We start from the raw sequence: 56,944 nt of genomic DNA, 5'->3' as shown, positions 1-56,944 counted from the left end.
CTGCTGACCGACATGGTTGGCGAGTTTCCCGAGTTGCAAGGAATCATGGGGCGCTACTACCTGCTGCACGAAGGCGGCCTGCCGGTAGTTGCCGACGCCATCGAACAACATTACCGGCCGCGTTTCGCCGGTGACGACTTGCCCGCAGGTAACGTCGCCTGCGCTGCCGCACTCGCCGACAAGCTCGACTCCCTGGTGGGCTTCTTCGGGATCGGACAACTGCCGACCGGTGACAAGGATCCTTTCGGTCTGCGGCGGGCTGCGCTCGGCGTGCTGCGAATCCTCATGGAAACCTCCTTGCCGCTCGACCTCGGAGAACTGATCCGCGACGCGGCGGCGGAACTCGGCAAGCAGGGGATCGCGCTCACAGCAGTCCATGATTCCCTGCTCACCTTCCTTCTTGACCGCTTGCGTGGCATGCTCAGGGAGGCCGGCCATGCTCCCGACGTCATCGAGGCGGTGCTGGCGCAGCGGCCGACGCGGATCGACCTGGTTCCCGCCAGGCTGGCGGCAGTCAGTGAATTTCTGGCCTTGCCCGAGTCGCGGGCCTTGGCCGCGGCCAACAAGCGTATCGGCAACATCCTCAGGAAGGCCGAGGATGAGTTGCCGGAACCGGGCATCGCGCTGCTCGAGGAAGAGGCCGAGAAGAACCTATTCCAGCGGGTCGTGTTGCTCTCGCCGCTGGTCCGTTCGCACGTCGCCAACGAAGACTATGCGGACGCGCTCAAGGTACTCGCCGCAATACGCGCAGACGTAGACCGCTTCTTCGACGAAGTGATGGTCAACGTGCCCGAGCCCCTGCTGCGTGGCAACCGTCTCGGCCTGCTCAAAGTCCTCTTCGCGCAGCTCAACGCAGTGGCAGACATTTCGAAGCTCGCGGTATGAAACTCGTCATTCTCGACCGCGATGGCGTCATCAACTACGACTCGCGCCAGTTCATCAAGTCGCCGGCCGAATGGCGACCGATCCCGGGCAGCATCGAGGCGATTGCAAGACTGAACCAGGCCGGTTATCGCGTGGTGGTCGCCACCAACCAGTCCGGCATCGGGCGCGGCCTGTTCGATATGGATACGCTGAACGCCATCCACGACAAGATGCATCGCGCCGTGCACGAGGCCGGCGGACGCATCGACGCGATATTCTACTGCCCGCATTCGATCGACTCCGGCTGCAACTGCCGCAAGCCCAAGACCGGTATGCTGGAGCGAATCGCCAACTGCTTCAACATAGATCTGCCGGGAACTCCTGCCGTCGGTGATTCGCTGCGCGACCTGCAGGCCGCTTCTGCGGTCGGTGCGATACCGCTGCTGGTAATGACCGGCAAGGGAACGCAAACACAGGCCGATGGAGGGCTGCCGGAAGGCACACTGGTGTTCCCCGACCTGGCGGCGGCAACCGACTATCTCCTGCGGTCGTGATGGCCGGGCTGCGTACCGCGCTGTACCTGATCCTGGTCAGCCTATTGACGATGGTCGTCGGAGGACTCATTTCCCTGGCCGTGGTCTTGCCGATCGGCGTGCGTTATTGGCTCTTTGCCATCTGGCGCGATGCGGCGCTGGCCCTCTGCCGCCATGTACTCGGCGTACGACATCGCGTCCTCGGTCGTGAGAACATGCCGACGGAACCTTCGGTCGTGATGGCCAAACACCAGTCGGCGTGGGAAACCGTCGGACTGCAGGCAATCTTTCCACCATTGGTCTTCGTGTTCAAGAAGGAACTACTGCGCGTGCCGTTTTTTGGCTGGAGTCTGGCAGCGATGAAGATGATCTCGATCGATCGTGCGGCGGCCAAGGATGCATTGAAACAGGTCGTCGAAAAGGGACGGGAACGCCTGGCGGCCGGCTACTGGGTGGTGATCTTCCCGGAGGGAACGCGCGTCGCACCGGGAACGACTTCGCGTTACAAGCCGGGGGGCGCCCAACTCGCGGTGCGCAGCGGGGCCAAGGTGGTACCGGTGGCCCACGACGCGGGCGAGATCTGGCCAAAGAGTCGTTTCGCCATTTCCCCGGGATTGATCACCGTCAGTATCGGGCCACCGATCGATCCCGCCGGCAAGAGCGCTGCGAAAATCAACGCGCTCGCGGCCACCTGGATCGAATCCGAAATGCGGCGCATCTCGCCGCATCGCTACCCGTCCGTGACCGAGGCGGTGGCGGCCTGACGAAATGCGGCCGCTGGCAGCCGACGAAACCATCCGCACGATCGAACTCGGCGGGCACCGAGTGCCCTACCTCCTGCGCCGGGCCCGGCGCCGAAGCATCGGGCTGTCGATCGACCATCGCGGTCTGCGCGTCGGCGCCCCGCTGCTCGCCTCACTGCAGGAAGTCGAAACGGTAATCCTGCGGCATCGCGAATGGGTGCGCCGGAAGCTCGAGGAATGGAACGATCGAAGCGTTCCCGAAGCGGTGCCTGTCGCCGACGGGGTGCAGCTGCCACTGCTCGGCATTCCGTTTACGATCCGACTGGCGATCGGTACAAATCGCTGGGTGTGGAGTCTGCCACCCGCGGAGCGGGCACTGACCCTTTGTCTGCGCTCGCCAGCCGAAGCGCCGCGGGTACTCGAGAAGGCTCTGCGCGAATCGGCGCGGGCCTTGTTCGTCGAACGACTCGGCCATTTCGCACCGCTGCTGGGCCTCGATTTGCCGGTACTTTCGCTTTCGTCGGCACGCGGACGTTGGGGTAGTTGCAGCCGACGCAGCGGCATACGGCTGAACTGGCGACTGATCCACTTTCCGCAAGCGCTGGTCGACTACGTAGTGGTGCACGAGCTGGCGCATCTGCGCGAAATGAACCACAGCCCGAGCCACAAAGCGGTGATGGCCTCGGTCTTGCCCGACTGGCGCAACCTGCAGGCGGAACTCAAGAGGTGCGGGCGGGTGCCATACATGGAGTTCGTGCGGCCCCACGGAGAAGGTTAGGCGAGCGAAATTCGCCTGCGCCTCGCCAGGATGCAGGCACATGTTTTCCGTCCGGCATCCGCCCAGGCGGGTCGCGAAGGCCGACGGGAGGGCTGGTAGCGACCGCACGAGCAATGCGATCACCGCAATGAACCGCGCGTGCATACCATTGGCACTCGACAGCCAATTCGTATTGGCAAGCTCGTCGAGACCTCGGAAAAGGCTGCCATTTCGGTAGCACCACCCTGGCGATGGCGCAGGCCAATCCACTCCAGCGCCCCGCGGGCGAGACGACGAAAACGAAGTTTGCCGGAGGACTCCTGCGCGTGCTTCCTTCTTAAGATTCGCTTCAACGCCAAGCCGTAATCTGCGTCCATGGCAATCGACCTCCCGGCATCCCGCCGGGTCAACTTCCACTGCCTGAAAGGAAACATCATGAACGCACAACTCATCGGAGTCGCGACGACGCTGGCGCTTTCCACTCTTTCGTTCGGCGCTTTTGCCACCACCTACAGCGGCGAATGCACCAGCGAACCGCAAGCCAAGTGGATGAGCATTGCCGACGTCAAGGCCAGGTTTGAAGCCCAAGGATATAGCGTAGGAAAGGTCAAGCGGGGCGGAAGCTGCTATGAAGTGTACGCCAACGACAAGGACGGCAAGAAAGTCGAACTCTTCGTCAATCCGGTGGAGGCAAGCGTCGTTGGCCAGGCAGGCAAGAAATGAAGTCCGGCGTCTCCGCCGCAGACACGGTCTGGGACGCAATGGTGCCCGATTGAGATCAGCTGTTGCGGATCGCTCACGGTCCGCCGGCGCCGGCTTTCCTCGGTGCCTATGCCCTCGGCGATGACGGCCGAGGGCATCAAGCGCTGCGCCAGGCGATCCTCGGGCTGCTCACGCCCCGTCTCGTTTAAGGCTCGTTGGCACGCAGGACGCACGGTTTTCCGCTCGTGAACCGACCCTGCGCACGGTGTTCGGGTAGCGGAAATACTTCGTGGCACGTCGTGGCGCTCGTCAGCTTGGCGACAGCCGGGCAGCCGCCATGAGGATCGAAGCGCGCTTGCCAACGGCACGCTCGTCCTCATCGGCTTTCACGCCACCGGCGTGGTCGTCCGCAGCCGGCGTCATCGCGAATATCCCGGGCATCCCGCGTTCACCGGCGCAAGCGTGGCAAGAATTGAACAAGCTCGAAGCACACCCCCCGAAACATGGCTCGTTACCTACCCGGTCCGCGTGGCAGGCATGCCGTCGATCGCTGCGCGCTGAGCGGGTGGGATTTGCCGTCTCCAGCGCAGCAATCCGGCCTGCCACATCGTTGGCCGTGCCTACCCCGCCCGCGTGGGGTAGGCCATTCATTACGCAGAAGAACACCGTCAAAACGCCTTGCTGCGATCGACTAGCGGTAGAATGAGCGCCTCGCATGGCGCAATGGTCCGGATTCTTCACACCGCTTCCGGGCAATCTTTGCGGCGTTGCCCCCGACTGCCGCTCCACCCTCCGGGAACCTGCGCGGCATGCCGATTCTGACTGGCAAGGACAAGAAATGAGAATATTGCATACGATGCTGCGCGTCGGCGATCTCGATCGCTCGCTGGCCTTTTACACCGAGGTACTCGGCATGCGCGAGTTGCGCCGACAGGATTACCCGACCGGTCGCTTCACGCTGGCCTTCGTCGGTTACGGCCCGGAAGCCGACGGCGCCGTCCTCGAACTGACACACAACTGGGACACCGCGTCGTACGATCTGGGTAACGGGTTCGGGCACGTGGCAATCGCGGTGCCCGACGCCTACGCGGCGTGCGAGCAGATCAGGGCGCGCGGCGGCAAGGTGGTGCGCGAAGCCGGCCCGATGAAACACGGCTCGACGGTGATCGCTTTCGTCGAAGATCCCGATGGCTACAAGATCGAGCTGATTCAGAAGAAAGACTAGGCCCAGTGTCTTTCCCTGCCTCGCCGGGCCGGAAACCGCCCGCACGCGGCTTTCTCGCCGAATTTTCCGTGCGGTCGGCATGCCAGGGCATCCTGCTTGATCCTCTCCACAATCCGCAGACAGTCAGTCTGACGTAAGCGCCATGCCGCAATATCCCGCCGCAAACGCATTCCCCACGATCGCCCGCAAGCATTCCTGCCGTTGCTGGCATCCGCGTCGGCGATGCCTTGCCGATGCAGGCTTCCGGAACTGTTCCCGCGAGACGACGACTCTCCCGATGATGAATTCGCTACTCCGCCTGGCCGGAATTCTCCTGCTGTGCTCGAGCCTGAATGCGTACGCCGGGCTGGCGATCGCCCTCAATTCGGCGGAAGGGACGATCAGCCTGATCAATACGGACACCTACGAGGTGAGCGGCAAGGCAAGCGTGTGCAAGGAGCCGCACCACCTGCTGCCCACTCCCGATGACAAGTCGGTGATCGTTGCCTGCGCGGCATCCAACCAACTGGTATTTCTGGACCCGCTCACCGGGCAGGAGCAGAGACGGGTGCGTGACATTTCGGACCCCTATCAGCTCGGTTATTCGCCGAACCGGAAGTGGTTCGTCGCCACTTCGCTGCGCCTCGATCGCGTCGATCTCTACGATCCCAGCGATTTCCGACTGATCGCCCGCTTACCGGCCGCGAAAACGCCCTCACACATGGCTTTCGATGACAACAGCCAGTTCGTCTTCGTTACCCTGCAGGATTCCAATCAGGTGATGGCGATCAGCCTCGGACTGCAAAAGGTTGCGTGGATCATGCCGGTCTCGGCAACCCCTGCGGGTATCGTCATGTCGCCGGACAACCGCCATCTGCTGGTCGCCTGCATGGGCGACGGGGTCGTCGAGGTGATCGACTGGCGGGCGCGGCAGAGCGTCAAGAAGATTCCCACTGCGACTGCGGCGCACAACCTGCAGCCGAGAGGGGACGGACGGCATTTCTACGTGTCGAACCGCACCGTCGATGGCAGCATTTCGCTGCTCGACACGCAAACGATGACCGTGGTGGAAAAATACGAGGTTCCCGGCGGCCCCGACGACATGATCGTCCGCGCCGATGGCACCGAACTGTGGACGACTGCGCGCTTCGCGCGCAAGGTGCAGGTTCTCGACCTGCTCACAAAGAAGCTCAAGCATTCGATCCCCGTGGGCAGTTCGCCGCACGGCGTCTTTTTCCTCAATCACGCCGGACTCCGATGATTTGCCCGCTTCCGCGCCTGCTCATTGCCCTCACCTTGCTTGCGGGCGCAACCGGCGCTGCGGCCACGCCCTCTGCCCCGGCGGCGGCCTGCAAGGGCACGCTCTACCTGACCTTCGACACCGGCAACATGCGCCATGCCGAATTGATTGCCGAAACGCTCGCCAAGCATGGCGTCAAGGCGACCTTCTTTCTGGCTCAGGAAGCGACCAGCCGTGGCGATCATGCGCTCGATCAGACCTGGGCGCCGTACTGGCAAGCGCGTGTTGCCGAAGGCCACGCTTTCGGCAGCCACACCTGGCGACACGGAAGCTTTCGCAGCGACAGAGGCGATCGGGTCCGCTACCGCCTGTCGGATGGCCACAGCGAAGATCTCGATGCGCAGGCCGTCTGCGACGAGGTGAAGCGCCCTGATGAACGCTTCCAGGAGCTCACCGGACGGCGGCTCGATCCGCTCTGGCGCGCTCCCGGCGGCCGCACGACGCCGAACACGCTCGCCGCCGCGAAGAGCTGCGGCTACCGCCACGTCGGTTGGGCAGCGGCGGGATTTCTCGGCGACGAGCTGCCTTCCGAGGGCTACCCGAATTCGCTGTTGCTGCAACGCGCGCTCGACCGTCTGCGGGACGGCGACATCGTCATGGCGCATCTCGGCATCTGGTCACGCAAGGACGCCTTCGCCCCGATGCTCGATCCCCTGATCAGCGGCCTCAAGACGAGGGGCTTCTGTTTTGCCACCCTGCGTGGGCAACCATGATCGACACCTTTCTCGATGTCTTCGTACAACTGCAGGGTTGGCTGCTCGACCGCGTCGTGCAGCCTCCGTTGCTCGCTTTGGGGCTGGGCAGCTATCTGGAAATGGCTTTTGACGGCGTCGAGTTCTTCCTCTGCGGCGTATTGCAGATCAGCGTCGCCTTCCTGCTGCTGCGACCGCTCGAAGCGCTGCGACCGATCGAGATCTGGGCCGATCGCAAAGCCGTGCGTGTGGACGTGCTGTATTCCTTCCTCGACCGGCTGGGCATCATTCCACTCCTCGTCTTTGCCTCGTTGGTGCCGCTGATCGACACGGTCGAGGGCTGGCTGCGCTTTCATGACATCATTCCGCGACAGCTCGAAGACTGGTTTCCGGCGCTCGATGGACAGCCGCTGCTGAGTTTCTTGATCTACCTGGTGGTACTGGATTTCGCGGAATACTGGCGCCACCGCCTTTCGCACACCTTCGGCTGGTGGTGGGCGCTGCATGCGATCCACCACAGCCAGCGGCAGATGACGCTATGGACCGACAGCCGCAACCATCTGCTCGACGACCTGACCGCCGGTTTCTGGTTCGCTGCCGTCGCCCTACTGATCGGAGTCCCGCCAGGCCACTTCATTGGCCTGCTGATCGTCGTCAAGACGGTCGAGAACCTCTCGCACGTCAACGCCCGACTGTCGTTCGGGCGCCTTGGCGAACGACTGCTGGTCAGCCCGCGTTACCACCGCTGGCACCATGCCCTCGAGCTTCCGGCCGGCAGGCAGTACCGTTTTGGCTGCAACTTCGCGATCCTCTTCCCGATCTGGGATCAGCTTTTCGGCACACAGTACCGCGGCGGGACGATACCACCATCAGGGATCAGCCATGGGCCGCTGCCAGACTCGGCGGCACAGAGCGGCTTCTGGCGGCAGCAGTGGGAAGGAATTCGCGCCTTGGTGGCGACTTTCCAGCCGGACGCCCTCTCGCCGTCGCCGGCGACCGTGAGCGTTACGCCAGCAAGCGGGCAGGGCCTGACAAGCACTTCTGCCGTCGAGCACCTCCGCCACGACGATGGTCGATGAAGCCCGCGCGTTCGCGCTGACCGCCCACGGCGACCAGAGGTATGGCGCCCGGCCCTATGCCTTCCACCTCGACGCGGTGGCTGAGCTGCTCTCGCCCTATGGCGCCGACGCGCAGGTGATCGGCTACCTGCACGACGTCGTCGAGGACACCACAGTAAGCGAATTCGACATCCGCCAGCGCTTTGGAGAGCTGATTGCCGACTGTGTCGGTCTGCTGACCGACTCCCCAGGGAGCAGCCGCGCCGAGCGGAAGGCCGCCACCTATGCCAGGCTGGCGCTGGTGAACGGTGTCACCGAACTGGCGCTGGTGGTCAAGGCGGCAGACCGCCTGGCGAACGTGCGCAGTTGTGTCGCCGACCAGCGGCACCGATTATGGGAGGTGTACCGCCAGGAGCACCCGGCCTTCCGGCGAGCCGCCTACCGACGCGGCCTTTGCGAGCCGTTGTGGACGGAGCTCGATGCTCTGCTGCGGGCCCCGGCGCGACCGGCCGGATCTGAGCCGCCGACGACGCACGGGACGACATCTGCGGATCGCTGAAGGGCAATCGTAAGGGCTTCGGCGGGAGGGAAAGCGATGTTCGGAATCCAAAACTATGGCAGCTTTGTCGCGGCGATCGCCATCTTCCAGTTGATTCCCGGTCCCGGTACGCTATCCATCCTTAACGCCACGGCACGCGGCGGTATCGCGGCCGGGCTGGGCGCCGTCGTCGGCACGCTGCTCGGCGACATGGTGTACATGATCGCAGCGATTGTCGGCCTGGCCACCGTGATGCAGGCGCACCCTGCCCTTTTCCAGGGCCTGCAATGGTTCGGCGCCGCCTACCTCGGCTGGTTGGGTCTGCAACTGCTGCACGCGCCGGCGGCCGGTGGCCCGCCGGCAGCCACCGGCAGGCAAGATGCGTGGCGCTACTTTCGACAGGCGCTGGCGGTCAGCCTGACCAACCCGAAGGTGCTGCTGTTTTTCGTGGCCTTCTTTCCCCTCTTCCTGCACGCCGACGCGTCCTCGGCGACGCTCGCCGTGATGGCTGCGCACGTAACCTTCCTCTGCCTTCTCTACCAGGCCATGCTGGTGTTCGCCGGTAACGCGATTGCCCGTCGGATCGCCTCGCTGCCCTTCGCACGTTTGCTGGCAACCCGCCTGGCGGGTAGCGCGCTGCTTGTCTTCGCCGTCAGGCTGGCGCTCGACAATCGCTGAACGCGACCTGCTCCCGAAGATCGCCACGCCATTCCCGGGCAGGCACGGCGGCGGCCTCTGAGGTACAATGACGGGCTTTTGCAAACTGATGATTTTCCCGAGGTTTCTTCGTGCTCGTCGCCAATAACATCACCATGCAGTTCGGGGCCAAGCCCCTCTTTGAAAACGTCTCGGTCAAGTTTGGCGAGGGCTATCGTTATGGCCTGATCGGTGCCAACGGCGCCGGAAAATCGACCTTCATGAAGATCCTCGCCGGCGAACTCGAAGCGACCGCCGGCAATGTCTCTAAAGACCCGCACGAACGCATGGCATTTCTGCGCCAGGACCAGTTCGCTTTCGAGCAGCAGCGCGTGATCGACGTGGTGATGATGGGGCACGAGGAAATGTGGAACTGCATGCTCGAAAAGGACGCGATTTACGCCAACCCGGACGCGAGCGAAGACGACTACATCCATGCTGCCGACCTCGAGGCCCGGTTCGCCGAGTACGGTGGCTACACGGCCGAAGCGCGCGCCGGCGAACTGCTGCTCGGGGTAGGAATTCCCACCGAACAACATTTCGGCCCGATGAGCGATGTCGCGCCGGGCTGGAAACTGCGCGTCCTGCTCATCCAGGCGCTGTTTGCCGATCCGGAGATCCTCCTGCTCGACGAGCCAACCAACAACCTCGACATTGCCACCATCCGCTGGCTGGAAAATGTGATCAACGAGCGCAACAGCACGATGGTCATCATCTCGCACGACCGACACTTCCTCAACCAGGTATGCACACACATGGCTGACCTGGATTACGGCAAGATCACCGTCTATCCGGGCAACTACGACGACTTCATGGAAGCCTCGGCACAGGCCCGCGAACGCCAGCAGAGTGCCAACGCCAAGGCCAAGGAACGCATCGCTGAACTGCAGAACTTCGTCCGCCGTTTTTCGGCGAACGCGTCCAAGGCGAAACAGGCAACCTCCCGCCTGAAACTGATCGACAAGCTCAAACCGGAGGACGTCAAGCCTTCATCGCGGCAGTACCCGTGGATCCGCTTCGAGTTTGACGAAAAGGAGAAGCTGCACCGCCAGGCAGTGGAAATCCAGAACCTCACCTTCGCTTATCACGGAAGCGAGCGAAAAATCTTCAGCAAGCTCGACCTGACGCTCAACGGAGGCGAACGTCTGGCGATCATCGGCGAAAACGGCGTCGGCAAGACGACACTGCTGAAGCTCCTGATGGGCGAGCTGCAGCCGCAGCGTGGCAGCATCAAGTGGGCGGAAAAGGCACGACTCGGCTACTATGCCCAGGACCATGCCAGCGATTTCGACAGCGACCTCAGCCTCACCGACTGGATCGCCGGCTACGCGCGCAACAGCGCGAGCGAAGGCGAAGACCTGTCGACGCTGATCCGTGGCACGTTAGGCAGGCTCCTGTTCTCGGGCAACGAAGTCCGGAAAGCGGTCAAGGTGATCTCCGGCGGCGAGCAGGGCCGGATGATTTTCGGCAAGCTGATGCTACTGAAAGCGAACGTCCTGGTACTCGACGAACCGACCAACCATCTCGACATGGAATCGATCGAGTCGCTCAATACCGCGCTGGAGAAGTTCAAGGGCACCTTGATTTTCATTTCGCACGACCGCGAATTCGTCTCCTCGCTCGCCACGCGCATTCTGGAAATTCGCCTCGACGGCCAGGTTGTCAGCTACCCCGGAAATTACGAGGAGTATCTCGCCAGCCAAGGCATCGCCTGACCCGGCCGGGCGCGCCCGGGCAACGATGGTCTGGTGTCTGTGGCAGCGCCTCAGTTGGCACGGCTACCCGCCGCCGGCTGGCCCGCGGCCTCGTGCGCAGCCTTCTTCGCCTGTCGTTCGGCTTCCTCGCTGGCCCGCTTTTCCAGCTTGGCCTGCCGTTTTGCCTGCTCGGCCGCGGCCTTCCGGCGCCCCTCTTCCGCCTGCGCCGCTTTTGCCGCAAGTTTTCGTTCGCGTTCAGCAGCCTTGGCTGCCTCTTCGGCGCGGAAGCGCTCGGCGCTCTCCTTCTGCTCTGCCTCGCGCCGCGGCTGATCAGCCACTCGCTGCGCCTCCTTGGCCTCGACTTCCTGCCGCTTCGCCTCGCGCTCGAAATCGCGAGCCGGCTGGTCGATCTGGCGAGCCTCGACGATCGTCGCCGTATAGCGCTTCTTGGCCGCCGCAAGACAGTCGTTGACCAGGAATTTCGAGTAGCACTGCTTGCGCTCGCTGTCCAGGCGGCGCTCGGCCTCGGCACGCAGCGCAGCGGCGCGCTCACGCTGCGCCTTGGCCTCTTCGAGCGTCTGCGGGGCGGACACGTCGGCACACGCCGCGGCTCTCATTCCCAGCAGCATCAGCAGCAAGATACCAGCACGCGTCAGCATGTCGCACGCATGCCCGCGCACACGGCAGAACCCGGCTTCCGACCGTGCGGGAAAAACGCACCCAACGCTGTGGCGATCATTCGGCGCTAACGCAGAACCCGACCACCACTGCCGACCACGGTGAGATCGACAAAGCGGGAACCAAGACGATCGTTGGCCGAATAGCTGACGCGATAACCACCCAGGTCGTGATTCTGCATGTTCTCAAGCGTGGCAATGAATTTCTCGCGCGTCAGATCCTTGCCCGTCTTGCGGATCGCGTCGACCAGCAACTTCGCCATGGCGTAAGCTTCGAGACCATAGTACGACGGTTTCCCATTCGGGCCGAGCAGCCTCTGGTATTCCCGTACTATTGGTGTGGCATCGTTCCACGGATAGGGCATGACCTGGGATATGCCGATGCCGCGTGCCTCGTCACCGAGTTCCTGAACCAGCAAATCGGCGCCGACCGGAGACAAGGTCATGAACTGCGGCGTCTGGCCAATTTTCCTCATCGCGCGCACGAAAGCGGCGGTCGGTTTGTACAGGGTCACCATGATGACCGCTTGCGGATTGGCCTTGGCGATCGTCTGGACCGCCTGCCCGACATCGACCGAGTTGCGTTCGACGGTGGCCACGGCGGACGGCGCCTGTCCGTGCTTCTTCAGCGCGGCAACAACGCCGTCGAGACCGGACTTGCCGAAACCGTCATTCTGGTAGAGGACGGCGATGTTCTTGAAACCGAGGGAGGTAAGCTGGTTCACGATCGCTTCCGTCTCGTTCGCGTAGCTCGCCCGGACATTGAACATGTAGCGATTGTTCGGATTGTCCTTCGGCGACTGGCGGATCGAATCGGCGCCGGAAATGGTGCCGACCAGCGGCACTCTGGCAATCCCGAAGACCTCGTTCATCGCCGCCGTGGTCGGACTCGAGCCATACGACGCGAGCAGGGCGAAAACCTTCTCCTGCGCGATGAGGTTACGAGTATTGACAAGCGTCCGCTCGGTTTCGTAACCGTCGTCGATGGCGCGCAGGTCCAATCGCCGTCCATGGATGCCTCCGGCGTCGTTGATCTGGCGGAAGTAGGCGTTGATTACCGTCTTCATGTCCAGCCCGTACGCTCCGCTGGGACCGGAAAAAGGTGCCGTCATTCCGATCAGGATAGTGCTGTCGGTGACGCCGACCTCGCCTGCCAGCACACCTCCGACCCAGCTCAGAATAGCCAACAGCAGTGCTCTTGCCAATCCCATGCGATCGCCCCCCAGCCACGTGTTCCCGCCGTGGCGTTCCGGCGAACCGGTCCCGGCGGAGACGAACAAGCATGGAGACGCAAGCTGACACCGTCCTTACACGGAGAAACTGATTGCTGGTCGATCCGGCAAGCGGCCGTTGCGTCGGCAAGCGAATCTCGTCAGGTGGCGGCGAAAAAGTCGCGCACGCGATCCATCCAGGACTTGGCGCGGGGGTTATGGTGAGCAGAGTTTTCCCGGCTGGACTCTTCAAGCTCGCGTAGCAGTTCCTTCTGCCGCTCGGTCAGGTGCACGGGAGTTTCCACCACCACGTGGCAAAGCAGGTCCCCTTGTGCGTGACTGCGCACTCCCTTGATGCCCTTTCCGCGCAGGCGGAAGGTTTTCCCGGACTGAGTCTCCGGCGGAACGCGGATCTTTGCCGCACCGTCCAGTGTCGGAATGTCGATCTCTCCACCGAGCGCTGCTGTGGTGAAGCTGATCGGCATCTCGCAATGCAGGTCGTTCTGCTCGCGTTGAAAGACGGGATGCGGCCTGAGGTGAATCTGGACGTACAGGTCGCCGGAGGGACCGCCGTTGATCCCGTGCTCGCCCTCGCCCGAAAGCCGGATACGATCGCCCTCGTCGACCCCTGCCGGGATCTTGACGGCCAGTGTCTTGTGCTGCTTGACGCGACCCGCGCCATGGCAAGGGCCGCAGGGATCGGCAATAAACCGCCCCGTCCCGTGACATTTGGGACAGGTCTGCTGAATCGAGAAGAAACCCTGCTGCAGTCGGACCTGGCCGCTACCCTGGCAGGTCGGACAAGTCTTGGGTTGCGTACCAGCTTTGGCGCCGCTGCCGTGGCAGGCGTCGCAAACCTCCATGGTCGGGATGCGAATTTTGGTTTCGGTACCGAACGCCGCCTGTTCGAGCGTCACTTCGAGGTTGTAGCGCAAATCGGCGCCGCGGTAGACGCTGGACCGACCCCCACCACCGCGCCGGCCACCGAAAATTTCATCGAATATGCCGCCAAAGGCATCGGCGAAACCACCCGCTCCGCCCCCACCCATGCCCGCTTGCGGATCGATGCCGGCGTGCCCGTATTGGTCGTAGGCGGCACGCTTTTCGGCGTCGGTCAGGATTTCGTAGGCTTCCTTGACTTCCTTGAAATGCTCTTCGGCTTTTGGGTTGTCCGGATTGCGGTCCGGATGATATTTCATCGCCAGTTTGCGATAGGCTCTCTTGATGTCATCATCCGAGGCGTCGCGGTTGACACCCAGAATCTCATAAAAGTCACGTTTGGCCATCGGTTCTCGGATACTTTAGGGGGCTAGAGCGAGGCAAGATTATACGCCTCGCCCTTTCCGTGAAGGTCGCAAAAGCGACTCACGAGCCTGCTCTCTCCCGCGTGCGGGAGAGAGCCCAGCGGTGAGCGGACGGGCAGGACCTTCCCTCATTGCGGCTATCCGGAACAGTCATGCCCGTTCGCATGGATGCCTACTTCTTGTCCTTGACTTCGGTGAACTCGGCGTCGACGACGTCGCTGTCGTCCTTCTTCGCCTCGCCGGCGCCGCTGCCCGGATGCTCGCCAGCACCCGCATGCGGCTGCTGCTTGGCGTACATCTTCTCGCCGAGCTTTTGAGCGGCCGTCGCGAGTGCCTCGCTCTTCGCCCGGATGGCATCGATGTCGTTGCCGCGAATCGCCTCGTCGGCTTCCTTCATCGCCCTTTCGATGGAACCCTTCTCATCGTCGGACAACTCCTTGCCGTATTCGGTGAGCGACTTCTTGACCGTGTGGATCATGCCGTCGCACTGATTGCGTGCCTCCGCAAGTTCGTGCGCCTTCCGGTCCTCCTCGGCGTGCAACTCGGCATCCTGCACCATGCGCTGTACCTCCGCCTCGCTCAAGCCCGAAGAAGCCTGGATCCGGATCTTGTTCTCCTTGCCGGTGGCCTTGTCCTTGGCCGAGACATGCAGAATGCCGTTTGCATCGATGTCGAAGGTCACCTCGATCTGCGGCATGCCACGCGGCGCCGGCGGAATGTCCGAAAGATTGAATTGCCCGAGGCTCTTGTTGCCGCTGGCCATTTCGCGCTCGCCCTGCAACACGTGAATGGTCACCGCAGACTGATTGTCGTCGGCTGTCGAGAAGACCTGCGTCGCCTTGGTCGGGATGGTCGTATTCTTCTTGATCAACTTGGTCATCACGCCGCCCAGCGTCTCGATGCCCAGCGACAGCGGCGTCACGTCGAGCAGGAGAACATCCTTCACCTCGCCCTGCAGGACACCCCCCTGGATCGCGGCGCCGACAGCGACCGCCTCGTCCGGGTTGACGTCCCGCCGCGGCTCGCGGCCGAAGAATTCCTTCACCTTCTCCTGCACCTTGGGCATCCGGGTCTGACCACCGACGAGAATCACGTCGTTGATGTCGCCGATCTTGCAGCCGGCATCCTTCAGCGCGATGCGGCAGGGCTCGATGGTGCGCTCGATGAGGTCGTCAACCAGTGACTCGAACTTGGCGCGCGTGATCTTCAGCGTCAGGTGTTTCGGTCCGGACGCATCGGCGGTGATGTACGGCAGGTTGATCTCGTTCTGCTGCCCGGACGAGAGTTCGATCTTCGCCTTTTCCGCGGCATCCTTGAGCCGCTGCAGCGCCAGCACGTCGGCTTTCAGATTGACTCCGGACTCCTTCTTGAATTCCTCGATGATGTAGTCGATCAGCCGCTGGTCGAAGTCTTCTCCGCCGAGGAAAGTATCGCCGTTGGTAGATAGCACTTCGAACTGGTGTTCGCCTTCGACCGCCGCAATCTCGATGATCGAAATGTCGAAGGTGCCACCGCCGAGGTCATAGACCGCAATCTTCTTGTCGCCCTGCTTCTTGTCCATGCCGAAGGCCAGCGCCGCCGCCGTCGGCTCGTTGATGATGCGCTTGACCTCGAGGCCGGCGATTCGCCCTGCATCCTTGGTAGCCTGACGCTGACTGTCGTTGAAGTAGGCCGGCACGGTGATCACCGCCTCGGTCACTTCCTCGCCGAGATAATCCTCGGCGGTCTTCTTCATCTTGCGCAGGACTTCCGCCGAAACCTGCGGCGGCGCAATTCTCTTGCCACGGACTTCGACCCAGGCGTCGCCGTTGTCCGCCTTGAGAATCTTGAACGGCATCAGCGCGATGTCCTTTTGTACTTCCTTCTCTTCGAAGCGGCGGCCGATCAGGCGCTTGATCGCGTACAGCGTGTTCTTCGGATTGGTCACCGCCTGCCGCTTCGCCGGCGCCCCGCACAGGATTTCGCCGTCTTCCGCGTAAGCGACCGTCGACGGTGTCGTGCGCGCACCTTCGGAGTTTTCGATGACCTTCGGTTTCCCGTTCTCCATGACGGCCACGCAGGAGTTGGTCGTCCCGAGATCGATGCCGATGATCTTGCCCATTTCAGAATCCTTTCAGTATTGTCTTATGGAAACATTCGGCGAAAACCGTAATGTCTGGTGATGATCCGCAAGTGGGGATCATGGTGACGATTTCAAGCCGTGGCCTTGGCGACGACGACCAGAGCCGGGCGCAGAACGCGGTCGGCGAGCAGGTAGCCTTTCTGCAGGACGTTGATCACGGTGTTCGGTTCCTGTGTCGATTCGACGACGCTGATCGCCTGATGTCGATGTGGATCAAACTTTTCGCCCAGCGGGTTGACCTCGCTCAGTGCAGATTTTTCGAAAGCGGCAACCAACTGCTTGAGGGTCAGTTCGGTGCCGGAGCGGAGGCTCTCGACGCTCGCGGACTCGGTCGCCAGCGCCGCTTCGAGACTGTCCTTGACCGCCAGGAGCTCACGCGCGAACCGGTCAATCGAAAACTTCGCAGCCTTGGCGATGTCTTCCTGGGCGCGCCGCCGCACGTTCTCGGTTTCTGCTTTGGCGCGCAACCACGCATCCTGGTATTCGTCGGCCTTTCGTTGGGCCTGCAGGAGGGCCTCTTCCAGACTCGGACCGGTTTCCGCAACCGGCGTGCTTTCCGTTTCGGATGCATCGATTTCCGCCGTCACCGGCGCGTCCGTCATCTCTTCGGGTACTTGGTCGTTCGCTTGCATAAGTGATGATCTCCGTGAAAACGCGGGAGAGTTTGGGGCGAGAGCGGCGATTTCAAGTTCTTTTTTTCGCACTGAAGTCTGCGGCAAGCACGTGGTGCGCATTATTCTTGGTCAGCAGATGCCTTCTCCTGCTACGATTCCGTTTCCCGCTGCTGGTCGATAGGTGTTCATTGGCATGTTGGAGAAGATTGGCAAATATGAAGTCATCCGGTCCATTGGCAAGGGTGCGACTGCGGTCGTCTATCTTGCCCGTGATCCGGAGCTCGATCGCCAAGTCGCCATCAAGCTGATTCGCTTCGGCGACGACAATGCCGCCATGTCGCGTCGCTTGCGCAAGCTCTTCCAGACTGAAGACGCGATCGGCCGGCGCCTGGATCACCCGAACATCGTGAAGATCTACGACGCCGTCGTGGAGGCGGAACAGGCCTATCTGGTGATGGAGTTCATCGATGGAACGGCCCTTGACAAGTACTGTGCGATCAACCGTCTGCTGCCGATGCACCGGGTGATCGGCATCATTTTCAAGTGCTGCCTGGCGCTCGACCATGCATTCCGCCAGGGCATCGTGCATCGCGACATCAAGCCCGCCAATATCCTGATCGACGCCGACGACAACCCGAAGATCACCGATTTCGGTCTCGGACTGAATCTGCACAAGGACATGGTTACGGACTCGACGTTCGTGATGGGCGTCGGATCGCCTGCCTACATGTCCCCCGAACAGGTCAAGAATTATCCGCTCAACCAGAAAACCGACCTCTATTCGCTCGGCGTACTGCTCTTCCAGCTCTTGACCGGACGCCTGCCATTTCGCGCCAACAATCCCGGGACTCTGGTTTACAAGATCGTCAACATGGATTCACCGTCGGTCTGCGCGCTGAACCCGACCTTGCCAGCGGGACTCGACCCGATCATCAAGAAGGCGCTCGAAAAGGACCTTTACAGCCGCTACCGCAATGGCGCCGAGTTCGCGAAGGATCTCTCTGCGGTTCGCTACCAGATGCTCGACGAAGATCAGATGCAGCAGGATCTGTCGCATTTTGAAAGACTGCGCAAGGTCGAGTTCTTCGACGCGTTCGAGGACATCGAGTTGTGGGAAGTACTGCGCATCAGCGTCTGGCGGGAGCTGGCGGAAAAGGTGACGCTGATCCGCGAAGGCGAAAATCACCGCAAGTTCGGTGTCATCGTCGACGGCTTCGTGGAAATATCCACCGAGGGACGGGTGATCTGCCGACTTGGTGCGAGCGAAGTCGTGGGAGAGATGGCCTACCTGCACCCCGGCGACAGCCGGCGACACGCGACGGTGGTGACCTTGGAGCCAACCCTGTTCCTAGAAATCAACAGCGCGGCGCTGGAGTTGAGCTCGGACGAGGTGCGTGAACGCTTCCACAAGGTGCTGCTGAGCAAGGTCCTCGGACGGTTGCGCGAAGCCAACAAGGTGTTGGCCAAACTGGGTCAGGCCGCGGTACAAGGGAGTTCGTCTGCCTACGCCTCCGGCCTCACGCAACCGTTGGAGCTGTTGTAGGCCGCTGCACGAGCACTTGCGGCAGGCACACTGCCGTCGCCGTTCGCCCTTGCCGCCACCGCTGGCAACGCCGGCAGCACACCGCGGCAGTCGCGTCTGCTACAGGACGTAGCGCGAAAGATCCTCGTTGTGCGCAAGCTCGGCCAGCCGGCTGTCGACGTAGGCGGCATCGATCGCAACTCGATCGAAACGTCCGTTACCCGCCGCGAAAGACACTTCCTCGAGCAGACGTTCCATGACCGTATAGAGCCGACGTGCGCCAATGTTTTCGGTGCGCTCGTTGACCGACCAGGCAATCTCCGCCAGACGCCGGATGCCGTCGGCCGCAAAATCGAGGGTCACCCCTTCGGTTGCCAGCAGCGCCTGGTACTGCGTCGTCAGACAGGCGTCGGTCTGCGTCAGAATGCACTCGAAATCGGCAACCGACAAGGAATCGAGTTCGACACGGATCGGCAGGCGCCCCTGCAGTTCGGGAATGAGGTCGGACGGCTTGGCCAGGTGAAAAGCGCCGCTCGCGATGAACAGGATGTGATCCGTGCGAATCATTCCGTACTTGGTCGATACGGTGGTTCCTTCGACAAGTGGCAGCAAGTCGCGCTGCACGCCCTGGCGAGAGACGTCCACGCCATGAGTATCGCTGCGTGAAGCAATCTTGTCGATCTCATCGAGAAAGACGATGCCATTCTGCTCGACATTGCGAACAGCATCGTGCTTGACGTCCTCGTCGTTGACCAGCTTGGCCGCCTCCTCATCGATCAGCAGCCGGCGTGCCTCTACGATCTTGAGCCGGCGCGATTTCTTGCGACCGCCTCCGATATTCTGGAACATGCCCTGGATCTGTGCGGTGAGTTCCTCCATCCCGGGCGGTGCAAAGATCTCTGCCTGCATCGACGGCGCGGCAACTTCGATCTCGATTTCCTTTTCGTCGAGATCGCCTTCGCGCAACTTCTTGCGAAATTTCTGCCGCGTGGCACTGTCCTCGGTCGACTGCGCGTCATTGAAGAAACTGCCTCGCGCCGGCGGCAGCAGTGCGTCGAGAATGCGATCCTCGGCGGCGTCTTCGGCACGCAGGCGAACCCCCGTCATCGCGCGCTCGCGACCGCTCTTGACGGCGATCTCGACCAGGTCGCGAATGATCGTTTCGACGTCGCGGCCGACATAGCCGACTTCGGTGAATTTCGTCGCCTCCACCTTGATGAACGGCGCATCCGCCAGCCGCGCCAGACGGCGGGCGATTTCCGTCTTGCCGACGCCGGTAGGGCCGATCATCAGGATGTTCTTTGGAGTGATTTCCTGACGCAGCGGCTCCGCAACCTGCGCGCGCCGCCAACGGTTGCGCAGGGCGATGGCTACCGCCTTCTTGGCCTTGCCCTGGCCGACGATGTGTTTGTCGAGTTCGTGAACGATTTCCTGGGGAGTCATGGACGACATGATTATTCCAGCACTTCGATGGTGAAGTTCTGATTGGTGTAGATGCACAGCTCACTGGCGATCAGCAGAGACTTGCGGACCACCTCGACCGGGTCGAGGGTGGTGTTTTCGACCAGCGCGCGGGCGGCCGACTGCGCGAAAGCACCACCGGAGCCAATCGCGACGATGCCGTGCTCGGGTTCGAGTACGTCACCGTTGCCGCTGACGATCAACGAGTTCTCCCGGTCGGCCACCGCCAGCATCGCCTCCAGCCGACGCAAGGCGCGGTCGCTGCGCCAGTCCTTGGCGAGTTCCACCGCCGAGCGCAGCAGATTGCCCTGATGCTTGTCGAGCTTGGCTTCAAAACGCTCGAACAGGGTGAATGCATCGGCCGTGCCGCCGGCAAAACCGGCGAGGATGCGTCCCTGATAAATCCGCCTGACCTTGCGGGCGCTGGCCTTGATGATCAAGTTGCCCAGTGTCACCTGCCCGTCGCCGCCGATGGCCACATGGCTGCCTCGGCGGACCGACAGAATCGTCGTGCCGTGGTACTGATCCATAAGAACTCCCGTTGGTGACCCTAATTTCTGGCAAGAACGATGTCGGCCACGGCTGTCAGACCGACCACGCGGAACAGCTCGGCAAGCAGGTAATGCGGGTGGCGGAAGACGATCTGCCTGCCCGTCCGCCTGACGGAGGAGAGAATGTTGAGCAAAGCGCCGGCACTCAGGAAGTCCATGCGGGTCACTGCCGAGCAGTCGATGAGCACGGGGTCGTTGGCTGCGGCGTAAGTCGGCAGATCGCCGAAACGCGAGCCCTTGATTTCCCCTTTCAGGACATACGCCTCCGTCACCAACTGATCACTCGCCACCAGCGGTGGCGCCTCGGCTGCCATTACCCGTCTGGCTTCCCAGGAGGGAGGGGAAATCTCGAAAGTCACCGCGTAGTCGATTGCCAGTTCCTCGAACGCTTCCATTTGCCCGCGTGCCTGGCACACCTCGAGCTTCAGCAGCCAGCAGGCCTGATCCTGCGCCCGGCCCGGAACGACGAACGGGTCGAGCAGGCCCGCCAGGTTGTCGCGACCCAGTAATTCGATTTCGCGCCGTTCGCGGTGCGCCTGCCGCAGCAGCGCCAGCAGCCGCTCGCAGCCGGCGGCATCCAGTCGGCGCACCTTGGAAAGGTCGAGGCGAAGATGCGAAGTTCGGCCTAGTGCCTCTCGCACTGCCGCAAAGCCCGTATCGTTGTCGCCGGTCAGTTCGCCGCGAAACAATGCGGTCCCCACCACCTTGGCCTGCACCGGCCCCGTGGGTGCCACCTCGCGCCAGCCCGGCGGCGATTTCTCGAACGCCTGCGCGTACTCGATGCCAAGCGCCTCATGCGCCACCCTCTGCCCGGTCAGTCGGAAGAGATCAAAAAGCATCAACCACAGGCGCTCGCCGGCGCCCGAGCGATAGCTGCGGCTGGCGTTCTCGAGCAAGGTGCGGACCGCCACATCCTGACCGTGCGCGTAAAGCATCGCCGCCTCTTCGGCTTCAGCGTCGATCGGATCAACCTCGACCTCGACCTGGAATTCGGGCGCCGTCTCGCTGAAATCAAATTCGCTCAGATCCAGCGGCTGCGACTCGGTGCGCGCAACCGGGGTCGTGAAAGGCAGATCCGCGCGCACCAAGCCAACCGGTGCCGCAACCGCCGGTTTCTCGTCCGCCGTCCGTACGGGGCTCCGCTCGTCGCCCGCGCGAGGTGACACTGCTGGCCGAGCAACCATCTTCCTTTCCGGCGGCTTCTTGAAAAACGAAAAAACCATTGGCTGACAAGGACCGGGATCGAATCTGCGATGAACCCACCTTGTAACACAACGTCCGGCGCACTGCAATTTCAATCCGGGCGGCGTGCGCTCGACGCCAACCTGGCGACACCCGAAGCGCCACAACGGCAACTGTCGGAGAGGGGCAACGGCACGGCAACGATTTCCCTGGCTCCCCGCCCTTCCGGTCGGGCACACGGGCAAAACCGGTGCTTTGGTTTGCACCGACTTCTTGCTAGAATCCGCCGGTTTGGTGTTGATCGCCCCCAGCAAGGCGGATCGTCACGACGGTCGCCAGTACCGCTGGGCATGAACACCATGACCGTTTTCCGCATCCCCGGTTCACCTCCCCCGCTTCGGGAAAAGGGAAACCCATCGACAAGGAGCGGGAATCGCGAGTCGCTGACGCGACTTTCACACCGGATACACGATGACCATGCGCGCGACCTCTCGCAAGCCCCTGCCAGCGCTCACTGCCCTGGCGATCGGCCTGCTTTTGTCCGGGCCGAACACTTCTGCCAGCACGGACGAACTTGCGGAAGCTCGACGCCTGATGAAACAGGGGCAATCAGCGGCAGCTCTCGAACACATCGATGCCTACCTGGCAAGCAAGCCCAAGGATCCACAGGGACCTTTCCTCAAAGGGCTGATTCTTCTCGAAATGGGCAATCGGAACGAAGCGCTGGTGGTGTTTACCAAGCTCAACGAAGACTACCCCGAACTGCCCGAGCCGTACAACAATCTGGCCGTCCTCTACGCCCAACAGAAGCAGTACGAAAAGGCGCGGGTTACACTCGAAATGGCGATCCGGGCCGATCCGAGCTACGCGTTGGCGCGCGAAAACCTTGGTGATGTCTACTCCCGGCTCGCCAGCCAGGCATACGACCAGGCGCTGCAGCTCGACCCGGCGAGCAAGGCCAGCAAGTCCAAACTGACCAAACTCGGCGAACTGGGCCTTGCCTCGACCAGCAGCGTCAGCGGGCAGGCGGCAGCCACGCGACCCGACGGTGAAACAGGCAACCCCACGAGTCGCGAACCGGGCAGGTCGGCGACCACGGCCCCCGCTGTCGCCATGGCAAGCAGCCCGGCAGCCAAGCCGGCAAGCAAGCCCGCGCCGACCGCAGTTACGACGATGCCGGAGAGCCAACCGGCACCGGACAACAGTGCTGCGATCGTTGCCGCAGCGCCGATCGCCACGGTTTCGCCCGGTAATGCGGCGCTGGTCGCGAGCGAAGAGGCGCGGGGACTTGCCGGCAAAGGATGGGATCTCATCTTCAGCCCCTACACCTATCATTACTCGTACAGTGCGGACCACAAGCCGGTCGTCCTCGTTGGACTGTTGAAGGGATTGGAAGGCAACTGGCTGATCGGCGGCTCCGCTTTCTCCAATTCCTTCGGGCAGCCGAGTGTCTACCTCTTCGGCGGCCAGCGCTACGTGAGCCCCTTCGGCTTCGAAAACTGGTACCTGCAGTGGACCGCTGGCCTGCTGTACGGCTACGTCGGCGAATACCAGGACAAGGTACCGTTGAATTACAAGGGCTTTTCGCCGGGCTTCGTCCCCGGTATCGGCTACCAGTTCAGCAAACGCGCTTATGCCGAACTCGACCTCCTCGGTGGCGCCGGACTGATGTTCTCGGTGGTCTTCCCGCTGCCGAAGGACTGGCCCTGAGCAACGCAGGCAAGGTCCCGCCGGCGCGGGCGCGCTGATCCAAGCGATTGCCGGCCACCGCCATAGCCGTCGTCTGATCCTGAGTCCCGCCAATGCGAACGCCCCCGCTCCGCCACCTGCTCGTTGCGCTGTTGCTCGCCTTGTCGATCGCCGCCGGGCTGTGGTGGGCGACTCGGCCGCAACCGGTGGCCGTGGTCGTCAAGGAAATCGAGCGCGGCCTGGTCGAGTCGACGATCGCCAATACCCGCGCCGGGACCGTCGAGGCCTGCCAGCGCACCCGGTTATCGACGATTGCTGGCGGCCGCATCGAGCTGCTGCCAGTGAAGGAAGGCGACCGGGTGCGCAAGGGCCAGCTCCTGATGAAGCTTTGGAACGACGACCAGCAGGCGCAGGTTGCCTGGGTCGAGAGTCAGGTGGCAACGGCCCGCAAACGGGTCAGCGAAGCCTGCGTCGTCGCCGCCAATGCCGAACGTGAAGCAGACCGCCAGTCGGCGTTGCGCGCGCAGGGTTTTGTCTCGGGAGCACGCGAGGACAGCGCGCGCAGCGAAGCGCTGGCCCGCCGCGCCACTTGCGAGGCGGCCAAGGCCGACGTTGCACAAGCCGAAGCACGAGTCAGCCTGAACCGGGTGGAACAGGGGCGCACGGTGCTGTATGCACCATTTGCCGGCACCATCGCGAAGATCGTCGGCGAGGTAGGCGAGTACTCGACGCCGTCACCGCCTGGCGTGCCGATGCCGCCGGCGATCGACCTGATCGACGACTCCTGCCTGTACGTCAAGGCACCGATGGACGAGGTCGACGCACCGCGGATCGCCGCCGGACAGGCGGTACGCATCAGCCTCGACGCGCTGCCCCGGCAATCGTTCCCGGGTCGCGTCCGGCGTGTCGCGCCGTACGTATCGGCGGTCGAAAAACAGGCGCGCACGGTCGACATCGAAGCCACCTTTGACGACCCGGCTGCACCAGGCAAACTGTTGGTCGGCTACAGCGCGGACGTCGAAGTGATCCTCGCCGCGCGCGCGAACGTCCTTCGCGTTCCCACCCCGGCGCTGCTCGAAGGCGGCCGCGTGCTGCTGGCCGGCGCCGATGGCCTGCTCGAGGAACGCCAGGTCAGGACCGGGCTCGCCAATTGGGAGTTCACCGAAGTGCTCGCCGGCCTGTCGCCCGGTGACCGCGTCGTCACCTCCCTGGAGCGTGTCGGAGTCAGGGCCGGTGCGCATTACTCGGTCGACGACCGACCACCGGCAAGCAGCAAGTAAGACATGGCAACGGCGCTGATCGAGCTGGTAGGCATCGAACGAACCTTCCACCGCGGTGACAGCGAAGTACACGCGCTGCGCCACCTGAACGTGCGCATCGCCGCCGGCGAATATGTGGCGGTGATGGGCCCGTCGGGATCGGGAAAATCGACCCTGCTCAACCTCCTTGGCCTGCTCGACCGCCCGGATGCCGGCAGTTACCACCTCGAAGGCCGCGACGTCACCACCCTCTCGGCAGACCAGCAGGCGCACGTGCGCAGCGCTCGCATCGGCTTCGTCTTCCAGAGCTTCCATCTGGTGCCACGCCTCACCGCAGCCGAGAACATCGCCCTGCCGATGGTTCTGGCCGGGGTGGCGCCCGCCGAGCGTGCGCTGCGCGTCGCCCGCGCCTTGCGCGACTACGGGCTGGAGAATCGCGCCGACCATCGCCCGGAGCAACTCTCCGGCGGACAGCGCCAGCGCGTTGCGATTGCGCGGGCGACGATCATGCGGCCGGCACTGATCCTCGCCGATGAACCGACCGGCAATCTCGACCGCGCCACCGGCGAGGACGTGATCCGTCTGCTGGAGGAACTCAACCGGGGCGGCGTCACCCTGATCGTAGTCACCCACGATGGCGGGCTGGGAGCACGCGCACACCGGCAACTGTTGATGGAGGATGGTGCCCTGCATGACGACCGCTGGCGCCGCGCGGAGTTGTCCGCGTGAACGTCACGAAAGCGACCCCGGAGACTCCCCTCGCTTGCTCGTTGGAGAGGGAATGGGGGAAACGGGAGTGACTGGTTGTCCCTGTCCGTGTCGGGGGCCGTGAGGGCCGTTGGCCGCGTGCGCAATGCCGACCTGATCCGCTTTGCGCGCGCCGCGGCGAGCGGCAACCGATTGCGCACTTCACTGCTGGTACTGGCGATGGCCATCGGCGTCGCCGCAGTTGTCGTCCTGACTGCACTCGGCGACGGCGCTCGCCGCTATGTGCTCAACGAATTTTCGTCGATCGGCAGCAATCTGGTGATCGTGCTGCCGGGCCGTTCGCAGACCGGCGGCTTCAATCCCGGCAACGCGATCACCAGCACGCCGCGCGACCTGACCATCGACGACGCGCAGGCTCTGCTGCGCGCCAGTGCCGTTCATCGCGTCGCACCGCTCGCCGTCGGCACTTCCGAAATCAGTTTCGGCGGCAAGTTGCGCGAAGTGATCGTCGCTGGTACCACCGCCGACTTCCTCGAAGTGCGCCGCCTGTCGCTCGCTCAGGGGCGCTTTCTGCCGGCCGGCGACTGGCGGCGCGGCGCCTCCGAGGCGGTGATCGGGGCCAAGGTACGCGACGAGATGTTCGGCCGCGAGGAAGCGCTCGGGCAGCTGGTCCGCATCGGCGATCGCCGGTTCCGCATCGTCGGCGTTCTCGCCGCGACTGGCCAGGGACTGGGAATGAATACGGACGAACTGGTGGTCGTTCCTGTGTCGCTCGCCCAGGCGATGTTCAACAGCAATACGCTCTTTCGCATCCTGGTCGAAGCGAGCAACCGGGAAGCGATCGAAGCGGCCAAGACACAGGTAGGCGAAATCGTCCGCCTGCGGCACGAGGGTGAGCAGGACGTGACGATCATCACCCAGGATGCCGTCCTCGCCACCTTCGACCGTCTGCTCGGCGCGCTGACTCTGGCAGTGGCAGGCATCGCCGCGATCAGTCTGGGAGTGGCCGGCATCCTGGTGATGAACGTAATGCTCGTCTCGGTCACCCAGCGAACGGCGGAAATCGGGTTGCTGAAGGCACTCGGCGCCACCGGCGGCACGATCCGCAACGCGTTCCTGACCGAGGCGGCAATGCTGTCGATCGCCGGCGCGCTTCTCGGTTTCGTCCTCGGCCAGGCCGGTGCCGCGATCATCCGCCAGCTCTACCCGGCTTTCCCGGCATTCCCGCCGGATTGGGCGGTGCTCGCCGGACTGGCAACGGCGCTGGCGACCGGAATCGTCTTCGGCGTGCTGCCGGCGCGTCGGGCAGCACGCCTCGATGCCGTGCAGGCGCTGGCGAAGCGCTGACTTGACGATGGACAAAACACGATGATCCACCCGCGCGACGGTCTGCAACTTGCACTGCGCGCGATCACCGCGCAGCGCCTGCGCAGCTTTCTGACGCTGCTCGGCATCGCCGTCGGCATCGCCGCCGTCATCCTGCTGACCTCGATCGGCGAAGGAATCCATCGCTTCGTGCTGGCCGAATTCACCCAGTTCGGCACCAACCTGCTCAGCGTCGCACCGGGCAAGGTCAAGACTGCCGGCCCGGCGCCGACCGGCATCCCGACCTCGGTACGTCCATTGACGCTGGCGGACGCGCGTGCCCTCGAACGGCTGCCGCACATCACCGGCATGACGGCCACGGTCTGGGGCAACACCGAAGTCAATGCCAATGGCCGCCTGCGACGTACCACGGTGAACGGAGTCGGCGCGCAGATGCTCAGGGTGTACAAGGTCCGCCTGGGCAGCGGCCGCTTCCTGCCCCCCGACGATGCCGAAAATGCGCGCGCCTTCGTCGTCCTCGGCGCGAAACTCAAGGACGAACTGTTCGGCACCGGCAACCCCCTCGGTGCGCGGATGCGCGTCGGCGGTCAGACCTTTCGTGTGATCGGCGTCCTCGAGGCCAAGGGGCAATTCCTCGGCATCGATCTCGACGACGCGGCGTACATTCCCACAGCACGCGCGCTCGAACTCTACAACCGGGACAGCCTGATGAAAGTCGACCTCTCGTACGAGGAAGGCGTCCCGGCGGGCGCGGTGAGTGCGCTGGTTGTGGCAACACTCAAGGCGCGCCATGGCCACGAGGATTTCACGATCACGACGCAGGAAGACATGCTGCGGACACTGTCGAACATTCTCGATATCCTGACCATGGCCGTCGGCGCGCTGGGAAGCATTTCGCTGCTCGTCGGCGCGGTCGGCATCGTCACCATCATGACCATTGCCGTTTCCGAACGCACCGGTGAAATCGGCCTGCTGGTCGCGCTCGGCGCCCCCCGCCGCAGCATCCTCGGACTCTTTCTCGGCGAGGCGATCGCTCTCTCGGCGCTCGGAGGGCTGCTCGGCCTGTTCCTCGGAATCGCGCTGGCGCAGGCGATTCATTTGCTGCTGCCGGCACTGCCGGTACACACGCCGATCCGCTTCGTCGTCCTGGCGGAGGGTATCGCCGTCGCCATCGGCCTGCTCGCCGGCGTGCTGCCGGCCAGGCGTGCGGCGCGCCTGGACGCGGTGGCGGCGCTGCGCGCGGAGTGAACCCGCGAGCGACGGCCCATTTCCGGCAGCACGTCGTCCCTCGTCTCGCCCGCCAGCGTCGAGGCAGAATTCCGCTTGCACACTGTCGCAGCCACCTTCGTTGGCCGCACCGAAAACCAGAGGCGAGCGATTCGCCCGCAACGCCCCCCGACAGCGGCCAAACGGCGCTCTACTCTTCGACGTTCTGCGAAACCTCGGCCCATTCCTCCGGCGTAAACACCCGCGATCGGGTGTGGAAGGCCTTGCCCTCGGGGCCCTCCAGCGAAAAAGTGCCGCCGAAACCATCGATCACGTCGATGATCAGCTGCGTATGCTTCCAGTATCGGTACTGAGCCCTGCCGATGTAGAACGGACAGCCGCCGATATCGCCGAGATGAACGTCCTGTGCACCGATCGTGATTTCGCCCGGCAGGTAGCAGTTGGCCGCGCTATTGTCGCAGCAGCCGCCGGACTGATGGAAGAACAAGGCTCCGTGTTTCTCCTTGAGGCGCTCGATCAGTTCGAGCGCTGCCGCCGTGGCAATGACTCTGGCAACCATTCCCGACTCCTGAAATGGGGGGCGCCTGCCCCCCGAAGAGCAACGCCGAACCGATCAGAAGAATCCGAGCTTCTGTTCGGAATAGCTGACCAGAAGATTCTTGGTCTGCTGGTAATGGTCGAGCATGACCTTGTGCGTCTCGCGGCCAATTCCCGATTCCTTGTAGCCGCCGAACGCCGCGTGCGCAGGATAGGCGTGGTAGCAGTTGATCCACACCCGTCCGGCCTGAATGCCGCGGCCCATCCGGTAGGCAATGTTTCCGTTCCGGCTCCAGACGCCAGCGCCAAGTCCGTAGAGGGTATCGTTGGCGATCGTCAAGGCTTCCGCCTCGTCCTTGAAGGTGGTCACGGCAAGCACCGGGCCAAAGATTTCCTCTTGGAAGATGCGCATCCGGTTGTGCCCCTTGAACAGCGTCGGCTGGACGTAATAGCCTTCGGCGAGATCGCCAGCGAGCTGCGCCTGGCTGCCGCCGATCAGCACCTGGGCGCCTTCCTGGCGACCGAGGTCCAGGTACGTGGTGATCTTCGTCAATTGTTCCTTCGACGCCTGCGCTCCGATCATCGTCTCGCTATCGAGTGGATTGCCCTGCTTGATCGCGGCGATGCGCGGCAGACAGCGCTCGATGAAGCGCTCGTAGATCGATTCCTGAATCAGCGCCCGCGAAGGACAGGTGCATACCTCGCCCTGATTGAAGGCGAAGAGCACCAGCCCCTCGATGGCCTTGTCGAGGAAACCGTCGTCCGCCGCCATCACGTCCTCGAAGAAGACATTCGGCGACTTGCCGCCGAGCTCGAGTGTCGCCGGAATGAGGTTGTTGGCGGCGGCCTGAGCAATCACTCGCCCGGTGGTCGTCGATCCCGTGAAAGCGATCTTGGCAATCCGCTTGCTCGTGGCGAGCGGCATTCCCGCCTCGCGGCCGAAGCCGTTCACAATGTTGAGCACGCCGGGTGGCAGCAGATCGGCGATCAGCTCGGCCATCAGCAGAATGCTGATCGGCGTCGATTCGGCCGGCTTCAGCACCACCGCGTTGCCAGCGCCGAGTGCCGGTGCGAGCTTCCACGCCGCCATCAGCAGCGGAAAATTCCACGGGATGATCTGGCCGACGACGCCCAGCGGCTCGTGGATATGGTAGGCCATCGTGTTTTCGTCGATTTCGCTGATGCCGCCCTCCTGTGCGCGTAGAGCGCCAGCGAAATAGCGGAAGTGATCGACCGAAAGCGGGAGATCGGCGTTCAACGTCTCGCGGATCGGCTTGCCGTTGTCTACCGTCTCGGCATAGGCGAGCAGCTCGAGGTTGGCTTCGAGGCGTTCGGCGATGCGCAGCAGCAGGTTGGAACGTTCCGTCGCCGAGGTTCTGCCCCATTTGTCGGCAACTGCATGGGCAGCATCGAGGGCAAGTTCGATGTCCTCGGCGGTCGAGCGGGCCACCTGTGTGTACGGCTTGCCGGTGATCGGCGTAACGACGTCGAAATACTGTCCCCTGACCGGTGGCACCCACTTGCCGCCGATGAAATTGTCGTACCTGGCCTTGTAGTCAAGCTTGGCGCCGGCGGTGCCGGGAAGCGCGTAAATCATCCAATTCTCCTCTGCCGTGGATTGAGCTGTTGACCCGACCAATTGCGGGCGAAGGTGCTGTAAGCACGCCGCGTGCCAGCCTCAAGTACCCAAAAATTCCTCGCAGTAACAGTATCTTGGCCAAGTTGATCGAATCCAGAAGCTGCGCATGGAACGTGCCGATCTGGCACACTGTCACGAAATGGCACACTTCGACGTCGCTTCGGGTGGGAACTGTTGCGTCGCGTGCGTCGCCCGAGTATGGTCGCGGGAAAAACCGAAGCGGGCCGTTCACGGCTCCAGCACACGAAAGGAGGAGAGGGATGCTTGCCAGACTCGCGGGGCCCGCTTTGCGCCAGGCGCGTCAGCTTCTCGTCGAACACGGCGAAGTGCCGCCGGAACACCTGGTTGGCTCTTTGCTTGTGCGCTCCTGGCGCCGCTGCCTCGACGCCGGGCTTGCCCCATTGGGTCGCCTGGCCGAGCCAATGGTTCTCGACCCGAGTCAATTGCAGCGCGCCTCGGAACGCCACTGCGAACTCATCGCTCATGCCCGCCCGGTAATGGAGTACCTGCACGCCCAGACGCGCGAATCGGGGAGCATGGTCATCCTCGCCGATGATCGAGGAATACTGCTGCAGACACTCGGGGAAGTCGATTTCCTCAGCCGTGCCGAGCGTGTCGCCTTGATCCGCGGCGCATCGTGGAACGAAGCGCATCGCGGCACCAATGCCATTGGCACGGCTCTGGCGGAAGCGGGCGCGGTGGTCATCCACGGTGCCGAACACTACCTCGAACGAAACAGCTTTCTCACCTGCGCCGCCGAAACGGTAACCGCGCCCGATGGTCGCCTGCTCGGCGTACTCGACATCTCCGGCGACTGTCGGGGACGCCATCCCCACACCCTGGGTCTGGTGCGCGCCGCAGCGCAAATGATCGAAAACCGCCTGTTCGACACGCGACACGGCAACGATCTGCGCCTTCGCTTCCATCCCCTCGCCGAAGGAATCGGCACGGTTGCCGAAGGAGTCGTCGCCTTGAGCGAGGACGGCTGGGTCATCGGGGCGAACCGGATCGGCCTCCAGTTGCTCGGGCTTCGCCCCGCGGATCTTGGTCGTACCCCGATCTCTCGCGTCGTCGAGGTCCGCGATGGCGACTTCCATCATTGGGAACGCCTGCACGGAGGTGCAGTGATGCCGGCACGAGACAAGATTGGCAGGCGCCTGTTCTTCCGGGTGGAGCGCGAACGAAGACACCGGCGGCTGATCATGGAGCCGTCGGCGCAGACGCGCGACGAGCAACCCGATGCACTGGTCGATCTGGATACCGGAGATCCTTCGCTGAAGGCGGCCATCGAGAAGGCACGGCGGGTGATCGGCAAGCCAATCCCTCTCCTGCTGCGCGGCGAATCCGGTGCCGGCAAGGAATTGTTTGCGCGCGCGTTTCACGACTCGGGGCCGCGACGGACGAAGCCATTTGTCGCGGTCAACTGCGCGACGCTTCCGGAAAACCTGGTCGAAGCCGAGCTGTTCGGCTATGTGCCAGGAGCATTTTCGGGAGCGAAGCGCGAAGGATCCCCCGGTCGCATCCGCAGCGCGCACGGCGGAACACTCTTTCTCGACGAGATCGGCGACATGCCGCTGACACAGCAGGCTCGCCTGCTGCGCGTCCTGCAGGAACGGGAGGTCGTTCCGGTCGGCGGAGTGCAGCCGGTGGCGGTCGATTTTCTGCTGATCTGTGCCACGCATCGCGATCTGAAGGCGGAGATGGAGGCAGGGCGTTTCCGTTCGGACCTCTATTACCGGATCAACGGTCTGACGCTGCTGCTGCCGGCGCTCCGCGGACGAACCGACTTCGCTCTGCTGTCCCTGCGCGTGCTGCGCGAGCTGTCGCCTGAACGCGAACTGGCGCTGGCGGACCCGGTGGCGGCTGCCTTCGCCACTTACGCGTGGCCGGGAAACCTGCGGCAGCTGGCGAACGCCTTGCGCACCGCCTGCGCACTGGTCGGCGAGGACGAAGAAATCATCGGCTGGCAGCACTTGCCCGACGATCTCGTCGAGGAACTGCGGAATCGACCGCGACCGAAGGACAACGGAGCTTCAGCGCCGGGCGCAGGGAACAATCTGCGCGAGCTCTCCAATGGCGTCATCCGGAAGGCGATCGACGGCTGTCGTGGCAATCTTTCCGAGGCCGCGAGGCGCCTGGGCATCAGTCGCAACACGCTCTACCGGCGCATTCGGGCGGGAGTATAGGTTCGGAAAGCAAGGGCACCGGCAACTCGCAGCTGCCGGCCGGCATCCGCCCACTCGTCCCGCGTTCGGCGCTCAGCGATGATCGTGCAGACCACGCGCCGCTCGCGGCGTGGGCCGTCGAACTCGCAGAGGAAAATGTTCTGCCAGCGCGACAGACCGAGACGGCCGTCGATCAGCGGGATGGTCTGGGAAGGACCGACCAGTCCCGCTTTGAGATGGGCATCGCCGTTCCCATCCTGCGCGTCGTGCAGCCAGACGCCCTGTGGAATCAGCTGGCGAAGGAAATTCACCACGTCGGACTGGACACTCTCGTCCCAGTTCTCCTGGATCATGATCGCGCAGGTCGCCCCCTGGGCATATACCGAGACGAGCCCGTCGCGGACACCGCTGCGCGCCACCACCGCTTCGACCTGGCGGGTGATATCGACCAGTTGTTCGCGGCGCTGCGTAGCGGCGACTACCGTATCACGCACGGCTCATTCCCGGATATCCACTGACACGACCTGAAAGACGCACCTCTCCTGCCGCAACCCACTTGCGACCACTGACTGGCTCCGCGAGTATCGCCTTCGCCGATCCGCAAGGTCAAGCTGTTGCCTGAATCTGCAGGTTCTGCCCTTGCCTTGTCCACAGACCGCAAGGCACAATGCCCGGGTCTGCCCTGCCGGAGTGACGGTCATGGCCGTGCCGAAAGCCACCGAACAGCGATTCACCTACGCCGACTATCGGCAATGGCCCGACGACGAGCGCTGGGAATTGATCGACGGGGTCGCCCACGCGATGGCACCGGCGCCGACGATCGGCCACCAGACCCTGACCGGTCAGCTTTTCAGGCAGATCGATCAAGCCCTGGACGGGACTCCCTGCCGCACCCTGATCGCTCCGGTCGACGTCGTTCTGGCGGCAGCGGGCGAGACTGACGAACAAGCGGCGAGCGTCGTCCAGCCCGATGTTCTGGTCGTCTGCGATCCGGCCAAGGTCGGCGAGGACCGCATCCGCGGCGCCCCGGACTGGATCATCGAAGTCCTCTCTCCGGCTACAGCCCGCCACGACCATCTCACCAAACGCGCTCTCTACGAGCGCGCCGGCGTGCGCGAGTATTGGCTGGTGCACCCGATCGACCGCGTGCTCACTCTCTACACGCTACGAGACGGTCGCTACGGCGGCCCGGAAATCGCCGAAATGGCCGGCGAACGGTCGCCGACGATCTTCCCGGAAATCGTCATCCACTGGCAGGAGATCCTCGACAAGCTGCCCGATCACTCGGCAGGGCGGGACCGACAACCCGCCGCCTGAAGATGCTGCGGAAAAGGCGTGGCGCGTCGTCGGTGGGCCCGCCGGGGCCGTCACCGTGTTTCGCTTCGCCCAGCCATCCGGCGTGCCTGTCCTGCCCGTGACAGACGAGGAAGATCTTCGCCGCGGCCTCGGGTTTCTTCCCTTGCTCGTGCTGGACGTTCGAGTCGCTGGCGAAGCAATGCCGCAATCGCTGCCAAGCGCAGGGGGGAGCCCGCGCATCACATTGCGGCAGCCAGCGCGTCGGCAAGGCGGAGCCAGGCCGCGGCGTTCGGCGGCAGACCAACCCGCAGCAACGAGTCGTCCGCGAAGCAGCGCGTAAGAATTCCCTGGCTGGCCAGATCGGCGTGCAGGCTGGCTGCCGCAGGAGTTTCCACCGTGACGAAGAGGGCGGTGGCGGTGACTTTGCCAAGGGGCGCCAGCAAGTCTTGCAGGCGGCGGCTCTCCTGCCGCAGATGGGTACGGGTGGCCGCCTGCCAGTCGGCGTCGAGCAAGGCCCGGCGAGCCACCTCGCGCGCCGGACCGGACAGCGTCCACGGTCCCATTGCCTCGGCCATCCTCGCGCGCAGTTCGGCGTTGGCAAAGAGGAAACCGACGCGGGCGCCGGCCAGCCCGAAAAACTTGCCGAGCGAACGCAAAGCGATCAGATTCGGTGCCGCCGCAGTTCCCGCGAGTGGCGTCACGCTCTCTTCGGGAGTGGCGTCGATGAAGGCTTCGTCGACCACCAGCCAGCCCCCCCGCTGCTGCAGTCGATCGGCTGCGGCGAGCAGCATCTCGCGCGAATGTCGTCCCGCGGTCGGATTGTTCGGGTTGCACAGCACGACATAGGGAGTCGCCGCAGCCAAGGCGCGCACGAAGGCGGCATGCGGCAGCAGACGAAGCTTGTGGCCGGCCCGCTGCCACGCCAGCGGGTGCTCGCCGTAAAGCGGGCCGAGGCAGGTGACGACGGCACGCGGCAGCAACGCCGGCAGCCACTGGATCGCCGCCTGCGATCCGGCGACGGGCAGCACGCCCGGGTTGGCGTAGTAGGCGCTGGCAGCCACTTCGAGGCCGTCGTCGTCTTCCGGCAGGCACTGCCAGACGCTGGCCGGCAAGGGCGGTACCGGCCACCCGTGCGGATTGATGCCGGTTGACAGATCGATCCAGTCGGCCAGCGGAATGTCGTGTCGGGCTGCTGCCGCACGCAGGCGACCGCCGTGTTCAAGCATGCAGGCCCCTGGTCGCGGCGATCGCGAACAAGGCGACCAACCACAGCCAGAGGCTGCGGCGGACCAGCCCGACCGCGCGCCTGAGGTCACCGGCCAACGGCGGCAAGCCGGATCCGAGCGACGGGCGCTTATCTTCTCGACCGTGGTAGATCGCTGGGCCACCAAGCAGCACGCCGAGACTGCCGGCGCCCGCCGCCATCACCGGTCCGGCGTTTGGACTGTCCCAGGCGGGCGCCTGCGTACGCCAGCAAAACAGGGCCGGACGCGTGCGGCCGAGCAGCGCGTAGCTCAGCGCGGTCAACCGCGCCGGCAGCCAGCCCAGGCAGTCGTCGATACGCGCCGCGGCGCGGCCGTACGACAGGTAGCGCGACGTCCGATAACCCCACATCGCATCGAGCGTGTTGGCTAGGCGAAACAGCAGCGCACCGGGGCCGCCGAGCAGGGCGAACCAGAACAACGCGGCAAGGATCGCGTCGTTGCCGTTTTCGAGGACCGACTCGAGCGCGGCACGCGTTACGCCGACGGCATCGAGCTGGCTGGTTTCCCGCGAAACCATGCGCCCGACACTCAGCCTCGCCCCGTCCAGATCGCCCGCCTGCAAACGAGACGCCACCGCTTCCGCATGCTCGCCCAGGCTGCGCGCACCCAACACGAAATAGAGCAGGAGGGTATCGCACAGGAAAGCGGCTTGTGGACGCGCGAGCAGCGCCAGCCCGACCCAGGGAAACACTGCCAGACACCAGGCAGCGACGCCGCTGGTCGGCGTGCGGCGATTGAGACGACGCTCGATCGCCGCCGCCAATTGGCCGAAGCCGACCAGCGGATGCCAGCGCACTGGCTCACCCAACAGGCGATCGAGCACTACCGCGGCGAGTGCCGACAGCGGTACGGCCAACGAGCCAGCGAGCAGGGCGGGGAGATTCATTCCGGGCCGAAGCCGACCTGCCGAACTGCCGCCTGCAAAGGCACTGCATGTTCCATGCTTTCCCCGCGTCGATGCTCGCCCGAACGTGCCGCCGTGCGGGGCCTTCCGGCAAGTCGGGCAAGCGGCTGTGAAGTATGGCGGTCCATCCCCGGGCAGTGACAGTTAGCCTTGCACCTAGGCGTCGATTGTCGTCGTCTGATCGTTGCAGACCTGCTTCCGACCGTACATTCGCCGGTCCGCGACCGACAGCAATTCGGCAACGTTGCGTCCGTCCTCCGGATATACTGCCCAACCCACGCTGGCGCTCGTCGCCAGGACGAGATCACCGAGCCGCACGGGTTGCGCGAGAAGCGCGTGCACCTTGGCGGCAACATCGACCACATCCGCTTCGGAAGTGACGCCGGCGACGATGATCGAGAATTCGTCGCCTCCCATCCGGGCACAGAAATCGCCACTGCGGATGCCACCCAGCAACCGCTCGGCGACGATCTTGAGAACGGCATCCCCAGTTGCGTGTCCATGGCAGTCGTTGATCGGCTTGAATTGGTTCATGTCGACGGCCAGCAAGCCGAATCGCGTGCCATCACGCGCCGCGCGGCTCAGCGCGCGCCGGATCGATTCCTCGAAGTAGCGACGGTTGCCGAGACCGGTCAATTCATCGTGCAGTGCCATCTGCCGAATCGCTTCGCGCGTCTGTCTGTGTTGCTCGATCTCGTCCTGCAAACGCTCATTGAGGACGATGGCCTCGATCGCCGTCTTCGAAGCGCGGCGCGCCTTGACCAACACCAGCACTTGCCAGACGATCGCGACGGTAATCAACAAAAGGTAGTAGGAATCGCGGGAGAGCAGGTGTTGGCGGACGAAGTGCGCGGTAAGCAGGAACAGGCTGACCAGGTCGAGCGTGATGTAGTAGCTTGGCATCACCGCGTAACCGAGCGCACCGATGGTGACGATGCTCGACAGTATGATGAAGAGAAAGGTGTCCTGAGTCGGTGCCGGCGCCGGCAGCAGAAAGCCGGCCAGGCCGTAGAACAGCGCGATGCCGGCACCCAGTCCGATACGAATGCGCGCCAGCCGCCGACAGTTGTCGCCGCTGATCCCGACGCGTGCAACATGACGCTCGAACAGGGAAACACCGGCCGACGCCACCCCAACCAGCAGTCCCCACGCCACCAGCGTCGGCATCGCCACGCCACCGCCATGCAGGACCACGATCATCAGGACCGCGCCGACCATGATGCTCAGCATGTTCCCGTTCGCATGTCCGAAGAAGATGCGAACCCGCACCAGCCGCACCCGGTCTTCGAGGGCGGAGAGACTCCTCGGCGAGTTCATCTCCTGCGCACGGCGGTACAACACGGGGCTGCAAATTGAACCATTCGTGTTCCGCGAAGAGTCGACGGCGCCGATTCTACCGTGGAACGTCGGGAACAGGGAGCGACCATGGCCGGCAAGGGGATTCCCGAGACTTCCCGCGCGCGGCGCCATCGCGTATCCTCCGGCGATGGGCACGGGTGGAGTAATCGCGGCGTCGGAACCGCATACGGCAGTTGCCGGAACGCGTCTCTTGCGGCGCGGCGGCAACGCCGTCGACGCGATCGTCGCCGCCAAACTTGCGGCAGCGGTCACCGAATTGCCACTCACCTCGCTCGGCGGCGGCGGCGTTTGTATCTGGGGGAATGCCGCCGACGGCTACCAGGTGCTCGACTTTTTTGCGGTGGCACCCGGCCGCGGTGTCGACGTGCCTGCGTCACTGGATTTCGCGCCGGTGACCGTCGATTTCGGACAGACCACCCAGGTCTTTCATGTCGGCAAGGGTGCGGCAGCCGTACCCGGTCAACTCTGCGGCCTGCTCGAACTGCACCGTCGCGCTGGCCGCCTGCCACTTCGTGACGTGGTCGCGCCGGCAGCAGCATGGGCGCGCGACGGCTTTCCGCTCAGTCCCCAGATCGCCACGATCGTCGGTCTGATCGCCCCGATCGCCCGCCGCTCGCCGCTGGTGGCGCGCCTTTTTCTGCCCGCCGGGCGCTTGCCGCAAGCCGGCGATCGACTGGCCAATCCCGACCTCGGAGACTTCCTGCACGCGCTCGGCGAAGGCGATGCGGACGCTCAATTGGCAAGATATGAGACCGCGCTGTGCGAGCATTTCGGTCCGGCGCACGGCGGCCTGATCACCGCAAGCGATGTCGCGGCCTACGCGCCGGTACTGCGTGAGCCGTTACGCATTCCCTTCGGGCGTCACACGGTGCTGACCAATCCACCTCCCGCGGCCGGTGGCGGACTGATCGGCGCCGGCCTGCGCGTCGCCGAGAGCCTGGCGCTCGGACGCGAGGAGTTTCTTTCGCTTGAACATCAACTCGCGGTGGCAGCCGTGCTCGCCGCCGTATCACGCCTCCGGAACGCTGATTACGACCGCCGACTGCACGACGATCCTGCTGCCATCCGCGAATGGGTAGGCGGAGCCTGCATGCCGACTTGGGTGGAACTTGCGCGCTCGCTGCGCCGCGAGAACGCGCTGGGTGCAACGACGCACATCTCGGTGATCGACAGCGAGGGAATGGCGGCGGCAATGACCACCAGCAACGGTGAAGGTTGCGGCCATGCCTTGCCCGGGCTCGGCATCCACGTCAACAACTTCCTCGGCGAAGAAGACATCAACCCGGCAGGATTCCATCGGCTGGTGCCGGGAAGCTGGATGAGCACAATGATGTCGCCGACCATCGTCATCGCCGACGAGCGACCGTGTTTCGCTCTTGGCAGCGGCGGATCGAACCGCATCCGCAGCGCCATCCTGCAGGCGCTGCTCAATCTGCTGATCTATCGGCGGCCGCTCGACGAGGCGGTGAACGCTGCCCGCCTGCATGTCGAAGGCCGCCAGTTGTGGTTCGAAAGCATGGGCCTGCAAGCCGGCGCGGCAGCCGCGCTCGGTGCCGCCTGGCCGGGCGCCACCTGCTTCGAAGCACGCAGCATTTTTTTCGGCGGGGTCAATTGCGTCGGCAGTGCCGATGGCGAGTTGTTCGGCGCCGGCGACCGCAGACGCGGCGGTGTCGTCGCCATCGCCGAACCGTAGGCGCGAGAGCGGGCTCGGATTCGCCGTCACCGGCCCGCACCGTCCGCTCGCGTCAGCGCACCTTGATCTCGGTCCACATTCGCGACAATAGGCGGCGGGTCTTCGGATCGAAGTCGCGCAGCATTTCGAGCTGCTGCAGATCGGCTGGCGGCGGAAAGATGCCGGGATTGGCGGCGATCTCCGGGGTGATGTGCGGCGTCGCGGCAGCGTTCGGATTGCCGGCGCCGATCAGGTTGGAGACGTCGGCGGCGTTGGCGCCATCGAGCATGAAGTTGATGAACTGGTGCGCGAGGTCTGGGCGGCCGCCCGACCTGTGGAGGACGAAGCTGTCGACGGCCAGCACCGCGCCTTCCTTCGGAGTCCGAAACGCGATGGAGAACGGCCGGCCGGCTTCCTGCGCATCCTGTTGCGCGCGATACATGTCGCTGGAATAGCCGTGGGCAACCCAGATGTTGCCGATCGCCAGATCCTTGATGTAGGTGCTGTTGGAAAACGTTGCCCAGTACGGCTTGGCGCGCAGGATCAGCCGCTTGGCCTCTTCCCAGCGCGCCGGGTCGCTCTCCTGGACCGAGTAACCGAGATATTTCATCGCCGCGGCCATCAGTTCGCGCTGACTGTTGAGCACCGTCACCTTGCCCTTCAGCTTCTCGAGATAGCGCGGCTCGAAAATCAGTGCCCAACTGTCGGTCGGCAGGCCGAGTTCCGCCAGCCGTGTCGCGTTGTAACCGAGCAGCGTCACCGTCGTCGCGTACGGCACCGAATGCTGCAGACCGGGGTCGTACCAGGGATCGCGGAACGCCGCCTTGACGTTTTTCAGGTTCGGCAGCCTGCTCTTGTCGAGCGGGCGCAACGCCTTCTGTCGCAACAGGGTTTCAACGGCAAAGCCGGTGGGAACGAGCAGGTCGTAGCCGACGGCACCGGCTTCGAGCTTGGCCAGCATCTCCTCATTGTCCGAGTAGAAATCCTGGTTCAGGCGGCAGTGGCACTGCGCCTCGAATCGCCGAATGGTTTCCTCCGAGAGGTAGGTATTCCAGATGTACAGGTTGAGCACGTCGTCCGCCAGTGCCAGCGCTGCGAGGATGGCCAGCAGCACTGCCAGCAGGCTGCGACGCAAGGCCTTCATGGCTTTGCCTTGAGCGCGTCCGGCGCCAGTTTCGATGCGGCCGCGATCAGCGTCAGCGTCAAGGCCATCAGCAGTGTCGATACGGCGTTCACTTCCGGGCTAACGGCCACCTTGATCATCGAGTAGATCTGCAGCGGCAGGGTGGTCACACCGACACCGGCAACGAAGACCGTGATCACGAAATCGTCGATCGAGAGGGTGAAGCTCATCAGAAAACCCGCCAGGACGCCCGGCAGGATCAATGGCAGGGTCACTCTGCGGAAGGTCTGCCAGGGGCCCGCGCCGAGGTCGCGCGCCGCCTCGAAGAGGCTAGCGTCGAGACCGGCCAGGCGAACGCGGACGACGATCGCGACGAAGCCGATCGAGAAGGTGATGTGTGCGATCAGGATCGAAACCAGGCCCAGCGTCAGGTCGAGCACCTGCCGGAAGAAGAGCAGCAAGGAGACGCCGAGCAGGATCTCGGGCATTGCCACCGGCGTCAGTACGAGAAAAGGCAGGCAGCGGAGAACTCCCGATTGCCAGCGCTGCAGCGCGATTCCGGCCATGGTGCCGAGTACGGTTGCCACCCCGGCGGCACTGAAGGCGATGAACAGTGAGTTGCCACCCGCACGCAGCATGTCGGCATCCTCGAAAAGCGTTGTGTACCAACGCGTCGTGAAACCGACCCACGCGGCATTGAGCAGCGAGTCGTTGAACGAGAAGATCACCACCACCGCCAGCGGCAGATACAGGAAGGCGTAGACGGCCAAGGCCGCAGTCCATAACCAGACGTTGCCTCTGCGCATCACGCCCACCCGCGGCGGCGGCGCCCGGCCCAGGCCGAAAGCGCCGCCAGGATCAGGACGGCGACAGTGAGCAGCAGCGAGAGAGTCGAGCCGAGAGGCCAGTCGCGACTCTCGAGAAACTGCTCCTTGATCAGATTGCCGATCAGGATGTCGCGCGTGCCACCGAGCAGTTCGGGAATGGCGAACATGCCGAGCACCGGAATGAAGACCAGCGCGGAACCGGCCCAGATACCGGGCAGCGACAGCGGCAGCGTAATGCGTCGGAAGCGCGTGAAGCTTCCGGCGCCGAGATCCTGTGCCGCTTCGAGCAGCGCCGGATCGTGTTGTTCGAGGTTGCTGTAGAGCGGCAGGATCATGAACGGCAAATGCACATAGACCAGGCCGGCGATCACCGCGAACGGGGTATACAGCAAATCGAACGGACCGAGCAGAATGATCCACGCGTAGATGCGGATCAGGAAATTGCTTGCCAGCGGGAGGACGACCAGCAGCACCAGCAGGTCGCGATGGCGCTTGCCACTGCGCGCGATCAGCAACGCCAGCGGATAGGCGAGCAGCAGGCAGATCAACGTCGTTGCCGCGGCGACGACGAAGGAGCGAAAGAAAATCTCGGCGTAGATCCAGTCGCCGAAGAAGAATTCGTAGGTTTCCAGCGAAAGGGTCAGCCGGCCGTCCTGGAAAACGGGCACCAGGCCGCCGAAATCGCCCGGCTGCTGGAACGACGCGAGCACCATCAGCAGCGCCGGCGCGAGGAAAAAGACGAGCAGGAAAAGCGTCGGCGGCGAGCTCACCAGCCACCGGGTCAGCGAATCGGCCCTGCCCACTCCGTTGGCAGCGCGCCTCGCGTCAGTCACGCAGATACACTCCTGCCTCGCGTTGCCAGCCGACTTCGACCGCATCGCCACGCTCCAGGAAACGCGCACGCCCGGGAAGCGAATTGGCGAGCAGCGACTCTATCACGCTGCCGTTGTCGAGAGCGATCTTGTACACGGTGACATCACCGAGGTACAGGTAATCGTGGACGGTCCCACGGAAATGGTTGTCCATCTCCTGCCGCTCGCTGCCCGCAAGCACACGTACCTGTTCCGGGCGCAGGGCGAGTACGCCGCGCTGACCGACCGCGGTCGCAGTCGCCGGCGCGCCGGCGATCTCGCCCAGACCGGCGGCAAACATGCGCAATCCGCCTTGATCGGCAGCGCGCACTTCGACCGGCAGGAGATTGACGGTACCAATGAAATCGGCAACGAAGCGGTTCTGCGGGTAGCCGTAAATCTGATCGGGAACGCCGACCTGTTCGATACGCCCGGCGTTCATCACCGCGATTCGGTGCGATACAGCCAGCGCCTCCTCCTGCGAGTGAGTAACAAAGACGAAGGTGATGCCGACGGCGCGCTGCAAGGCAATCAGTTCGCCGGTGATCTGTTGCCGCAGCTTGGCGTCGAGTGCCGCCATAGGTTCGTCGAGCAGGAGCAGGCGCGGCTTGTTGACCAGTGCCCGGGCGAGGGCGACCCGCTGCCGCTGTCCTCCGGAAAGTTCGTGCGGGAAGTGCCTCGTCTTTTCCGCCAGATGCACGAGTTCCAGAGCCTCATCGACCCGCCGGCGGACTTCGTCGCTGGCGGTACCGGCCATCTGCAGCGGAAAAGCGATGTTCTGCGCGACGCTCATGTGCGGAAACAGCGCGTAGCTCTGAAAAACGGTATGCACCGGCCGCTTTTCGGGCGGGATGCCGGTCAGTGGCCGTCCATCGAGCAGCAGTTCGCCGGCGTCCGGCTCTTCGAAACCCGCAATCAGGCGCAACAGGGTCGTCTTGCCGCAACCGGAGGGACCGACCAGCGTAAAGAACTCCCCTGCCTCGATCGACAGGGAAACGTCATCGACGGCCTTGGTGTCGCCAAACTGGCGGCTGATTCTGCGAATTTCCAAGAGTGCCATGGTGCGCCTAGTCTACCTCAGCAAACCCTCGCTGCGATAGTGGCCGGAGAAACACCTGCCTGACCAGGTGACAGCCGGGCAACGCCGGCAATCTACTGGCGCCCGCTCCGCAGCCATTGCCTGCAGTCCTGTGCGCGCCTAGAATCAGACGCTTGCCCACACGCACCCGAGCAGCGGCCGACGAATTCTCGGGAAGGCGATCACGGCGGGGGACGACCGATGAAAGCGATGATACTGGATGCGCAGGGCAAGCCCCTGCGACTGACCGAAGTACGTCGACCGACGCCTGCGGCCGGTCAGATTTTGCTCGCTGTACGCGCCTGTGGCGTTTGTCGGACGGATCTGCACGTCACCGACGGCGATTTGCTGCGGCCGAAGTTGCCACTCGTCCTCGGCCATGAAATCGTCGGCGTGGTGATCGAGAGGGGTGCCGGGGCAGATCGTTTCGCGCTTGGACAGCGGGTCGGCGTACCGTGGCTAGGACACACCTGTGGCCACTGCCGGTACTGCGCAAGCGGCGCCGAGAACCTGTGCGACGCGGCGGAGTTTACCGGTTATACGCTGGATGGCGGCTACGCCGAGTTCACGGTGGCCGATCAGCACTACTGCTTCGCGCTGCCAGACGAATACTCCGATGCTGAGGCTGCACCATTACTCTGCGCCGGCTTGATCGGCTACCGCTCGCTGCTCGCCACCGGCGACGCACGACGCCTGGGGATTTACGGATTTGGCGCGGCCGCACACATCATCGTGCAAGTGGCGCGCTGGCAGGGACGCGAAATCTTCGCCTTCACCAAGCCGGGAGACAGCCAAGGCCAGCGGTTCGCACGCGAGCTGGGTGCCGCCTGGGCAGGCGGGGCGGATGCAGCGCCACCGTGCGAGATGGACGCAGCGATTCTCTTTGCGCCCGTGGGCAATCTGGTTCCCGAGGCGCTGCGCCATATCGTCAAGGGGGGAAGCGTGGTTTGCGCCGGCATCCATATGAGCAATATTCCCGAGTTTCCGTACGCGATTCTTTGGGGTGAGCGTTGCGTACGTTCGATCGCCAACCTGACGCGGCGCGATGGCGAGGAATTCTTCGCCATCGCGCCGCGTGCCGGGGTGCGCACCGAAGTGACGTGCTTTCCGCTCGCAGCCGCGAATGAGGCGATGCAGCAGTTGCGAACGGGCCGGATTCAAGGCGCCGCGGTGCTCGTCACGGCATAGTCGGAGAAACGCGAAAACTGCAGACGAACGAACGATCAACCGCCGAGTATGCGCGGACGACTTCGTAGTACCATGCGAATCCTTTCGCCGATGTTCGCGCGAATGGGCGCGTCGCGTCGGAGGGCAGATGTTTCTTTCGAATCTCACTGAATTGACGTTGAGCCAAGGCTACCGTCAATTCTTCAAGGTCGTTCCCGCGCTGAACGACGCCTTGCGCGCCGAAAGCTACCGGATCCGGCACGAGGTCTATTGTCGTGAGCTGGGTTTCGAGCAGCTACGGGCCGACGGACTCGAAGCAGACGACTTTGACGATCGCTCGGTGCACTGCCTGGTGCAATCGGTATCCACCGGCCAGTACGTGGGCTGCGCCCGCCTGGTCCTGCTCGATCCCGAACACCCCGCGGACAGATTGCCGGTCGAGATCACCTGCGCGGGGACGCTCGACCGCTCCATCGTCGATCCAATGGCTCTCGACCGATCCCGGATCGCCGAAATCTCGCGCCTGGCAGTGATCGGTAGCTACCGTCGCCGTCGCGGCGAACAGAACAAGCCGATCTCGCTCTCGGAAGAAGATTTCGGCACACCACAGCGCCCGCGCCAGCCGTATCTGGCGCTGGCCGTGTATCTGGGTCTGATCGCACTGGCCCGCCACTATGGCGTGCAGACGATCTTCGTGCTGACCGAGCCGCGCCTGGCCATGAACCTTTCCCGCCTTGGTGTGCACCTGGAACTGATCGGCACCGGAGTGGAACATCGAGGCGTTCGCGTTCCGTCGATGATGTCGGTCAGCGAAATCATCGACGGAATGAACTTCCTGGTCCGCGCACTCTTCGAGGTCATTTCGCGCGAAGTCAAGGAAGGGCTCGATGCGGCCGGACCGGACGCACGGCGCGCCAATCATCTGCCGCTGCCCTAGACAGGCGCCCTGTGCCGCAATACCGCTGACACCGACCCATCAGCTTTCCTGATCGGCGGCTGCAGACTCTCCGCGCAAGCACGCTGCCGCTGCGCCAAGAAAGCCACAGGAGAAAGCGTTGGCGTTAAGGAAGAGAAGGGCTTAAGCTAGTCCCACCGCGACACGGGACAAACTTTCGCACCCGGTGCGCGAGCCAGCGCCAGCGGGTTAGCGGCTGTCATCAAACCAACGGAACGGAGCCTGCCATGCCTCTTCCCCACGACAGCAAGACAGCATCCCAGGGAATTGACGCCCTTGAATCACTGGCGAATATCGCGCTGGACGGTTACGAGCGTCTGCTTACCCTCAACCTGCAGGCCACCCGCGCCATGCTGGGGGAGACTCTGGCCTACCGAGAAGCACTGGCGGCCACCCGCGACCTGCACGAAACACTGGCGCTCAACGCCACTTTCTGTCGACCCCTGCTGGACGAAGCCCTCTCCTACTGGCGCCGCATGAACGAGATTTCCAGCCATGCCCAGGAACAGTTCGCAGGCGTCAGCGAAGTACAGCGTGCCGAGATTGATAAGTCCATCGTCGCTTTCATCAACGGCTTTCCCGGGTCGTCTCCGCAGCGCACAAATCTCGCCGTATTGACCGTGAAATCCGCAGTCGCCGCCGCCGAATCGGCCCTTGCTGCCGCGCAAACTCTCGCCCAGCCGTTGCTGGAAGTGACGGAAGCCGGTGCGGCTGCACTGACCCGAATTACCGCAAGCACAGGCGGCGGCGCCGCGCGACGATCCGACGAAGCACCCGGCACCCAGGGCTGAACAATTCGCGCCGTTGCCAGAGGATTCCCCGGAGCGACTCACGAACTTCCCCGGCTGCTTGCGGGAGGGGTCGGCAATATCCGGGCATGATCTTCCGCATTGCGGTTGTCTGAACCGTGGCGGGCGCGTTTTCTCGGCAGCGACGAGCAGAACGTGCCGCTCGCCCGAGGTTTTCCGGACCGGATGCATCGGCGCAAGCCAACGGAAGCGCATAAGGATAGAAATACTTCGTCTTTGCGTGCTGCTGTACCTGGGTTAAGGTCAACAAGCAGGCGTCGACTAGCCAGAACCGTGCCCGGTGGGCACAGCTACGGCTTGGTGCAGCGCCATTTCCAACACCAGGAGGCTTACATGTCCAGATGGTACGCAGACAATTCCCAATCCATCGGCCGCACCCCGCTGATCAAGCTCAACCGCATCACCGACGGTGCCGTGGCCAGCGTCTTCGCCAAGATCGAAGGGCGCAATCCTGCATACTCGGTCAAGTGCCGCATTGGCGCCGCGATGATCTGGGATGCCGAGCAACGGGGGCTGCTCGGTCCCGGCAAGGAACTCGTCGAGCCCACCAGTGGCAACACCGGCATCGCACTCGCCTTTGTCGCCGCGGCACGCGGCATCCCGCTGACCTTGACCATGCCGGAAACGATGAGCCTGGAACGGCGCAAACTGCTGGTTGCCTATGGCGCCACGCTGATTCTGACCGAAGGCGCCAAAGGCATGAGCGGCGCCGTCGCCAGAGCCGAGGAAATCGTCGCGTCGGACCCGGGTCGCTACGTACTTCTCCAGCAATTCAACAACCCCGCCAATCCGGCGATACACGAGAGCACGACCGGTCCCGAAATCTGGGACGACACGGATGGCCAGGTCGACATTTTCGTTGCCGGGGTCGGCACCGGCGGCACCATCACTGGCGTCTCGCGCTACCTCAAGAAAACCCGCGGCAAGGCGATCGTCTCGGTCGCTGTCGAACCAGCGGCCAGTCCCGTCCTCACCCAGACCCGTGCCGGCGATACGCTACACCCGGGTCCCCACAAGATCCAGGGGATCGGCGCTGGCTTCGTGCCGCGAGTCCTCGACCTCTCGCTGGTCGACGTCATCGAGCAGGTGACGAATGAAGAAGCGGTCGCCTACGCCCGTCGCCTGGCCAGGGAAGAGGGAATCCTCTCCGGCATCTCGTGTGGTGCAGCAGTGGCTGCTGCGCTACGCCACGCCCGGAATCCGGAGAACGAAGACAAGAACATCGTCGTCGTCTTGCCGGACTCCGGCGAACGATACCTGAGTTCGGTATTGTTCGAAGGCGTCTTCGATGCCAGCGGCCTGGGACTGTAGACAAGCGGCGCGGGGGTCGGGATGACCGATCGGGGCGCCCCGGCCGCCGCCGCGTCGGTCCATTTACAAGGCGAAGTGCTTGGTCGCCGATGGCAACCTCGGCATCGCATCCGGATGCCACGTTTCTCGGCCAACGCCGGCGAGCGCTGCCGAGCGGCAGGATAAGGGGATCGGGCGGATCACACTGCCCCCCGCCGATTGAACCGGAGCAACACCAACGTCGAGACCGGCATACTCCCTACAGCCGCCCGGCAGCGAAATCAGGACATGGCTCCGGTCTGGTCGTGCGGCACACGGCTTAGCGTCAGAGCATGTGTCGAAAAATTTTACAGCGCGCCCGAATTGATTGCGTTCGTGAGAAATTTTTTCAAGATAATCAAATAGATAAATTATTGGCATAAATCATGCTCTCGATAGCCCCACACTTCCCGATCACGCTTACCAAGGACAGACGCCAATGATTCGCCATTCGCCACGGATTACCGCCGGTATTGTCATCCTGTTGGGTAGTATCAACGCACATGCCAGTTTGGTGACCGGTCCACTCGATCCCGAATACACACATGCCTTCCAGGGAGCCAGCGCGGCAGATTTCGCAGCGCAGGGGTATTCTGTCGGCACCGGGCCCAATGACCTGAAAGTCTATACGAATACTTGGTCCGATCCGTCTGGCTTGACTTTCGGCACGCTGACAAACCCTTCTAGCGTGAGCGGATTCGGACAGACAACCGGTTTGCTGAATTTCTTTTACACTGCCGGCGTGGGATCCACAGCGAACGGAAACACGCGTGATTACTCTTGGATTCAGAACACCGCCAGCAACCTGACTGCAAGCGCCGCTGCCGACAAGCCATGGCTGGGAAATATTTTCGATCTCGGTGGGCCAGCCAATCAGGCGGTCGTTTTCCCGATCATCGACCACGGACCACTGCCCTGGGAAGCCGTCGAATACACCGTCTATCTGACCAACACACCTGGTTCGACGAACCTTGCCGACTGGGCTCTCGCGGTGCTCGATTCGGTCTATCTCGAAGGTTGGCAGCCTGACAGTGTCGCGCTGGCAGATGGGTACACCACGGTCTGGAAACTGCCCAGTGGCAGCAACTTCCGCTACGTCTCCGTAGCCGGGGTTGGTTCACAGGCCTTTGGTGGTGGTGCGGTGAATTCGGCACATACCGGTGACGAAGACGAGATCGATGCCGTCGCTGGCCTGACCGAAGCAGGAACCGCCATCCCTGAGCCGGGAACACTGGTCCTACTAGGTCTCGGTTTGGCCGGACTCGGACTGCGCAGGCGCAAGCAGCCCGCCTGAGCGCTCAAGCACTGCCGAACAATGACCCCGCTTCTGCGGGGTTTTCTTTCCTGGCAGCCAGCTGGGCGCCTGCGTAGCGACAAACCTTCTCCAGAACCCTGCGCGGGAGCTTCAAGAAGGACGGGGACTCACCCGTCGGGCTACGTCTTCCCGGATCCCCTTTGCGCTCGGCCGAGCACACGCCCGCCACGACGAGGCTGCCGACGCACCATCCGGTAATCGGGAGCCAGCCGCCAGCTGCGGTCGCTCTCGAAAATGCGCCGCCTCGCCTGTAGCGTGACCGCGGATCTTCCTCAGGAGGTCACGTAGCCCAGCCATTTCCAGTAAGTTGCTCCCATCACCAGGACCAGCAGATATGCGATGATCGTCAGCGGGATCCCGGTGCGGACGAAGTCGCGCACCTCGAAGGTATTGGTGCCATACGCCACCATGTTCTGCGGCGCATTGACCGGCAGGATGAGGCCGAAGCTGATGACGTACTGGAGGATCATGGTCATGCCGAGCACGTTGATCCCCGGCGTCCTGATGCCCTGCAGTACCGAGATGACGATCGGAATCATCGCCGCCGCGAGGCCGGTGGCACTGGCAAAACCCAGGTGAATGACGATCAGGAAGGCGGCGAGGATCGCCAGGACGAGCAGCGCACCTGCCGTTTCCAGCCCGAAAGCGCTGACGATGGTGGTCGCCAGCCATGGCGCGGCGTTGGTGGTGAGCAAGGCTGAACCGAGCCCGATGCCGACGCCGAACAGCGCCAGCGTTCCCCACGGGATCGAGCCCTGTGTTTCTTCCCAGTTCATCACGCCGACCCTCGGCAGGAACATCAGGGTGATCGCGGCGATCGTGGTGGTGGCAGTGTCGAACGGGTGGACGATCTTTTCGGTCGCCCAGAAGAACAGCAGGGCGAGCGAAATGACCAGCAGTTTCTTTTCGTTCGGACGCATTGGGCCCAGTTTCGCCAGGGCCTCGACGACGATCGCCTTGCCCCCCTCGATTTCCTGTTTTTCCGGCGGCATCATCCGGATCAGGATGAAATAGAGCACCACCGACATGATCGCCGAGAACGGCGCGGCGGCGATGAACCAGTCGAGCCACGAAATCGTGACGCCGAGCTGCTTTTCGATGAAGCTGACGGCCACCATGTTCTGCGCCGCCGCGGTCTTGATCCCGATGTTCCAGAGGCTGTCCGCCTGGGCAACGGCAATCATCAACATCCCCGCGAACCTGCTCTTCAACGGCACCCCGAAGGCGATGATGATCCCCATGACGATCGGCACCATGCACGAGACGCGAGCGGTCGTGCTGGGAACGACGAAACTGAGCAGGAAACCGACGCCGACGACGCCAATCAGGATGCGGTCGGTTTTCGCACCGACCTTGGCAAGCACCAGGAGAGCGATCCGTTTGTCGAGACCGGTTCGCGTCATCGCGGCGGCGAGGAACAGCGCGCCCCCGACCAGGGCCCACGCCGTGTTGTTGAAGCCGCCGAGCGCGATGGTGAGACCCTTGCTCGTCCCCATCAGCGCCTTGGGGTTGGCAAGATCAGGGGCAAAGCCGAGGAGGAAGGCCATCAGCGTCACGATGATGATCGCGCTGACCGGATACGAGACGGCTTCGGTCATCCAGACGATGACGGCAAAAGCGAGGATACCCAGCATGTACTGGCCGGCGACGGGCAACCCTGGTTGATTGGGTAACAGGATGACGATCAGCAGTGGAATCGCGGCGAGGAGCAAACCGAAGCGGGACATGAAATGCTTGCGAACCTCGGGTTTGACATGCTCCGGTGTCGCAGACGGCAGCTTGGGCGAATGGCTTTGTGGGTGCATTGCCGGCCTCTCGAAGGATTGGAGAAGAATGGGGAATCCAGGCGCAACTTGGGAAGCATAGCGCAGTTGTTCCGTCGTCGGCGGCGGTCGACAGCAATTTCCTCCACATTGCAACCGGGATGGCGGCAGGGGATACCAGCTGGGGCGAATGCGGCCGTGCAAGCAGAAGTGCCGGGGACGCGCAAGCGAATTTCACGCTAAACTGGCGATATTTCCCCTTGCGCGTTCTGCAGGAAACCCGGATGCCCGCTGCCAGCGAAGCTACCGTCCACGCGGACGATCTCTACGCGCAACTCGAAGCGTTGCCGGAAAACCTGACCGGCGAGATCATCGATGGCCAGCTACACACGCAGCCGCGCCCGGCGTCTCCGCATGCCGTCGCGAGCTCGGCCTTGGGGATGGATATCGGTTCGGCGTACCACCGAGGCCGCGGCGGACCCGGGGGCTGGTGGATCCTCGATGAGCCCGAAATCCATTTCGTCCGTGATCGCGAAGTCCTCGTCCCCGACCTCGCCGGCTGGCGACGCGAACGGATGCCACGCCCGCCGCGCGATCAACGCTTCGTGGTCGTTCCGGACTGGGTATGCGAAGTCGTCTCGCCATCGACCGCGCGCAAGGACCGGGTACTCAAGATGTCAGTCTACGCCCGTTACGGCGTCCGCCACCTCTGGCTGGTCGACCCGCTGGCGCATACGCTCGAAGTATTTGCACTGCGCGATGGGAGCTGGACGGTGATCGGCCTGTTCCAGGAAAACGATGCGGTCAGCGTCGAACCGTTCGGCGAAATCGCGCTCGAACTTGGCACTTTGTGGACAGATACCGGCGACGACTGATGCACAATCAGGTCGGCCCGCGGCACGTTTGACGCTGCCGGGTGCGCCTCCGGCCGGAATCGCCGGCTGTGCACCATGCTGCCGATGCGGCTCTCGGGTCAGGCAGCTTCGCCGCTGCGTCCGGCGAGGAACGCCTGCGCTTCCTCCCTGCGCTCAAAAACGTGCGGCGCGATGCTGCGCGCGGCAAAGGCTTCGCCCAGCTTCGCGCGCAGGAAGGCGCTGGTGGCGTAGCGGGTGATCTGAATGAAGTAATGGGCCAGAAAGTAGCGGTCCATTTCTGCATAGGCGTCGTACATGTCCTGGTTGATCCGGAAGCGGTCGTAATTGATGATCACTCCGACCCGTTTGCCAGCGGCACGGCAGCGAAGTTCACAAATATCCCAGATTGCCTGCACGTCCTCGACCACCCGCACGTGCATGCCCTCGAAGTTCAGGAAGAGGATGTTTCGCTCCGGATCGTAGATGACTCGTTCGGGCAGTGACAGGTGGAGCAGTTCTGCCTCCAGGCCCATCGGGCCGGCATCGAAGATGCGGGCATCCATCTCGCCGTATTCGCCGACGATCGGCTCGAAGTCCATGTTCGGCAGAATGTCGCGGGCGACGTCGATGCCCGGCGCCACCTCGATCAGCGCCAGCCCACCCCTTACGCGTCGGAAAACGCAGCGTTCGGTTACGTAGAAGACGGGTTTGTCGCGATCATAGGCGTATTGGCCATTGAAGGTGACTTGCTCGACCTGCTTGAGGAACTTCCGCTGCTGCCCTTCCCGGATGATCCGCAGTTTGCCTTCATTGACCTCGACCTGCAGACCGTTACCGGTGAAGGTGCCGACGAAAACCACCAGGCGCGCGTTCTGGCTGATGTTGATGAAACCGCCGGCGCCGGTAAGTCGGCCGCCGAAGCGGCTGACGTTGACGTTGCCGGCAGCATCGCACTCGGCCATTCCCAGGCAGGCCATGTCGAGGCCGCCACCGTCGTAGAAGTCGAATTGCTGATTCTCGTCGATCACCGCATCCATGTTGACCCCGGTCCCGAAATCGCCCCCGGTCGACGGAATTCCGCCGATCAGGCCGGATTCCACGGTAAGCGTCAGTAGGTGCGAGATCCGCTCCTCCTTGGCGACCGTCGCCACCCCTTCCGGCATGCCGACTCCGAGATTGATGATGCCATTGGGCGGCAATTCGAAAGCCGCACGACGGGCGATGATCTTGCGTGCGGTCAGCGGAGTCGACACCAGGCTGGCCTGCGGAACCCGGAACTCTCCCGCGTAGGCGGCGTTGTACGGCGTGGCCAGGGTCTGCATGTGCTGGGCAGGTTCGGCGACCACCACGCAGTCGACCAATATTCCCGGAATCCTGATCTGCCGCGGTGGCAAGCCGTTGCGCTCGGCGATGCGTTCGACCTGGGCGATGACGATGCCGTTGCTGTTCTTGGCCGCCATCGCCATGGCGAGATTGTTGAGCGTCAGCGCCTCCCGCTCCATCGAGATGTTGCCGAAGGTGTCGGCGGTGGTGCCACGCACGAAGGCGACATTGACCCGGCCGACCTTGTAGAACAGCCACTCCTCGTCGGCGACCTCGACCAGATTGACGATGTCGCGGGTCGTCGCGGAATTGACGCGCCCCCCTCCATAGCGGGGGTCGACGAAAGTGTGCAGGCCAACCTTGGAAAACGAACCCGGTTTTCCTCCGGCCAGATCCCGAAACAACTGGCAGATGATTCCCTGCGGCAGATTGTAGGCCTGGATGCGGTTGTCCAGTGCCAGTTGCGCCACCCGTGGCATGCGGCCCCAGTGGCCGGCCACCACCCGGCGGAGCAGGCCTTCGTGGCCCAGATGATTGAGCCCCAGCGCCTTGCCGTCGCCCTGCCCGGCAGCGGCGAACAAGGTCAGGTGCCGTGGTCTGCCGGTATCGAGGAAGCGGCGTTCGAGTGCCGACAGCAGTGCCTCGGCAAAGCCGGTCTGGACGAATCCCGTGCTGGCGAGCGTATCGCCGTCCCGGATCAGTGCGATGGCTTCGTCGGCAGTAACAATCTTGCTGCGCATGGCGCTTTCCTCCCGCCCCGGATTTCGGGCGTCCAGCCGCAGGTGCGGACGGCTTCCTCATCGGGGCATCGGCAAAATATCAAGTCTACCCCTATTCCCCGACCACCACAGCGACTTCACCTGAACGAGGACGCAACATTCGGCACGGTGGAAGCGCAAGGTCACCAAGGTTCGCAGCAGCATTGGATCGAAAATCTGAGCTGTACTTTCGCAGGCCTGGCGGGCGTCATCAGCAGGCCGCCAGCTCGCAACGCTTTCGCCAGGGGCGCGACGTACACCGCCCGGCAGACTCGGGGAAGATACTCGCAAGCACCAACTACTGGTGCAAGCGCATCAGGATGCTCTTTCGGAAAAGGCTTTCGACGAGATCGACGAGCAGCACGGCCGTCATGTTCTGCCGATCGAAGGCGGGATTCACTTCGACGAGGTCAAGTGAGCACAGCCGACCCGTGTCGGCGATCATTTCCATGCACAGTTGCGCCTCACGATACGTCGGTCCGCCACGTACCGGCGTACTCACCCCGGGCGCGATCTCCGGATCGAGAAAATCTGCGTCGAGGCTGAGGTGCAGGTGGGTTTCCGGACCGACGCCGGCGAGAGCCTGCTCCATGGTCGCACGCATTCCGACTTCATCCACATAGCGCATGTCGAACACTTCGATGCCGATCTCGGCGAGGAAGCTCTTTTCCCCCTGGTCGACGCTGCGTACTCCGATCTGGCGAATCTCGCTCGGCAACATCGCCGGAACCGTGCCGCCAATGCCAGTCAGGAGCGGCGGGCCATGACCACAAAGGCACGCCACGGGCATGCCATGGAGGTTGCCGGTAGGGGTCAGGATGGCGGTGTTGAAATCGGCATGGGCGTCCAGCCAGAGAACCTGGAGCCTCCTTCCGCTCTCCCGACAATGGCGGGCAACAGCGCTGATCGAACCAATGGCGAGGCAGTGGTCGCCACCCAGGACGATGGGCAGGTGCTCGCTCGCCAGTTCCGCGCGTACCGCATCGTGTACGCTGCGGTTCCAGGCCACAACTTCCGGCAGGTGTCGGAATCCGTCGATCGCCGACAGCTCGGGATTGTTCGGGCCGCTCAGATTGCCACGGTCCACGACCTCGACACCAAAGCGGGCAATCGCCCTGTCGATGCCGGCAACCCGCAGCGCGTCCGGCCCCATCCTGGCACCAGCCTTCCCGGCGCCGACGTCAGTGGGGACGCCGATGATGCTGACTGCGCCAGCCGCCATTCTCTCCGCGACAGTCACCCCCGCTCGCCGTCGCCGATCAGACGATCGCCGGATTCACCGTCACGCGAGCGGTGATCGAACTGGCGATGAAGCAGTTGCGATGGGCACTGTCATGCAACTTCGCGAGAGCAGCCGCGTCCGGCTGTCGATCGCCAGCAAAGCGCACCTCCGGTGACAGCTCGATGCGGGTCACCGCCATGCGTCCTGCGGCATTCTTCTCCAGGTGAGCGACCGGCGCGTCCCGGTAACTTTCCACCCGATACCCCTGGATCTCGGCGATGGCGAGAAAGGTGAGCAGGTGGCAACTGGCCAACGCGGTCAACAGCAACTGCTCGGGATCGGCGCACTCCGGATCACCCTGGTATTCGGGAGACGCGGATACTGCCAAGGATTGCCCGGCGAGCATTGCCCTGTGGTTGCGGGAGTAGGTCGATGCGGCGCTGGCGTGCGCCGTTCGCTGCCAGTCGATCGTGGTGCGGTGCAGAGACATGCGGAATTCCTCGTGAGGTTGCAGGAGGGGCCCGGGAAAACGTTCGCCCTGTTTCGATCAAGCGGTGTATCGTAGCGTGATGGCGACCCGGCGTACAACAAGATCTCTTGCAGCGCGGCTCGCCATCTCTCCGTCTACGCGGCGACTTCCCGAACCGGCGGCATCGCCCTCACCCAAGCAGCGCCCGGCACAACGATCGACGCGAGGTGGCCGCCCCCTTGCGGCGATCGTAATGTCTGTCACAGCACTGGCGCGACTTGCTACGACCGAAACCTGGTGTGACTCACCGACATCGAGGAGCCGTGGAGCTGCCCTCTGCCCCGTTCTGGCAGGCCAGCCGCCCACATCGGCGGCAAGGAAGTTGCTGGCGGTCGGCGAACAGCCGATATCCGGAACAGGCGTTCCCCCCCAAGTGCGCACAAGAGACCGGTTTGACCGGGTGGTCTTGGGAAAACGAAGCCGAGTTGTCCGGCCGCCGCCGCTATTTCAACTGGTCGTAGAGCAGATTGAGGATCTTCTTCGCCGTTTCCGACTGATCGACACCGCCCTCCAGCGACAGCACCTGCACGGTCGACACGCTGCCTGCCTCCTTGACGAAAATGCGGTATTGCGTCTGCGTCTTGTTGGCCGAGCTGCTCTTGAAGGGGTTCAGGCGAGCGAAGAAACCCTCGCTTTGCTTCTCGTTGTCGGTCTCGGGGTCAACGTAGCGAACGAAGTAGAGTCCGTTCGAACGATCGCGGTCTTCGACGGTGAAGCCGACTCGATCGAGGGCAAGGCCGACTCGCCGCCAGGCGCGATCGAACGACTCCTCGACTTCCAGCGTGCCGGCACCGTCGGCACTGCGCGACAGGCGAGCCCTTTCGACCGGCTTTTCCTGTGCCGCCAGCATCGCTGCCGTCGCCCTCTTCTCCTCGCTGCCGAGGCGAATCATCAGACGCCGCAGCATCTCGGCCTCGAGTTCCGGGTCGGCCGGGCGCGGCTGCCACTTGGTCTGATCCTTGCCCTCCGAGACGTAAACCTCGTACATGCCGCGGTGACTGATGAAGATGTCCGTCGTTCCCGGCGTGCTTCCGGGCTCGAGACGGGTACGGAACTTGTCGCGCTCGGCCGTCGAGTACACCGAGTCCATCAGCTTGCCGAGCAGGTTGCGAATGAAATCCTGCTCGATCTTGGCACGGTTCTCGGCCCAGTCGGTTTCCATCACGCCGGCGTCGGGCAAGTCGAGCTTGATCACGAAACCGGTTTCCTGCCAGAACTCCTTGACCGGGTCCCAGAGCTTGCCCGGCGAGCCGGCGACGACCAGCCAGCGCTGATTTCCCGCCCGTTCGATGTGCGCCTTGTCGACCTCCGGCAGAACGTCGTTCTTCTGCTGCGCCCTCGCCTGTGGAGAGCGTTCGGCGGTGTAGGCGGAGTAAGTGGCGGTCCCCTTGCCGGCGGTGTCGGGAACCGCGTACCGATCATCGCGGGCCGGCGAGGTCAGGTCCGGTGGAATTTCCAGCGTCGGCACGTTACTGGCAGAGGCCGTCTTGTAATCAATTCTCTTCGGTTCGAGGAGCGAACTGCTGCAACCGGCGAGGAGCAGCACCAGGACGATGCGAGTGCGCAACACGACAGGACTCATTGGACAACCCTGAACTCAGACAAGTACGCCCGCCTGACGCATGGCGGCCTCGACGCGCGCATGGCAATCCGGTGACAGCGGCGTCAGCGGCAAGCGCAAGCCGCCGTCGAGCAGGCCGAGTTGCTGGCACGCCCACTTCACGGGAATCGGATTCGCCTCGCAGAACAACTGCCGATGCAGGCCGACGAGTCGAGCGTTCAAGGCGCGTGCCCTGAGCGCGTCGCCAGCCAGCGCGGCAGCGCACATTTCGTGCATCAGGCGCGGTGCAACGTTGGCGACGACCGAAATGTCGCCGCTGGCGCCCATCAGGATCAGGGCGCAGGCGCTGGCATCGTCCCCGCTATAGACGGCAAACCCGGCCGGAGCGCGCGTGATCAGTTCGACGCCGCGATCGATGTTGCCGGTGGCGTCCTTGATGCCGACGATATTCGGGATTTCCGCCAGACGCAGCGCGGTATCGCTGCTCATATCGGCGACCGTGCGACCGGGAACGTTATACAGGATCACCGGAATGTCGACGGCTTCGGCGATCGCCCGGAAATGGCGATAGAGCCCCTCCTGTGTCGGCTTGTTGTAATAGGGAACCACCGACAACGCGGCGTCCGCGCCGGCCTGCCGGGCAAAGCGCGTCAGGTCGATTGCCTCCGCCGTCGAATTGGCACCCGTGCCGGCAATCACCGGAATGCGCCCGGCCGCCTGATCGATCGCGACCTGGATGAGCTCGCAGTGCTCTTCGAGATTGACCGTCGGCGACTCTCCGGTGGTACCGACGATGACGATCGCGTCGGTGCCTTCGCGCACGTGAAAATCGACCAGGCGCCGCAGAGCGGGCAGGTCGAGGCTTCCGTCCGCGTGCATGGGAGAGACAATCGCTACAATGGATCCAGTAATCATGGTCTTGCGGAGCCGCCCGAGGAACTGCCCGGAAACGCTTCGCCCAGAAAATCAAGATGCTGAATTATAACCGCTAGCCGACACCCTGGCGAGA

Annotated in this window: 52 protein-coding genes (1 of these 52 cut by a window edge); 27 read left to right on the top strand and 25 right to left on the bottom strand. The window is 63.6% G+C overall.

Annotated elements, in window-relative coordinates:
* From glyS to NFV80_RS16720, 5 genes are all read left to right on the top strand, one after another.
* A protein-coding gene (glyS, locus tag NFV80_RS16740; protein WP_295331377.1) for a glycine--tRNA ligase subunit beta crosses the window boundary here: on the top strand, positions 1-885 show its end. It extends 1,188 nt beyond the left edge of the window; only the last 885 of its 2,073 coding nucleotides appear in the window; its start codon lies off the left edge, out of view; its stop codon occupies positions 883-885.
* Positions 882-1,418 (top strand): D-glycero-beta-D-manno-heptose 1,7-bisphosphate 7-phosphatase, encoded by a 537-nt coding sequence (gene gmhB / locus NFV80_RS16735; protein WP_295331378.1) that lies wholly within the window; start codon positions 882-884, stop codon positions 1,416-1,418. The genes glyS and gmhB overlap by 4 nt, the downstream gene beginning before the upstream one ends.
* Positions 1,418-2,161, top strand: a complete 744-nt coding sequence (locus NFV80_RS16730) for a lysophospholipid acyltransferase family protein (RefSeq protein ID WP_295331379.1) — start codon at positions 1,418-1,420, stop codon at positions 2,159-2,161. The genes gmhB and NFV80_RS16730 overlap by 1 nt, the downstream gene beginning before the upstream one ends.
* Positions 2,162-2,165: 4 nt before the next feature.
* The gene (locus tag NFV80_RS16725) at positions 2,166-2,918 is read left to right on the top strand and encodes a SprT family zinc-dependent metalloprotease (protein ID WP_295331380.1); all 753 of its coding nucleotides are present in this window, start codon (positions 2,166-2,168) and stop codon (positions 2,916-2,918) included.
* 414 nt (positions 2,919-3,332) lie between these two features.
* Positions 3,333-3,620, top strand: coding sequence for a PepSY domain-containing protein (locus tag NFV80_RS16720; RefSeq protein ID WP_295331381.1), 288 nt, complete (start codon positions 3,333-3,335; stop codon positions 3,618-3,620).
* A gap of 288 nt (positions 3,621-3,908) precedes the next feature.
* Here the strand turns inward: NFV80_RS16720 and NFV80_RS16715 are convergent, their stop codons facing one another.
* Positions 3,909-4,040 carry a hypothetical protein gene (locus tag NFV80_RS16715; RefSeq protein ID WP_295331382.1) on the bottom strand — a complete coding sequence of 44 codons (132 nt, stop codon included), beginning with the start codon at positions 4,038-4,040 and terminating at the stop codon, positions 3,909-3,911.
* A gap of 397 nt (positions 4,041-4,437) precedes the next feature.
* Between NFV80_RS16715 and gloA the strand changes: the two genes are divergently transcribed.
* From gloA to NFV80_RS16680, 7 genes are all read left to right on the top strand, one after another.
* Entirely contained in the window at positions 4,438-4,824 is a 387-nt protein-coding gene (gene gloA, locus NFV80_RS16710; protein ID WP_295331383.1) for a lactoylglutathione lyase, read from the top strand.
* 277 nt (positions 4,825-5,101) lie between these two features.
* Positions 5,102-6,064, top strand: a complete 963-nt coding sequence (locus NFV80_RS16705; protein ID WP_295331384.1) for a beta-propeller fold lactonase family protein — start codon at positions 5,102-5,104, stop codon at positions 6,062-6,064.
* Positions 6,061-6,816 carry a polysaccharide deacetylase family protein gene (locus NFV80_RS16700; RefSeq protein WP_295331385.1) on the top strand — a complete coding sequence of 252 codons (756 nt, stop codon included), beginning with the start codon at positions 6,061-6,063 and terminating at the stop codon, positions 6,814-6,816. The genes NFV80_RS16705 and NFV80_RS16700 overlap by 4 nt, the downstream gene beginning before the upstream one ends.
* Positions 6,813-7,874 (top strand): sterol desaturase family protein, encoded by a 1,062-nt coding sequence (locus NFV80_RS16695; RefSeq protein WP_296759401.1) that lies wholly within the window; start codon positions 6,813-6,815, stop codon positions 7,872-7,874. The genes NFV80_RS16700 and NFV80_RS16695 overlap by 4 nt, the downstream gene beginning before the upstream one ends.
* Positions 7,864-8,412, top strand: coding sequence for an HD domain-containing protein (locus NFV80_RS16690; RefSeq protein WP_295331387.1), 549 nt, complete (start codon positions 7,864-7,866; stop codon positions 8,410-8,412). Before NFV80_RS16695 ends, NFV80_RS16690 begins: the two co-directional genes overlap by 11 nt.
* 36 nt (positions 8,413-8,448) lie before the next feature.
* The gene (locus tag NFV80_RS16685; RefSeq protein ID WP_295331388.1) at positions 8,449-9,069 is read left to right on the top strand and encodes a LysE family transporter; all 621 of its coding nucleotides are present in this window, start codon (positions 8,449-8,451) and stop codon (positions 9,067-9,069) included.
* Positions 9,070-9,179: 110 nt separating this feature from the next.
* Positions 9,180-10,802, top strand: coding sequence for an ABC-F family ATPase (locus NFV80_RS16680; protein WP_295331390.1), 1,623 nt, complete (start codon positions 9,180-9,182; stop codon positions 10,800-10,802).
* 50 nt (positions 10,803-10,852) lie between these two features.
* On the opposite strand, the gene NFV80_RS16675 is transcribed toward NFV80_RS16680, so the two are convergent.
* From NFV80_RS16675 to grpE, 5 genes are all read right to left on the bottom strand, one after another.
* Positions 10,853-11,440 (bottom strand): hypothetical protein, encoded by a 588-nt coding sequence (locus NFV80_RS16675; RefSeq protein ID WP_295331391.1) that lies wholly within the window; start codon positions 11,438-11,440, stop codon positions 10,853-10,855.
* A gap of 86 nt (positions 11,441-11,526) precedes the next feature.
* Complete coding sequence (locus NFV80_RS16670; protein ID WP_295331392.1) at positions 11,527-12,669, bottom strand: ABC transporter substrate-binding protein; 1,143 nt, start codon at positions 12,667-12,669, stop codon at positions 11,527-11,529.
* 161 nt (positions 12,670-12,830) lie between these two features.
* Complete coding sequence (gene dnaJ, locus NFV80_RS16665) at positions 12,831-13,955, bottom strand: molecular chaperone DnaJ (RefSeq protein ID WP_295331393.1); 1,125 nt, start codon at positions 13,953-13,955, stop codon at positions 12,831-12,833.
* Positions 13,956-14,145: 190 nt separating this feature from the next.
* The gene (gene dnaK, locus NFV80_RS16660; protein WP_295331394.1) at positions 14,146-16,074 is read right to left on the bottom strand and encodes a molecular chaperone DnaK; all 1,929 of its coding nucleotides are present in this window, start codon (positions 16,072-16,074) and stop codon (positions 14,146-14,148) included.
* Between the two features lie 92 nt (positions 16,075-16,166).
* Entirely contained in the window at positions 16,167-16,727 is a 561-nt protein-coding gene (grpE, locus tag NFV80_RS16655; protein WP_295331395.1) for a nucleotide exchange factor GrpE, read from the bottom strand.
* Positions 16,728-16,902: 175 nt separating this feature from the next.
* On the opposite strand from grpE, the gene NFV80_RS16650 reads away from it, so the two are divergent.
* Positions 16,903-18,252 carry a serine/threonine-protein kinase gene (locus NFV80_RS16650; protein ID WP_295331396.1) on the top strand — a complete coding sequence of 450 codons (1,350 nt, stop codon included), beginning with the start codon at positions 16,903-16,905 and terminating at the stop codon, positions 18,250-18,252.
* Between the two features lie 99 nt (positions 18,253-18,351).
* Here the strand turns inward: NFV80_RS16650 and hslU are convergent, their stop codons facing one another.
* Genes hslU through NFV80_RS16635 form a run of 3 tightly spaced genes read right to left on the bottom strand, consistent with a single transcriptional unit; the run spans position 18,352 to position 21,427 of the window.
* Positions 18,352-19,683, bottom strand: coding sequence for an ATP-dependent protease ATPase subunit HslU (hslU, locus tag NFV80_RS16645; protein WP_295331397.1), 1,332 nt, complete (start codon positions 19,681-19,683; stop codon positions 18,352-18,354).
* Positions 19,684-19,685: 2 nt separating this feature from the next.
* Complete coding sequence (hslV, locus tag NFV80_RS16640; protein ID WP_295331398.1) at positions 19,686-20,222, bottom strand: ATP-dependent protease subunit HslV; 537 nt, start codon at positions 20,220-20,222, stop codon at positions 19,686-19,688.
* A 20-nt stretch (positions 20,223-20,242) separates the two neighbouring features.
* A complete protein-coding gene (locus NFV80_RS16635; protein ID WP_295331399.1) occupies positions 20,243-21,427 on the bottom strand; it encodes an STAS domain-containing protein in 1,185 nt (394 codons plus the stop codon).
* A gap of 469 nt (positions 21,428-21,896) precedes the next feature.
* Here NFV80_RS16635 and NFV80_RS16630 point away from each other — a divergent pair, with 469 nt between their 5' ends.
* From NFV80_RS16630 to NFV80_RS16610, 5 genes are all read left to right on the top strand, one after another.
* Entirely contained in the window at positions 21,897-23,135 is a 1,239-nt protein-coding gene (locus NFV80_RS16630) for a tetratricopeptide repeat protein (protein ID WP_295331400.1), read from the top strand.
* 92 nt (positions 23,136-23,227) lie between these two features.
* Positions 23,228-24,394: an efflux RND transporter periplasmic adaptor subunit gene (locus NFV80_RS16625; RefSeq protein WP_295331402.1), complete on the top strand. Its 1,167-nt coding sequence runs from the start codon at positions 23,228-23,230 to the stop codon at positions 24,392-24,394.
* 3 nt (positions 24,395-24,397) lie between these two features.
* Complete coding sequence (locus NFV80_RS16620; RefSeq protein ID WP_295331404.1) at positions 24,398-25,102, top strand: ABC transporter ATP-binding protein; 705 nt, start codon at positions 24,398-24,400, stop codon at positions 25,100-25,102.
* A 117-nt stretch (positions 25,103-25,219) separates the two neighbouring features.
* Positions 25,220-26,428 (top strand): ABC transporter permease, encoded by a 1,209-nt coding sequence (locus NFV80_RS16615; protein WP_295331439.1) that lies wholly within the window; start codon positions 25,220-25,222, stop codon positions 26,426-26,428.
* A 24-nt stretch (positions 26,429-26,452) separates the two neighbouring features.
* A complete protein-coding gene (locus NFV80_RS16610) occupies positions 26,453-27,655 on the top strand; it encodes an ABC transporter permease (RefSeq protein ID WP_295331440.1) in 1,203 nt (400 codons plus the stop codon).
* 169 nt (positions 27,656-27,824) lie between these two features.
* Here the strand turns inward: NFV80_RS16610 and NFV80_RS16605 are convergent, their stop codons facing one another.
* Together NFV80_RS16605 and NFV80_RS16600 are read right to left on the bottom strand one after the other, a co-directional pair.
* Positions 27,825-28,193 (bottom strand): DUF779 domain-containing protein, encoded by a 369-nt coding sequence (locus NFV80_RS16605; RefSeq protein ID WP_295331405.1) that lies wholly within the window; start codon positions 28,191-28,193, stop codon positions 27,825-27,827.
* Positions 28,194-28,247: 54 nt separating this feature from the next.
* On the bottom strand, positions 28,248-29,768 hold the full coding sequence (locus tag NFV80_RS16600) for an aldehyde dehydrogenase family protein (protein WP_295331406.1): 1,521 nt from the start codon (positions 29,766-29,768) through the stop codon (positions 28,248-28,250).
* Between the two features lie 302 nt (positions 29,769-30,070).
* On the opposite strand from NFV80_RS16600, the gene NFV80_RS16595 reads away from it, so the two are divergent.
* The gene (locus NFV80_RS16595) at positions 30,071-31,996 is read left to right on the top strand and encodes a sigma-54-dependent Fis family transcriptional regulator (protein WP_295331407.1); all 1,926 of its coding nucleotides are present in this window, start codon (positions 30,071-30,073) and stop codon (positions 31,994-31,996) included.
* On the opposite strand, the gene NFV80_RS16590 is transcribed toward NFV80_RS16595, so the two are convergent.
* Positions 31,969-32,469, bottom strand: a complete 501-nt coding sequence (locus NFV80_RS16590) for a secondary thiamine-phosphate synthase enzyme YjbQ (protein ID WP_366143447.1) — start codon at positions 32,467-32,469, stop codon at positions 31,969-31,971. The two genes, NFV80_RS16595 and NFV80_RS16590, sit on opposite strands and share 28 nt — an antisense overlap.
* A gap of 205 nt (positions 32,470-32,674) precedes the next feature.
* Here NFV80_RS16590 and NFV80_RS16585 point away from each other — a divergent pair, with 205 nt between their 5' ends.
* Positions 32,675-33,292, top strand: a complete 618-nt coding sequence (locus tag NFV80_RS16585; protein ID WP_295331408.1) for a Uma2 family endonuclease — start codon at positions 32,675-32,677, stop codon at positions 33,290-33,292.
* 218 nt (positions 33,293-33,510) lie between these two features.
* Here NFV80_RS16585 and cobD read toward each other — a convergent pair whose 3' ends face one another.
* From cobD to NFV80_RS16570, 3 genes are all read right to left on the bottom strand, one after another.
* Positions 33,511-34,497 (bottom strand): threonine-phosphate decarboxylase CobD, encoded by a 987-nt coding sequence (cobD, locus tag NFV80_RS16580; RefSeq protein ID WP_295331409.1) that lies wholly within the window; start codon positions 34,495-34,497, stop codon positions 33,511-33,513.
* Positions 34,490-35,422: an adenosylcobinamide-phosphate synthase CbiB gene (gene cbiB / locus NFV80_RS16575; protein ID WP_295331410.1), complete on the bottom strand. Its 933-nt coding sequence runs from the start codon at positions 35,420-35,422 to the stop codon at positions 34,490-34,492. Before cbiB ends, cobD begins: the two co-directional genes overlap by 8 nt.
* A 174-nt stretch (positions 35,423-35,596) precedes the next feature.
* Positions 35,597-36,757, bottom strand: coding sequence for a GGDEF domain-containing protein (locus NFV80_RS16570; RefSeq protein ID WP_295331412.1), 1,161 nt, complete (start codon positions 36,755-36,757; stop codon positions 35,597-35,599).
* A 46-nt stretch (positions 36,758-36,803) separates the two neighbouring features.
* Here NFV80_RS16570 and NFV80_RS16565 point away from each other — a divergent pair, with 46 nt between their 5' ends.
* Positions 36,804-38,492 (top strand): gamma-glutamyltransferase, encoded by a 1,689-nt coding sequence (locus tag NFV80_RS16565; protein ID WP_295331414.1) that lies wholly within the window; start codon positions 36,804-36,806, stop codon positions 38,490-38,492.
* Between the two features lie 52 nt (positions 38,493-38,544).
* Here the strand turns inward: NFV80_RS16565 and NFV80_RS16560 are convergent, their stop codons facing one another.
* From NFV80_RS16560 to NFV80_RS16545, 4 genes are read right to left on the bottom strand one after another with little or no spacing between them, the layout of a single operon-like run.
* A complete protein-coding gene (locus NFV80_RS16560; protein ID WP_295331422.1) occupies positions 38,545-39,615 on the bottom strand; it encodes a spermidine/putrescine ABC transporter substrate-binding protein in 1,071 nt (356 codons plus the stop codon).
* Positions 39,612-40,400, bottom strand: a complete 789-nt coding sequence (locus tag NFV80_RS16555; protein ID WP_296759392.1) for an ABC transporter permease — start codon at positions 40,398-40,400, stop codon at positions 39,612-39,614. Before NFV80_RS16555 ends, NFV80_RS16560 begins: the two co-directional genes overlap by 4 nt.
* Positions 40,400-41,254, bottom strand: coding sequence for an ABC transporter permease (locus NFV80_RS16550; RefSeq protein ID WP_295331425.1), 855 nt, complete (start codon positions 41,252-41,254; stop codon positions 40,400-40,402). Before NFV80_RS16550 ends, NFV80_RS16555 begins: the two co-directional genes overlap by 1 nt.
* Entirely contained in the window at positions 41,247-42,332 is a 1,086-nt protein-coding gene (locus tag NFV80_RS16545) for an ABC transporter ATP-binding protein (protein ID WP_295331426.1), read from the bottom strand. Before NFV80_RS16545 ends, NFV80_RS16550 begins: the two co-directional genes overlap by 8 nt.
* Before the next feature lie 219 nt (positions 42,333-42,551).
* Here NFV80_RS16545 and NFV80_RS16540 point away from each other — a divergent pair, with 219 nt between their 5' ends.
* The 5 genes from NFV80_RS16540 (at position 42,552) to NFV80_RS16520 (ending at position 47,904) form a co-directional block, all read left to right on the top strand.
* Positions 42,552-43,538 (top strand): zinc-dependent alcohol dehydrogenase family protein, encoded by a 987-nt coding sequence (locus tag NFV80_RS16540; RefSeq protein WP_295331427.1) that lies wholly within the window; start codon positions 42,552-42,554, stop codon positions 43,536-43,538.
* Between the two features lie 127 nt (positions 43,539-43,665).
* Positions 43,666-44,454, top strand: coding sequence for a PEP-CTERM/exosortase system-associated acyltransferase (locus NFV80_RS16535; protein ID WP_295331429.1), 789 nt, complete (start codon positions 43,666-43,668; stop codon positions 44,452-44,454).
* Positions 44,455-44,699: 245 nt separating this feature from the next.
* Positions 44,700-45,263 (top strand): phasin family protein, encoded by a 564-nt coding sequence (locus tag NFV80_RS16530; protein ID WP_295331430.1) that lies wholly within the window; start codon positions 44,700-44,702, stop codon positions 45,261-45,263.
* A 351-nt stretch (positions 45,264-45,614) separates the two neighbouring features.
* The gene (cysK, locus tag NFV80_RS16525; protein WP_295331431.1) at positions 45,615-46,592 is read left to right on the top strand and encodes a cysteine synthase A; all 978 of its coding nucleotides are present in this window, start codon (positions 45,615-45,617) and stop codon (positions 46,590-46,592) included.
* Positions 46,593-47,049: 457 nt separating this feature from the next.
* Positions 47,050-47,904, top strand: a complete 855-nt coding sequence (locus tag NFV80_RS16520; protein WP_295331432.1) for a PEP-CTERM sorting domain-containing protein — start codon at positions 47,050-47,052, stop codon at positions 47,902-47,904.
* 293 nt (positions 47,905-48,197) lie between these two features.
* On the opposite strand, the gene NFV80_RS16515 is transcribed toward NFV80_RS16520, so the two are convergent.
* The gene (locus NFV80_RS16515) at positions 48,198-49,652 is read right to left on the bottom strand and encodes a DASS family sodium-coupled anion symporter (RefSeq protein ID WP_295331441.1); all 1,455 of its coding nucleotides are present in this window, start codon (positions 49,650-49,652) and stop codon (positions 48,198-48,200) included.
* A gap of 320 nt (positions 49,653-49,972) precedes the next feature.
* Here NFV80_RS16515 and NFV80_RS16510 point away from each other — a divergent pair, with 320 nt between their 5' ends.
* On the top strand, positions 49,973-50,563 hold the full coding sequence (locus NFV80_RS16510; RefSeq protein ID WP_295331433.1) for a Uma2 family endonuclease: 591 nt from the start codon (positions 49,973-49,975) through the stop codon (positions 50,561-50,563).
* A 98-nt stretch (positions 50,564-50,661) separates the two neighbouring features.
* Here NFV80_RS16510 and NFV80_RS16505 read toward each other — a convergent pair whose 3' ends face one another.
* The 5 genes from NFV80_RS16505 to dapA form a co-directional block, all read right to left on the bottom strand.
* Entirely contained in the window at positions 50,662-52,605 is a 1,944-nt protein-coding gene (locus NFV80_RS16505; RefSeq protein ID WP_295331434.1) for a malonate decarboxylase subunit alpha, read from the bottom strand.
* A gap of 316 nt (positions 52,606-52,921) precedes the next feature.
* Positions 52,922-53,845 carry an arginase gene (gene rocF / locus NFV80_RS16500; RefSeq protein ID WP_295331435.1) on the bottom strand — a complete coding sequence of 308 codons (924 nt, stop codon included), beginning with the start codon at positions 53,843-53,845 and terminating at the stop codon, positions 52,922-52,924.
* Positions 53,846-53,882: 37 nt separating this feature from the next.
* Positions 53,883-54,335, bottom strand: coding sequence for an OsmC family protein (locus NFV80_RS16495; protein ID WP_295331436.1), 453 nt, complete (start codon positions 54,333-54,335; stop codon positions 53,883-53,885).
* A gap of 481 nt (positions 54,336-54,816) precedes the next feature.
* Positions 54,817-55,956, bottom strand: a complete 1,140-nt coding sequence (bamC, locus tag NFV80_RS16490) for an outer membrane protein assembly factor BamC (protein ID WP_296759385.1) — start codon at positions 55,954-55,956, stop codon at positions 54,817-54,819.
* A gap of 15 nt (positions 55,957-55,971) precedes the next feature.
* Positions 55,972-56,850: a 4-hydroxy-tetrahydrodipicolinate synthase gene (dapA, locus tag NFV80_RS16485; protein WP_295331438.1), complete on the bottom strand. Its 879-nt coding sequence runs from the start codon at positions 56,848-56,850 to the stop codon at positions 55,972-55,974.
* Positions 56,851-56,944 lie beyond the last annotated feature (94 nt).

The organism is Accumulibacter sp., from assembly GCF_023806565.1.
Taxonomy (GTDB): domain Bacteria; phylum Pseudomonadota; class Gammaproteobacteria; order Burkholderiales; family Rhodocyclaceae; genus Accumulibacter.
The sequence above is the reverse complement of the archived record's forward strand: the minus strand, read 5'-3'. Positions and strand labels throughout refer to the sequence as shown.

Coding starts and splice junctions, on each gene's coding strand:
- NFV80_RS16530 (WP_295331430.1), top strand. CDS start 44,700: ATGCCTCTTCCCCACGACAGCAAGACAGCATCCCAGGGAATTGACGCC.
- NFV80_RS16595 (WP_295331407.1), top strand. CDS start 30,071: ATGCTTGCCAGACTCGCGGGGCCCGCTTTGCGCCAGGCGCGTCAGCTT.
- NFV80_RS16510 (WP_295331433.1), top strand. CDS start 49,973: ATGCCCGCTGCCAGCGAAGCTACCGTCCACGCGGACGATCTCTACGCG.
- NFV80_RS16695 (WP_296759401.1), top strand. CDS start 6,813: ATGATCGACACCTTTCTCGATGTCTTCGTACAACTGCAGGGTTGGCTG.
- NFV80_RS16725 (WP_295331380.1), top strand. CDS start 2,166: ATGCGGCCGCTGGCAGCCGACGAAACCATCCGCACGATCGAACTCGGC.
- NFV80_RS16705 (WP_295331384.1), top strand. CDS start 5,102: ATGATGAATTCGCTACTCCGCCTGGCCGGAATTCTCCTGCTGTGCTCG.
- NFV80_RS16720 (WP_295331381.1), top strand. CDS start 3,333: ATGAACGCACAACTCATCGGAGTCGCGACGACGCTGGCGCTTTCCACT.
- dapA (WP_295331438.1), bottom strand. CDS start 56,850: ATGATTACTGGATCCATTGTAGCGATTGTCTCTCCCATGCACGCGGAC.
- NFV80_RS16535 (WP_295331429.1), top strand. CDS start 43,666: ATGTTTCTTTCGAATCTCACTGAATTGACGTTGAGCCAAGGCTACCGT.
- NFV80_RS16605 (WP_295331405.1), bottom strand. CDS start 28,193: ATGGTTGCCAGAGTCATTGCCACGGCGGCAGCGCTCGAACTGATCGAG.
- NFV80_RS16620 (WP_295331404.1), top strand. CDS start 24,398: ATGGCAACGGCGCTGATCGAGCTGGTAGGCATCGAACGAACCTTCCAC.
- hslV (WP_295331398.1), bottom strand. CDS start 20,222: ATGGATCAGTACCACGGCACGACGATTCTGTCGGTCCGCCGAGGCAGC.
- NFV80_RS16600 (WP_295331406.1), bottom strand. CDS start 29,768: ATGATTTACGCGCTTCCCGGCACCGCCGGCGCCAAGCTTGACTACAAG.
- rocF (WP_295331435.1), bottom strand. CDS start 53,845: ATGGCGGCTGGCGCAGTCAGCATCATCGGCGTCCCCACTGACGTCGGC.
- NFV80_RS16560 (WP_295331422.1), bottom strand. CDS start 39,615: ATGAAGGCCTTGCGTCGCAGCCTGCTGGCAGTGCTGCTGGCCATCCTC.
- NFV80_RS16570 (WP_295331412.1), bottom strand. CDS start 36,757: ATGAACTCGCCGAGGAGTCTCTCCGCCCTCGAAGACCGGGTGCGGCTG.
- bamC (WP_296759385.1), bottom strand. CDS start 55,956: ATGAGTCCTGTCGTGTTGCGCACTCGCATCGTCCTGGTGCTGCTCCTC.
- NFV80_RS16715 (WP_295331382.1), bottom strand. CDS start 4,040: ATGCCCGGGATATTCGCGATGACGCCGGCTGCGGACGACCACGCCGGT.
- NFV80_RS16685 (WP_295331388.1), top strand. CDS start 8,449: ATGTTCGGAATCCAAAACTATGGCAGCTTTGTCGCGGCGATCGCCATC.
- grpE (WP_295331395.1), bottom strand. CDS start 16,727: ATGCAAGCGAACGACCAAGTACCCGAAGAGATGACGGACGCGCCGGTG.
- dnaJ (WP_295331393.1), bottom strand. CDS start 13,955: ATGGCCAAACGTGACTTTTATGAGATTCTGGGTGTCAACCGCGACGCC.
- NFV80_RS16520 (WP_295331432.1), top strand. CDS start 47,050: ATGATTCGCCATTCGCCACGGATTACCGCCGGTATTGTCATCCTGTTG.
- NFV80_RS16515 (WP_295331441.1), bottom strand. CDS start 49,652: ATGTCCCGCTTCGGTTTGCTCCTCGCCGCGATTCCACTGCTGATCGTC.
- NFV80_RS16585 (WP_295331408.1), top strand. CDS start 32,675: ATGGCCGTGCCGAAAGCCACCGAACAGCGATTCACCTACGCCGACTAT.
- NFV80_RS16545 (WP_295331426.1), bottom strand. CDS start 42,332: ATGGCACTCTTGGAAATTCGCAGAATCAGCCGCCAGTTTGGCGACACC.
- NFV80_RS16495 (WP_295331436.1), bottom strand. CDS start 54,335: ATGTCTCTGCACCGCACCACGATCGACTGGCAGCGAACGGCGCACGCC.
- NFV80_RS16730 (WP_295331379.1), top strand. CDS start 1,418: ATGGCCGGGCTGCGTACCGCGCTGTACCTGATCCTGGTCAGCCTATTG.
- dnaK (WP_295331394.1), bottom strand. CDS start 16,074: ATGGGCAAGATCATCGGCATCGATCTCGGGACGACCAACTCCTGCGTG.
- NFV80_RS16625 (WP_295331402.1), top strand. CDS start 23,228: ATGCGAACGCCCCCGCTCCGCCACCTGCTCGTTGCGCTGTTGCTCGCC.
- NFV80_RS16540 (WP_295331427.1), top strand. CDS start 42,552: ATGAAAGCGATGATACTGGATGCGCAGGGCAAGCCCCTGCGACTGACC.
- gmhB (WP_295331378.1), top strand. CDS start 882: ATGAAACTCGTCATTCTCGACCGCGATGGCGTCATCAACTACGACTCG.
- NFV80_RS16700 (WP_295331385.1), top strand. CDS start 6,061: ATGATTTGCCCGCTTCCGCGCCTGCTCATTGCCCTCACCTTGCTTGCG.
- gloA (WP_295331383.1), top strand. CDS start 4,438: ATGAGAATATTGCATACGATGCTGCGCGTCGGCGATCTCGATCGCTCG.
- NFV80_RS16635 (WP_295331399.1), bottom strand. CDS start 21,427: ATGGTTGCTCGGCCAGCAGTGTCACCTCGCGCGGGCGACGAGCGGAGC.
- NFV80_RS16555 (WP_296759392.1), bottom strand. CDS start 40,400: ATGCGCAGAGGCAACGTCTGGTTATGGACTGCGGCCTTGGCCGTCTAC.
- cbiB (WP_295331410.1), bottom strand. CDS start 35,422: ATGAATCTCCCCGCCCTGCTCGCTGGCTCGTTGGCCGTACCGCTGTCG.
- NFV80_RS16505 (WP_295331434.1), bottom strand. CDS start 52,605: ATGCGCAGCAAGATTGTTACTGCCGACGAAGCCATCGCACTGATCCGG.
- cysK (WP_295331431.1), top strand. CDS start 45,615: ATGTCCAGATGGTACGCAGACAATTCCCAATCCATCGGCCGCACCCCG.
- NFV80_RS16650 (WP_295331396.1), top strand. CDS start 16,903: ATGTTGGAGAAGATTGGCAAATATGAAGTCATCCGGTCCATTGGCAAG.
- cobD (WP_295331409.1), bottom strand. CDS start 34,497: ATGCTTGAACACGGCGGTCGCCTGCGTGCGGCAGCAGCCCGACACGAC.
- NFV80_RS16670 (WP_295331392.1), bottom strand. CDS start 12,669: ATGGGATTGGCAAGAGCACTGCTGTTGGCTATTCTGAGCTGGGTCGGA.
- NFV80_RS16630 (WP_295331400.1), top strand. CDS start 21,897: ATGACCATGCGCGCGACCTCTCGCAAGCCCCTGCCAGCGCTCACTGCC.
- hslU (WP_295331397.1), bottom strand. CDS start 19,683: ATGTCGTCCATGACTCCCCAGGAAATCGTTCACGAACTCGACAAACAC.
- NFV80_RS16675 (WP_295331391.1), bottom strand. CDS start 11,440: ATGCTGACGCGTGCTGGTATCTTGCTGCTGATGCTGCTGGGAATGAGA.
- NFV80_RS16690 (WP_295331387.1), top strand. CDS start 7,864: ATGGTCGATGAAGCCCGCGCGTTCGCGCTGACCGCCCACGGCGACCAG.